The sequence below is a fragment of the Psychroflexus sp. MBR-150 genome (assembly GCF_053628795.1).
In genome coordinates, this window is the sequence record NZ_JBRJHB010000007.1 from 1 (window position 1) to 57671 (window position 57671).

Annotated in this window: 47 protein-coding genes and 5 tRNA genes (1 of these 52 running past the window's edge); 28 read left to right on the forward strand and 24 right to left on the reverse strand. The window is 33.9% G+C overall.

What is annotated here, in order from left to right:
* Positions 1-311 precede the first annotated feature (311 nt).
* The 19 genes from ACSSV5_RS05370 to galE all read right to left on the reverse strand — a co-directional run bounded on the left by ACSSV5_RS05370 (position 312) and on the right by galE (position 25272).
* Positions 312-1193 (reverse strand): patatin-like phospholipase family protein, encoded by an 882-nt coding sequence (locus tag ACSSV5_RS05370; RefSeq protein WP_454245067.1) that lies wholly within the window; start codon positions 1191-1193, stop codon positions 312-314.
* A gap of 22 nt (positions 1194-1215) precedes the next feature.
* Positions 1216-1905 carry a glycosyltransferase family 2 protein gene (locus ACSSV5_RS05375; protein WP_454245068.1) on the reverse strand — a complete coding sequence of 230 codons (690 nt, stop codon included), beginning with the start codon at positions 1903-1905 and terminating at the stop codon, positions 1216-1218.
* A 12-nt stretch (positions 1906-1917) separates the two neighbouring features.
* Positions 1918-2718 (reverse strand): 1-acyl-sn-glycerol-3-phosphate acyltransferase, encoded by an 801-nt coding sequence (locus ACSSV5_RS05380; RefSeq protein ID WP_454245069.1) that lies wholly within the window; start codon positions 2716-2718, stop codon positions 1918-1920.
* Positions 2719-2789: 71 nt separating this feature from the next.
* Positions 2790-3374 (reverse strand): TetR/AcrR family transcriptional regulator, encoded by a 585-nt coding sequence (locus ACSSV5_RS05385; RefSeq protein ID WP_454245070.1) that lies wholly within the window; start codon positions 3372-3374, stop codon positions 2790-2792.
* 450 nt (positions 3375-3824) lie between these two features.
* Complete coding sequence (locus tag ACSSV5_RS05390; RefSeq protein WP_454245071.1) at positions 3825-5165, reverse strand: TolC family protein; 1341 nt, start codon at positions 5163-5165, stop codon at positions 3825-3827.
* A 21-nt stretch (positions 5166-5186) separates the two neighbouring features.
* A complete protein-coding gene (locus ACSSV5_RS05395; RefSeq protein WP_454245072.1) occupies positions 5187-8285 on the reverse strand; it encodes an efflux RND transporter permease subunit in 3099 nt (1032 codons plus the stop codon).
* A 39-nt stretch (positions 8286-8324) separates the two neighbouring features.
* Positions 8325-9365: an efflux RND transporter periplasmic adaptor subunit gene (locus ACSSV5_RS05400; RefSeq protein ID WP_454245073.1), complete on the reverse strand. Its 1041-nt coding sequence runs from the start codon at positions 9363-9365 to the stop codon at positions 8325-8327.
* Positions 9366-9887: 522 nt separating this feature from the next.
* Positions 9888-10778: a helix-turn-helix domain-containing protein gene (locus ACSSV5_RS05405; protein WP_211065737.1), complete on the reverse strand. Its 891-nt coding sequence runs from the start codon at positions 10776-10778 to the stop codon at positions 9888-9890.
* Between the two features lie 255 nt (positions 10779-11033).
* Complete coding sequence (locus tag ACSSV5_RS05410; RefSeq protein WP_454245074.1) at positions 11034-11798, reverse strand: TIGR02757 family protein; 765 nt, start codon at positions 11796-11798, stop codon at positions 11034-11036.
* A complete protein-coding gene (locus ACSSV5_RS05415) occupies positions 11799-12461 on the reverse strand; it encodes an ABC transporter ATP-binding protein (protein ID WP_211065739.1) in 663 nt (220 codons plus the stop codon).
* A gap of 254 nt (positions 12462-12715) precedes the next feature.
* Positions 12716-14170: a glutamate synthase subunit beta gene (locus ACSSV5_RS05420; protein ID WP_454245075.1), complete on the reverse strand. Its 1455-nt coding sequence runs from the start codon at positions 14168-14170 to the stop codon at positions 12716-12718.
* Positions 14170-18684, reverse strand: coding sequence for a glutamate synthase large subunit (gene gltB, locus ACSSV5_RS05425; RefSeq protein WP_454245076.1), 4515 nt, complete (start codon positions 18682-18684; stop codon positions 14170-14172). Before gltB ends, ACSSV5_RS05420 begins: the two co-directional genes overlap by 1 nt.
* A 161-nt stretch (positions 18685-18845) precedes the next feature.
* Positions 18846-20936 carry a glycoside hydrolase family 97 protein gene (locus ACSSV5_RS05430; protein WP_454245077.1) on the reverse strand — a complete coding sequence of 697 codons (2091 nt, stop codon included), beginning with the start codon at positions 20934-20936 and terminating at the stop codon, positions 18846-18848.
* A gap of 237 nt (positions 20937-21173) precedes the next feature.
* Positions 21174-21893, reverse strand: coding sequence for a DUF2490 domain-containing protein (locus ACSSV5_RS05435; protein WP_454245078.1), 720 nt, complete (start codon positions 21891-21893; stop codon positions 21174-21176).
* A gap of 32 nt (positions 21894-21925) precedes the next feature.
* A complete protein-coding gene (locus ACSSV5_RS05440; protein ID WP_454245079.1) occupies positions 21926-22654 on the reverse strand; it encodes a M15 family metallopeptidase in 729 nt (242 codons plus the stop codon).
* Positions 22647-23096 carry a GNAT family N-acetyltransferase gene (locus tag ACSSV5_RS05445; protein ID WP_454245080.1) on the reverse strand — a complete coding sequence of 150 codons (450 nt, stop codon included), beginning with the start codon at positions 23094-23096 and terminating at the stop codon, positions 22647-22649. Before ACSSV5_RS05445 ends, ACSSV5_RS05440 begins: the two co-directional genes overlap by 8 nt.
* Positions 23097-23099: 3 nt before the next feature.
* Positions 23100-23648 carry a ClpP family protease gene (locus ACSSV5_RS05450; RefSeq protein WP_454245081.1) on the reverse strand — a complete coding sequence of 183 codons (549 nt, stop codon included), beginning with the start codon at positions 23646-23648 and terminating at the stop codon, positions 23100-23102.
* Between the two features lie 187 nt (positions 23649-23835).
* Positions 23836-24246 (reverse strand): RidA family protein, encoded by a 411-nt coding sequence (locus ACSSV5_RS05455; RefSeq protein WP_211065746.1) that lies wholly within the window; start codon positions 24244-24246, stop codon positions 23836-23838.
* Positions 24247-24258: 12 nt separating this feature from the next.
* A complete protein-coding gene (gene galE / locus ACSSV5_RS05460; protein ID WP_454245082.1) occupies positions 24259-25272 on the reverse strand; it encodes a UDP-glucose 4-epimerase GalE in 1014 nt (337 codons plus the stop codon).
* Positions 25273-25376: 104 nt separating this feature from the next.
* Between galE and ACSSV5_RS05465 the strand changes: the two genes are divergently transcribed.
* The 23 genes from ACSSV5_RS05465 (at position 25377) to ACSSV5_RS05575 (ending at position 47808) form a co-directional block, all read left to right on the forward strand.
* Entirely contained in the window at positions 25377-25949 is a 573-nt protein-coding gene (locus ACSSV5_RS05465) for a thioredoxin family protein (RefSeq protein ID WP_211065748.1), read from the forward strand.
* Positions 25950-26023: 74 nt separating this feature from the next.
* Positions 26024-27142: a DUF3810 domain-containing protein gene (locus ACSSV5_RS05470; protein ID WP_454245083.1), complete on the forward strand. Its 1119-nt coding sequence runs from the start codon at positions 26024-26026 to the stop codon at positions 27140-27142.
* Between the two features lie 188 nt (positions 27143-27330).
* On the forward strand, positions 27331-27567 hold the full coding sequence (locus tag ACSSV5_RS05475) for a PspC domain-containing protein (RefSeq protein WP_211065750.1): 237 nt from the start codon (positions 27331-27333) through the stop codon (positions 27565-27567).
* Between the two features lie 26 nt (positions 27568-27593).
* Positions 27594-28598 (forward strand): potassium channel family protein, encoded by a 1005-nt coding sequence (locus ACSSV5_RS05480; RefSeq protein WP_454245084.1) that lies wholly within the window; start codon positions 27594-27596, stop codon positions 28596-28598.
* A gap of 98 nt (positions 28599-28696) precedes the next feature.
* Entirely contained in the window at positions 28697-30760 is a 2064-nt protein-coding gene (locus ACSSV5_RS05485) for an amino acid carrier protein (RefSeq protein ID WP_454245085.1), read from the forward strand.
* Between the two features lie 37 nt (positions 30761-30797).
* Complete coding sequence (locus ACSSV5_RS05490; protein ID WP_454245086.1) at positions 30798-31655, forward strand: helix-hairpin-helix domain-containing protein; 858 nt, start codon at positions 30798-30800, stop codon at positions 31653-31655.
* 39 nt (positions 31656-31694) lie between these two features.
* On the forward strand, positions 31695-32864 hold the full coding sequence (locus tag ACSSV5_RS05495) for an acyl-CoA dehydrogenase family protein (RefSeq protein WP_454245087.1): 1170 nt from the start codon (positions 31695-31697) through the stop codon (positions 32862-32864).
* A 67-nt stretch (positions 32865-32931) separates the two neighbouring features.
* Entirely contained in the window at positions 32932-33816 is an 885-nt protein-coding gene (locus tag ACSSV5_RS05500) for a tyrosine-type recombinase/integrase (protein WP_454245088.1), read from the forward strand.
* Positions 33817-33923: 107 nt separating this feature from the next.
* A tRNA-Thr gene (locus ACSSV5_RS05505) sits at positions 33924-33997 on the forward strand.
* 267 nt (positions 33998-34264) lie between these two features.
* A tRNA-Tyr gene (locus ACSSV5_RS05510) sits at positions 34265-34346 on the forward strand.
* A 62-nt stretch (positions 34347-34408) separates the two neighbouring features.
* Positions 34409-34481 (forward strand) — tRNA-Gly (locus ACSSV5_RS05515).
* 194 nt (positions 34482-34675) lie between these two features.
* Positions 34676-34747: transfer RNA gene (locus ACSSV5_RS05520), tRNA-Thr, on the forward strand.
* A 77-nt stretch (positions 34748-34824) separates the two neighbouring features.
* The gene (gene tuf / locus ACSSV5_RS05525; RefSeq protein ID WP_454245089.1) at positions 34825-36012 is read left to right on the forward strand and encodes an elongation factor Tu; all 1188 of its coding nucleotides are present in this window, start codon (positions 34825-34827) and stop codon (positions 36010-36012) included.
* A gap of 63 nt (positions 36013-36075) precedes the next feature.
* A tRNA-Trp gene (locus tag ACSSV5_RS05530) sits at positions 36076-36148 on the forward strand.
* Between the two features lie 59 nt (positions 36149-36207).
* The gene (secE, locus tag ACSSV5_RS05535) at positions 36208-36405 is read left to right on the forward strand and encodes a preprotein translocase subunit SecE (RefSeq protein WP_211065757.1); all 198 of its coding nucleotides are present in this window, start codon (positions 36208-36210) and stop codon (positions 36403-36405) included.
* A gap of 2 nt (positions 36406-36407) precedes the next feature.
* The gene (nusG, locus tag ACSSV5_RS05540) at positions 36408-36959 is read left to right on the forward strand and encodes a transcription termination/antitermination protein NusG (RefSeq protein WP_454245090.1); all 552 of its coding nucleotides are present in this window, start codon (positions 36408-36410) and stop codon (positions 36957-36959) included.
* 67 nt (positions 36960-37026) lie between these two features.
* On the forward strand, positions 37027-37464 hold the full coding sequence (gene rplK / locus ACSSV5_RS05545) for a 50S ribosomal protein L11 (protein WP_454245091.1): 438 nt from the start codon (positions 37027-37029) through the stop codon (positions 37462-37464).
* 18 nt (positions 37465-37482) lie between these two features.
* Positions 37483-38181, forward strand: coding sequence for a 50S ribosomal protein L1 (rplA, locus tag ACSSV5_RS05550; RefSeq protein WP_454245092.1), 699 nt, complete (start codon positions 37483-37485; stop codon positions 38179-38181).
* Positions 38182-38189: 8 nt separating this feature from the next.
* Positions 38190-38711 (forward strand): 50S ribosomal protein L10, encoded by a 522-nt coding sequence (gene rplJ, locus ACSSV5_RS05555; protein WP_211065759.1) that lies wholly within the window; start codon positions 38190-38192, stop codon positions 38709-38711.
* A 48-nt stretch (positions 38712-38759) separates the two neighbouring features.
* Entirely contained in the window at positions 38760-39137 is a 378-nt protein-coding gene (gene rplL / locus ACSSV5_RS05560; protein WP_454245093.1) for a 50S ribosomal protein L7/L12, read from the forward strand.
* A gap of 146 nt (positions 39138-39283) precedes the next feature.
* On the forward strand, positions 39284-43096 hold the full coding sequence (gene rpoB, locus ACSSV5_RS05565) for a DNA-directed RNA polymerase subunit beta (RefSeq protein WP_454245094.1): 3813 nt from the start codon (positions 39284-39286) through the stop codon (positions 43094-43096).
* 58 nt (positions 43097-43154) lie between these two features.
* Entirely contained in the window at positions 43155-47471 is a 4317-nt protein-coding gene (gene rpoC, locus ACSSV5_RS05570) for a DNA-directed RNA polymerase subunit beta' (protein ID WP_454245095.1), read from the forward strand.
* Positions 47472-47478: 7 nt separating this feature from the next.
* Positions 47479-47808 carry a DUF3467 domain-containing protein gene (locus ACSSV5_RS05575; RefSeq protein WP_454245096.1) on the forward strand — a complete coding sequence of 110 codons (330 nt, stop codon included), beginning with the start codon at positions 47479-47481 and terminating at the stop codon, positions 47806-47808.
* Between the two features lie 99 nt (positions 47809-47907).
* Here ACSSV5_RS05575 and ACSSV5_RS05580 read toward each other — a convergent pair whose 3' ends face one another.
* The gene (locus tag ACSSV5_RS05580) at positions 47908-48582 is read right to left on the reverse strand and encodes a YceI family protein (protein ID WP_454245097.1); all 675 of its coding nucleotides are present in this window, start codon (positions 48580-48582) and stop codon (positions 47908-47910) included.
* 130 nt (positions 48583-48712) lie between these two features.
* Between ACSSV5_RS05580 and ACSSV5_RS05585 the strand changes: the two genes are divergently transcribed.
* The 4 genes from ACSSV5_RS05585 to ACSSV5_RS05600 all read left to right on the forward strand — a co-directional run bounded on the left by ACSSV5_RS05585 (position 48713) and on the right by ACSSV5_RS05600 (position 52746).
* On the forward strand, positions 48713-49348 hold the full coding sequence (locus ACSSV5_RS05585) for a nucleotide exchange factor GrpE (RefSeq protein ID WP_211065764.1): 636 nt from the start codon (positions 48713-48715) through the stop codon (positions 49346-49348).
* A 37-nt stretch (positions 49349-49385) separates the two neighbouring features.
* Positions 49386-50510: a molecular chaperone DnaJ gene (dnaJ, locus tag ACSSV5_RS05590; protein WP_454245098.1), complete on the forward strand. Its 1125-nt coding sequence runs from the start codon at positions 49386-49388 to the stop codon at positions 50508-50510.
* 184 nt (positions 50511-50694) lie between these two features.
* Positions 50695-51579, forward strand: coding sequence for a DUF6268 family outer membrane beta-barrel protein (locus ACSSV5_RS05595; RefSeq protein WP_211065766.1), 885 nt, complete (start codon positions 50695-50697; stop codon positions 51577-51579).
* Positions 51580-52746 (forward strand): sigma-54-dependent transcriptional regulator, encoded by a 1167-nt coding sequence (locus tag ACSSV5_RS05600; protein ID WP_454245099.1) that lies wholly within the window; start codon positions 51580-51582, stop codon positions 52744-52746.
* Here ACSSV5_RS05600 and ACSSV5_RS05605 read toward each other — a convergent pair.
* The gene (locus ACSSV5_RS05605; protein ID WP_454245100.1) at positions 52741-53337 is read right to left on the reverse strand and encodes a hypothetical protein; all 597 of its coding nucleotides are present in this window, start codon (positions 53335-53337) and stop codon (positions 52741-52743) included. The two genes, ACSSV5_RS05600 and ACSSV5_RS05605, sit on opposite strands and share 6 nt — an antisense overlap.
* 220 nt (positions 53338-53557) lie before the next feature.
* On the opposite strand from ACSSV5_RS05605, the gene ACSSV5_RS05610 reads away from it, so the two are divergent.
* Positions 53558-54193 carry a DUF3179 domain-containing (seleno)protein gene (locus tag ACSSV5_RS05610; RefSeq protein WP_454245101.1) on the forward strand — a complete coding sequence of 212 codons (636 nt, stop codon included), beginning with the start codon at positions 53558-53560 and terminating at the stop codon, positions 54191-54193.
* Here ACSSV5_RS05610 and ACSSV5_RS05615 read toward each other — a convergent pair.
* The 3 genes in view from ACSSV5_RS05615 to ACSSV5_RS05625 are tightly spaced (at most 3 nt apart) and all read right to left on the reverse strand, a layout consistent with a single transcriptional unit that may run on beyond the window.
* Positions 54188-55579 carry a TolC family protein gene (locus ACSSV5_RS05615; protein WP_454245102.1) on the reverse strand — a complete coding sequence of 464 codons (1392 nt, stop codon included), beginning with the start codon at positions 55577-55579 and terminating at the stop codon, positions 54188-54190. The two genes, ACSSV5_RS05610 and ACSSV5_RS05615, sit on opposite strands and share 6 nt — an antisense overlap.
* A complete protein-coding gene (locus ACSSV5_RS05620; RefSeq protein WP_454245103.1) occupies positions 55579-56949 on the reverse strand; it encodes an HlyD family secretion protein in 1371 nt (456 codons plus the stop codon). Before ACSSV5_RS05620 ends, ACSSV5_RS05615 begins: the two co-directional genes overlap by 1 nt.
* Positions 56950-56952: 3 nt before the next feature.
* Positions 56953-57671, reverse strand: partial view of a peptidase domain-containing ABC transporter gene (locus ACSSV5_RS05625; protein WP_454245104.1) — the 3' end only. It continues 934 nt past the right edge of the window; only the last 719 of its 1653 coding nucleotides appear in the window; its start codon lies off the right edge, out of view; the stop codon is at positions 56953-56955.

Here is a 57671-nt window from a genome sequence, read left to right on the forward strand (position 1 = left end):
ACGTCATAAACTCCACCAAAAACAGAAGTGTCAAAATATAGTCTTAATTTTCTCATTTTCTAAAGATAAAAAATCTTTTAGAAATCGAAGTATTTTATGTAGCAGAATTTTTTTTATGCTGCCGCACAACGTTTGGTATAAGGGTAGTAGCGGACTTTAAAGGATTTAACTTTCAGTCTATCACTAAACTTTGTTCAAAGGTACAAACTTTGAGTTTATCACAAAACCCGCTATTACGTTTATACATTGTTCTCTGCTGGCTTTTAATATTTCAACCCTATTTACATTCTATTTCGTGTATATTTATTTCATCAACTATTATTTCCTAAAAACAAATCTATTTCTACTTTTGCTGCATTTTCACCTAATTTGATTAGTTCAGTTGCTTTATGAAAATCAAAAGTATTAGCTGAATTTGTTGGGATATTTATTACAATATCTGGTTTATGTTTATCAATAGTTAATTTAGATAACTTGTGAACCATTGCGAAAGTTGTTGCATTTAATAATGAAAAATAGCTTAAACTATTTTTATCTCCCGAAGTAATTAGTTTACTTATGCTATTTAAATAATCATTGTATTTTTTGTAAAAATAATTTTGAGACTTAGTATTCAATTCTTTTATTACGGTTTTCTCTTTTTTTGTTCCATACAAATTAACTACTACTAAAATATCATCTTTATTTCGTTTTACATATTCAATTGGAATAGGACATAAAACACCGCCATCTACTAAAAAAGTGTCTTTATATTTTACAGGTTTAATTGCTGTTGGTATTGCAATTGATGCCCGAATAGCTTCATAAAAACTCCCTGAACTAAAAACAACTTCTTTTTCATTAATAATGTCAGTAGCAACTGCTGAAAAAGGTATTTGCATATTTTCAATGGGTTCATCAGGGATAAAGGATTGCATTGTACTAAAAACTCGTTCTCCTTTTAGTAATCCATTTTTGGAAAATGTAAAATCCATTAAACCCCATATTTTCTTTTTATCTAATGTTTTTACCCAATCAATGTATTCAGGTAATTTTCCCATTGCATATAAACCGCCAATTACAGAGCCTATTGATGACCCTGTAACTGATGTTATTGTAAATCCTTGTCTCTCCAATTCATTTATTACACCAATATGAGCAAGACCCTTTGAACCACCACTTGATAACACTAAGGCTACGTTTTTATTTGACATATTTATTAAGTTTATATTTTTTCTACTTACTTATTTTAATTTGCTTTTGTATAGATTTCAAAACTAAATCATAATTTTTTATTGCAGTACTAAGAATTTCCCAACCTTCACCAATATAATTGGTTGTTGCTTCCTTAAACGATGCTTTTTTGAATTTATCTCTATGTTTTAATTCTGGTAATACAATAAATTTAATTGATTTTCCAATCGAAATATAGTAGAAATATAATAAAGTTTCTACACCAAATCTTGATTCTTTAATTTTGTCAATAATTGGTAAAATATCCTTTTTAAATAAAGCTCGTTCACCTGTTAGTATTTTCAATGGATTTATATCTTTTGTCAAAATATTGACTATTGAATACCCTAAAATCATTCCACATTCATCATTTACTAATGGTAGTATTAATCCGGATGTGTAATTTGGTTTAATACTTGTTTGATCGGCATCTATGAATATCACAATATCGTGTTTAGCATTTTCAACACCAACTGCCATTGCATAACCTTTTCCTTTGTTTTTGTCAAAATGAATAACATTTAGATTATATTCATTTTTTAGTTTATCAATAATACTTTTTGAGTTGTCCGTAGAACCATCATTTACCACGACAATTTCATTGATAAATTGCTCTTTTGAAGTTGAAATAATTACATTTCCTACTGTGTCTTGTTCGTTATAAACACAAATTATTGCTGTTGTTTTTTTCATAATATTGAATTATTAATTATTATATACTTGATTTTTTATTTTTTTCGCCCATTCTAAATGACTTTTTGATTTATCAAAAGACATATAAGAAATAGGTTTCATTATTTTTACTTTAATTGTTTTATTTTGTTTTCTGAACAGTTCTCTCGGCAAAAGAATAAGTTCAATATTTGTTTTAATATGTAGTATTTTCCGCAATAAAAATATAGTGTAAAACAGATTTGAATTTTTGCCGTAAAATCGCATTGGAACAACATTTCTTTGATTGGAAACAGCTTTTTTTATAAAACTCTTTTCCCATTGTTTATCACGAATTTCCCCTTTACTAATTCTCGATACAAAACCTGCTGGAAAATGAGTTATTGGAACATTTGAAGCGTATATCTTATTTAGTTCAATATAGTATTCTCTTGGGCTTTTGTCAAAAACACTAACATTAACAATAAGAGGTTTTAATTGTGGAATATGCATAAAAGCATCATTTCCGATTGCTTTTAAAGCTCCGTATTTTTTCCCTACAATACTTGTAATTATTAGACCATCTAATATTCCAAATGGGTGATTTGCAACAAAAAATGCTCTTTGGTTATCTGATAGATTTTCAATCCCTTCAATTTCAACATTTATATTCAATTTTTCAATTATTTTTTCTAAAAATGGGATACCTTCATATTCTTTAAATTCTGATAGTATTTCATTAATTTCATCTTGTTTTATTATTTTACCAATTATTTTGACACCAAAATTTGGAATACTTTTTAACAGTTTTGAGTTGTTTTTTTTAACAATATTTTCGATGTTAATATATTTCATTAGATATTTGATGTTTACATAATACTTATGGACTAAAAACGTTTTATGGTCTATTTTTTTATTAAAAATTTTTAGCTAAGTCCTTTTATTAAAATATTCGCTAAGAAATCTGCTTGACTGAATAGTTTGTTAATTTTGTTCTTTGTTAAAATATCAAATTCAATACCCCTAATGCAAGAAACTATTAGTTCTGATAATGGCTCAATGCGCTCATTGTCAATTGCTAATATATTGTTATCAACTCCTTGAACTAATATATTATTTAAAATTTCTTTTTCTTTTTTATCGTATCTGTTTTTTAATAATGTGATATATTTATTTATTGAATTGGTATCTGTTTCGATTGCGAAACGATATAAGTTTCTTTTTTCTTTTAAAGTTTTAATTTTGATTAAAATGTATTCTTTTAATTTATCATTACAATTATTTTTACTTTCAATAGCTTTCTTGACCTTTTGAAAAAGGGTGTCCATCTCCATTTGAATTACTTGATTAAAAATTTCATCTTTGCTCTTAAAATAATGATATAAAGTGCTTTTGCCTTTTCCAGCATTTTTTGCAATATCTGCCATTGTTGTTTTTTCAATACCAAACTTTACAAGAAGTTGTTGAGCTGAAAATAATATCTCCTGAATAATGATTTTATCTTTTTTCATATTTAGACTATTCGACCAATTAAGTATTTCATTCTGCAAATATATAAATTATAATTTGTAGTTTTTTTTAATATTATTTTGTGGGTGATTTTCGTCAGTCTTGCTTGCAGAGAACTAGTATATATCCACAAAAATACACCACTTTTTTAATTTTTAGACTTGTTTTTATACTTTTTTGCCATTTTATCTAATGGACTTTCTATCTTTTTAGTGCTTTTTTGACTAATATGAGTATAAACTGTAGTCGTTTTGATACTGCTATGGCCCAAAAACTTTTGTATATATCTTATGTCTGTCCCGCCTTATAACAAATTCTGGCTAACGTAAAATTATATTACTGTAAATCAGTTATTTATATTTTATTCATCATTTTAATTTTCAATCCTAAATCTACTCAATTTTAAGTTAGCCGAGGGACTGAAGTTTCTATGAGTCTATGAGGGATTGCTATCAACGTTTTTCCCCTATGGACTTTAAGTAATTGGCTATATTGATTTTGTACTTTGCCTTAGCATCTATTAAGGCATCTTTTGCTTCTTGGGCTATAGCTCTGGCTTCTAATAAATCTGATAAACTGGTTAAGCCTGCATCATAATTGTTTTCCATTTCTTTTTGGTGTTCTACAGCTTGACTCACGGATGTTTGGGCAATATCAATTTGTTTATAGCTTTCTGTTAAATCTCTATAAGCTTTTGACATTTGCAGTTGCAATAGTTCAGAATTTTGCTTTAAGCTATTTTTTGCAATCTCCATCTTAATTTCATGCTCTTGCTTCTTGTAGGTTCCTCCCCACCAATCTGAAATGGGAATAGATAAGGTTGCAAATACCAATCCGTATGTGTTATCCTGATCAATCATATCTAAGTACATGCCTCCAACTCCAACAGCTAACTGAGGTAACAATTCCCCATTGGTCATTTTCTTTTGCAATTCTTCAGCTTCAACAGCTTTGTTAAGCATTTTATATTCTTCTCTGTTTTTTAATGCTAAATCTGTTTCTGTATAATAATTTTGAGGAGGTAATATAGTTGTTATAGAATCTATAACATTAAAATTTTCGGTGTATGGTATGCCAAGGTGTTGAGAAAATGTCATTTTTAAAATATCGATTCCATTGTTGAGTTTTAACTTATTTCCTTCAACTTTATTGAGCTCTAATTGTACTTTTAACAGGTCGCTTTTTTTGACCAAACCAGCATCATAAAAATCACCCACTTCTTTAAGCAGTTCTTTTAAGAGTTTTTCATAGTTCCTAAGCGTTATTGTTTTTTCATTTAAGGCCACCAAATTCCAATAATAGTCTTCAGTGGTCACTAGTATTTCAGATTTGGTTAAGTTATATTGGTATTGGGTAACATCTTCATTCACTTCTGCCAATTTATTTCCAGTTCTGATACGTCCACCTGCATATAAAGGTTGTACAGCTGTTACCATAGCTGTATTTGCATAATCTAAGGTTTGTATGTTAATGGGTGGCACATACGCAAATTGTGTGGCTGTTTCTAAATGGGCGGGATTACCATCATAAACAGGTAAATCCATAGCATCGGTTTTTATGTCCAAAAAATTCTTGGACGATTTAAATGCAAAGGCAGAAGCACTTACCGTTGGAAAATATTTGGTAAAAGCATTTTTTCTAACCTTTCCAGAAGCTTCCAATTTTAATTGTGACTCTTTTAAACGCTTATTGTTTTCTAGAGCCAATTCTTTACAAGCATTTAATGTAAGTGTTTGAGCAATTGAAGTCGCACCAAAAAACAATAATATCGCTACAATACTTAATTTTTTCATTTTGTTCTTTTTTTTAAAATATTAATCATTTTTTAATGCTTTTGCTGATTTTCTTTCTTCTGAACGACCTATGGATTTCCAATACAGTACTGGTAAAACCAATAGGGTAAGTGCCATACCTGTAAGTAAGCCAAAACAAATGACAGTACCCAATGGTCCCCACAAGGACGAGCCGCTTAGAATCATTGGTATTACACCAACTGCTGCTGCTGAAGAGGTTAGAAAAATAGGACGCATTCTACGCTTGCCTGCTGCCAGACCAGCTTCTTCGTAAGACATCCCATGCTTATGTACTAACTGACTTGCGTAGTCTATAAGTATAATGCCGTTTCTTACCACTATACCCACAAGGCCCATTATACCTACAAAAGCAGTAAAGCTAAATGGATAGTTCATTACCAACAAGCCTAAGCCTGCTCCAAAAATACTGAGCAGCATAGTTGACATAATAAGCAATGCTTTTCTAATTGTTTTAAACTGAAACATCAAAATAAAAAATATGACAATGATACTTACTCCTAAAGAAATAGTCATGGGAATAAAGTTTTCAATAGTTGCCTCATGATCTCCACCATAGGTAATTACAGTTCCTTCAGGAAGTTCTAAAGCATCTATTAAAGGTCGCACTTCTCTAAAAACATTATCGGCTATACTTCCTCTTACAACATCTCCCATTATGGTGTTGGTGCGTACGCCATTTCTTCGTGAGATAGTGCCTTCTGTCCATTCTGGTTTTAAAGTACTTAGAGAGCGTAAGGGTAATGTTTCAAGTGTTAATAAAGATGTTATGTATTGGTTGCCTAAATCATCAATACTGTTTTTTTGATAGTCTTCCTTAGAAAGAATCACACTAATAGGATAATCGTCTTCCCAAACGGTTGTTAAAGGCATACCATCCAATGAAATTAGCAGTGAAGAAGCCACTAACGATTTTGCGTATCCTAACTGGTTTGCTTTATTCCTGTTCAGTTCCACAGAAATTCCCTGTCTCTTTTCGTCCCAGTCACTTCTTACCCATTCTAAACCTTCGTTAGCTTTTAATATTGAGGTTACTTTGTTTCCAACCGTCTTCAAATCTTTTATATTATTGGAGGCAATCCTGACTTCAATAGGAGCCTTAAAATCCTCCATTGCCAGTTGTTTCCATTTAATATGTGCTTTTGGAAAGGTACCTTTATATTTTACGCTATATTCATCTAGAATTTCTATTGTGGCTTCATTGGATATAGTATTTAGTAAGAGTTGCCCATAGTTTTTTGCTGGTAAATGCGGTGCGTACAAAGCGTTAAACCTTGGAGAACCGTTACCTATAAAACTGGCAATGTTAGTAATGCGTTTGTCTTTGCTTAATATGGTTTCTAAACTGTCTATAACGCTTTCTGTTTTGGAAATAGAGGAGCCTTCTGGCAAATAAACCTCTATGGCAAATTGTTTTCTGTCCATTTCAGGAAACAATTTTTGATCAACATTCATAAAAAACAGGATTCCTACAATTATAGACAACACTCCTGCAAGTATGGTTAATTTTGGATTTTTAAAACAATATGAAAGTGTTTTATCAAACTGATTTTGCAATAGATCCAACAAACTTTTCCTTTGCTTTTCATCAGGGTTTTTATCCTCTTGATGAAGCCCTTTTTTTATAAACACATAACCCATAAAGGGGATTAATAATACAGCGACAAGCATTGATATACTTAATGCAATGCCAATAGTAATAGGTAAACTTCCTGCAAAATCCTTGGCAATGCCTGTTAAGAAAAATAATAGTGGGAAAAATGCGGTACAAATTGCGGCAGAAGCTGTTAACACAGGTATAAACAACTCTGTAGCGGCTTTCCAAGCGGCATCCCAAGGTTTTTCACCATGATCCAACTTTTCTACATGGCTGTCTATTACCACAATAGCATTATCTACTACCATGCCCAACACGACAATTAAAGCTGCCAATGATACAATATGCAATTGAAGCCCTACCATTTGCATAATTCCAATAGTAATTAAAATGGAAATTGGTATTGATACGGCTGCTACAGCTGCCACTCTAAAGGGCAAGAGCAACATGGTAACAATAATGACTGCAATGATTGCTATCATAAATTCCACTAAAAAATGGGATATGGAATCATCTACCACTTCTGGTAAATTTGATATGGTATTTAGTTGGACGTCACTCCCTAATTTTTCTGAAAATTTAGTTAGCACTTCTTGAACGTCTTCTCCAAAATACACGATGTTGTTCCCTTTTTGCATTTCTAACGAAAGCAATAATGCGTTTGTACCGTTATTTTTTATAAAGTTCTCTGGCTTTTCATAACGTCTTTCTATGTAGGCAACATCTTTTAAACGTATAATATTACCCTGAGGATCTGAATATACTATTTGTTCTTCTAAATCTTCTTCTGATTCAAATCTAGGCGGTAAGTGGATTGGTAAATCTAAATCACCATTATCTAAGGTGCCAGAATAATTGATGGATTCTTGTAGTTGGAATGAAGCCAAAACCATTGTTGGCTTTAGGTTAAACTCTTTTAGCTTTTCGGGCTTTATATATACGTAAATTTCTTCTTTTTGTTCGCCGAATGTCTTTATTTTTGAAACAGCAGGTATTTTTCTGATTTCAGCTTCCAAATTATCCATGATCTCACCAAGTTCTCGATAGCTTTTATGATTGGATGACATGGTAATCAACAGTGCAGAGGTGTCTCCAAAATCATTTGTTCCAATAAGTGCCAGAACACCCGTGGGGACTTGTAACTCGTTAAGGCCGTGTCTTAATTTTGACCAAAACTTATCCGCATTTTTAACATTGGGGTTCAATTCAACATAAATGATCATTTGCCCTTCTTTGGATTGTGAATAGGTTTTTGACTTGTTCACTTCTTCATAACCAAATATATAATCTTCAACAACTTTAGTGAGTCGTTCTTCAACTTCTAATGAGGTAAACCCGGGATAAACACCAATAACCAAACCTTGGCGTACAGTAAACTCGGGATATTCTCGTCTTGGCATATTTTTTAAACCTATAGCACCCAAGATCATAAATACAACCACTATGGAAACCACAATTTGGTAATGCTTCATAGCAGCTTCAATAATATTCATTCCTTTTTTCATAAAAATGTACTTATACAATTAAAACACAGTGTGGAAAATTTAGTAACTAACTTTATCATTGTCAGTCAATTTGTGCTGCCCTTCAGTAACTATAATATCTCCCTTTAAAAGTCCTGATACTACTTCAATTTGGTTGTTTTCAAAAGAACCAAGCTCAACCAATTGTTTTGAGACATTTTTAGATTCTGGGTTGACCTTAAACACATAATTTTTACCATTTTCATCTTTAATTACCGCTCTATATGGGATTGTCAATTTTCCTTCAGACGGCATTAAATTGATATTAACGTCACAAGCCATTCCTGATTTTATTAAAAGATCCTTGTTTGAAATAAGAATTTTCACCTCGTAGGTTTTGGACAATCTGTTAGCTATTACACTTACTTTTTCTATATTTCCCATAAATACTTTGCTTCCTAAAGCAGGAATGATAACGGAAGCTTTTTGGTTTTTTTTTATAGAATTGATCTCATTTTCTGGTACAGATATCCTTACATAGACCTCGTTTAGCGACACTAGATTAAAAATGGGGGTTCCAGGAATAGAAGCTGAACCCACTTCAACATTTCTAGTGCCAATGAATCCTGATGATGGTGCTCGTAAGGTGCAGTTTTCCAGATTTCGCAGAGCCACAAGATTAGCCGATTTTGCCTGATCTAATTTTGATATGGCATCCTGCATTTGAATTTCAGGAAGACTGCCCTTGTCGTAAACCGATTTTAGCCTTGCATAGGCATCTTTGGCTTGATTTAAGGCTGCCAAGGTGCCGTTATAGGTGTTCAGTGGAGAACTGTTGTCTATTTGAGCCAATATTTGTCCTTTTTTTACCCAATCTCCTTCTTCCACCATAATGGAAGTTACTTCACCTGGAAGCAAAAAACTCAATGGAGTGGACACCTTAGGTTCTACAGTACCATTATAACTAAGCTGATTACCTATAGTATCTCCCTTTACTTGAAAAATATTTACTTTATAGCTCGCTTTTGTTGCATTGGTATTGGTTGTTTCTTTTTTTTCTGAACAACCTAACATAAGTATTAGGACAACTGCAGGTAAAACTCGGTTTAAAATAATATTCATAATTAAATTCTGTTTAGCGTTTTACTATTAATATTTTCGGTATATAATAATGGAGACAAAGGTGATGTACTTATTTTGTTTAGAAAAGGTCTTAAGTATGCTTAAATTGGTTTAAATAAGGGATTTTTTGATATTTATGAATTTTTCTATTATATTATATCGTATCAAAAAAAATATTAAAACACTGTATAACAATGCATTGATGTGTTATATAAGAATAAATAGTATTGGTCTAAAAAAGGTTTTATCTTCTTGGTTAGTATGTTTTATGGGCTAAAAAACCACACTGGAATTGAAAACAAAGCAAAATCCATACCTGAAGCCATCACTCGGGTTCTGCTTTTGTGAATAATAGATTTCTAACAAAACCGTCCTTTTTTGGAATCGTGAATAACTCTGCTTTAAATATTTCAACTTCATATTTTAACAGGTGCATTCTCCATAATATCACAAACGATTAAAATCCTTTTTGATTTATGTTAGGATGGTATAAGCCAGAAAAGAACATCAATCTCACTTGAACTAAGTTAAATTTTTTCTGTATGCCGAGGGAGAAATGCCTGTGTTTTTTTTGAAATATTTACCAAAAGACGATTGATCACTAAACTGAAGCTCATCTGCTATTTGAGCTATGGTGAGAGATGAGTTGGCCAATAGGTTTCGAGCTTCTATAGTTACTACTTCATCAATTAATTGCGAGGCTGTTTTGCCTGAAACCTTTTTTAATACTTTTGATAAGTGTCCTGAGGTTACGCATAAAATATCGGCATAAAATTGTACTGTTCTCTCACTTTTAAAATTCTCTTCAAGTATTCTAAAAAATCGAAGGGTCAACTCTTCTTGTCTTGATAATGATGTTTTGTAAGTGGTAATTTGTTTTTTATAAATTGTTGCCAATTCATACATTAAAAGATTAAAAGTGTGCAGGATGATTTCATCTTTATAATAAAAAGCATCATCCATTTTTCCTTGGAGAAATTTTGTGATGGTTTTGAAAATGCTCAATTCTTTTTTGTTAAGAACAAGCTTGAATATATTTTTAGCTATTAAAAAATTAAAAACCTCTATTTCGGTTTTATTAAAGACATTTTTTAATAAAAAATCTAGCGTAAAGCTAATCTCAATAACTTCAAGTTCTTGGCTTATTTCTAAAATATGAGTAACTGTATTGGGAACGATAACAATGATTTCGTTTTTTTGTACTTCATACTTTAGAATGTTGAGTTGTAATTTTATCTTTCCAGAAACAACCAACAAAACAGCGTAATTATCAAACCTAAATGGATATGATAAAGGAACTTCTTTAAATTTATTTTTTGAAGTATGGATATGTAAACCTTCATGCTGTGGTTTTTCTCCAAGAATTTCAATGATGTCGTATATTGTATGTTTTTTAATTTGTTTATTTTCCAACATTAACAGAAATAATCATCTCTCCAAATATAGTATATTTTCAAACCAATTAATGCATAGGTCTAAAAATCTTATACATGCTAACTGGTGTATGATTGGTTGCAACTTTTTTATTTAATTTAATGTGAGTTCGATTTAAGCTGACAATTTATTTTCAATAATTTCAAGGTTTAGCCGGTAGGATATCATTATTTTACTATTGATTTGCATTAGAGAGTTTTTCCTAATATCTATATCAAACTCGTGTCATTTACTTTAAAAATGCTCATACACTCCAAGCCCAAATAAAGCAAAATCGTATTTAACTGGATCTTTGATATCGAGTTTTCTTAAGTTTTTGTCTAATTCTTTTACAGCTTTAGCATCGTTTTGTTTCCGTTTTAATAATCCTAACTTTCGAGCGACTCTCGCCGTATGCACATCTAAAGGACAAGACAATAGAGCAGGAGAGAGGTTTTGCCAAATCCCAAAGTCAACTCCATTTTTATCTTGTCTTACAAACCAACGCAACATCATGTTGAGGCGTTTGGCTGCTGAATTTTTTAAAGGATCACTGATGTGTTTTTTGGTGCGTTCTAAGCAACCAAAAGCCATAAATTCTCTTTTGAAATGATGAATGGCAGTTTGCAAATCATCATCGACTTGATGCTTGACAAAGATGTCTTCTAAACTATTATATTTTTGATACAAGGCTTTTAATGCGGTAAAAAAATACTGTAAATCTTCAGCATTAAAGGTTCTGTGCACAAATCCGTTACAAGCTTTTAAATCAGATTTACTGTGATTTTTGATAAAGTCATAAGGCGAATTCCCCATAATTTTTAGTAGTCTTTCTCCGCTGTTCAAAATACTTTTTCGATTGCCCCAAGCTATGGTTGCAATTAAAAATCCACTGATTTCAATATCCTGTTTTTGAGAAAATCGGTGTGGAATTTGAATCGGATCGTCTTTAATAAAATCAACCGTATTATATGTTTCAACTTTATGGTCGAGAAAAGCTTTAAGTTCAGAATGGTTCATCTATCTAATGATTTGCCCATCTTTCATTTCTAATTTTCTATCAGCCATATCCGCTAGTCCTTTGTTATGAGTGACAATCACAAAGGTTTGGTTAAATTCCTCACGCAAATCAAAAAAGAGGTTGTGTAATTGCTCTGCAGTAACAGAATCGAGGTTACCAGAAGGTTCATCGGCTAAAATCACCGACGGATTATTAATGAGTGCTCTCGCTACGGCAACGCGTTGTTGCTCGCCACCACTGAGTTCGCTAGGTTTGTGATGAATACGGTTTTTAAGATTTAAAAACTCTAAAAGTTCTGTGGCTTTGTGTTCGGCTTCTTTTTTGGATATTTTATTGATAAACGCTGGGATACAAACATTTTCAAGTGCAGTAAATTCGGGTAACAATTGATGGAACTGAAAAATAAATCCAATATTTTGATTTCTAAATTTAGCCAAAGCTTTGTTTTTAAGTTTAGCCACATCTACATCGTTAATTTTAATGATTGTATTTGCATTTTTATCAGCTTTCTCAAGGGTTCCAACAATTTGCAAGAGCGTAGTTTTACCAGCTCCTGAAGAACCTACAATAGAAACTATTTCACCTTTTTTGATATCAATTGACACATCATCAAGGACTTTTAAGTCACCGTAATGTTTATTAATATGTTTTGCTTGAATCATATTTTGACTAATGAACGACGAAAATACAATTTTTGAAAGTAAAATTTTAGATGTATTAATAAAATAAACTGTGGAATAATTAAGTTCAATTAGGTTAATAATTCTATTAAAGATTTTCAATGATAATTCTCTTGAGCCACGAATGCACGAATAATTTTGAACTCATCCTTGTATAAGTGGTTTTTAAAATACAAATACTTATAATGATTTGTAAAATCTAAATCACCAATTTGGTCAACTTCAAACAAACAATTTTATACTTCTAAACTCACGTAAGAATCATTTTTAGAGGGTAGTTCGGTTTCTCCCATCAAATATTGATCCACTTCTCTGGCGGCTTCTCGACCTTCTGAAATGGCCCAAACCACAAGAGATTGCCCGCGGCGTGCGTCACCAGCAGCAAATATTGATGGATTTGAGGTTTGATAAGACTTAGCTTTAACCGTTCCAGCTTGAGTTTGCTCAACATCTAAACTTTTTAAAAGTTGATTTTCTGGCTGAGTAAAACCAATAGCTAATAATGCAAGTTCACAGGGAATAAGGCGTTCTGTGCCTTCAATTTCTTGCATTTGTTGGCGACCAGCTTGATTCACCCATTCAATATCCACAAGTTTGATATGTGTTAGCTTGCCTTTTTCGCCTATAAATTCCTTAGTCAACACACTCCACTGGCGCTCGCCACCTTCTTCGTGAGAGGATGAAGTTCTGAGTGTCATTGGCCAATTTGGCCAAGGATCTTGTTCTGTTCGGCTATTAGGTGGTTTAGGCATAAGTTCTAATTGCAATACCGTAGCTGCAGATTGTCGATGCGATGTACCAATACAATCTGAACCTGTATCACCACCTCCAATAACTACTACATTTTTACCTTTTGCTGAGATTTGGTCTTCAATATCTTGTCCTGAGACTTTTTTATTTTGCTGAGTTAAAAAATCCATAGCAAAATGAATCCCTTCTAAATCTCTACCAGGAATGGGCAAATCTCTTGGCACTGTTGATCCTGTGCAAATGACAATGGCATCAAAATCTTCTTTAAGCTCGTCAGGGTTGATGTTTTTACCTACTTCAGCATTTACTTTAAAACGAACACCTTCATCGTCCATAATTTTTATGCGACGCTCGACCACCCATTTTTCGAGTTTAAAATCGGGAATACCGTAGCGCAAAAGTCCACCTATATTAGATTCTCGTTCAAAAACCGTTACCCAATGTCCAGCTTTGTTGAGTTGGTCAGCGACAGCTAAACCTGCAGGACCTGAACCGATAATTGCTATTTTTTTATCCGTGCGTTGCTCAGGCGGATCGACTTTGATGAAACCTAATTCATGTGCTTTTTCAGCTATGGTTTTCTCAATATGTTCTATCGCCACGGGTGGTTTGTTAATCCCTAAAACACAGCTGGTTTCACATGGTGCTGGGCAAATTCTGCCTGTAAATTCAGGGAAATTATTAGTTGAATATAAAATTGAAGTGGCTTCTTCCCAATTTTCTTCGTGCACTGCTTCATTAAACTCGGGTATGATGTTGCCAAGAGGACAACCCGAATGGCAAAACGGCACACCACAATCCATACATCTTGCCGCTTGGGTTTTGGTTTTTTCTACAGGGAATTCTTTATAAATTTCTTTAAAATCACCAACCCGTACTTCTGGCGGTCTTGTTTCTGGTAATTCTCTATCGTATTTTAAAAATCCGTCTTGTTCTTTCATTAGGCTACTATTTTTTCCTGTCTCTTTTCCTTTTTTGATTCTAAAATTCTTTTGAAGTCGTGTGGTATAACCTTAATAAATTTGAGTTTAAAGTTTTCAAAATGGTCTAAAATATATTTTGCTTTTTCACTCTTGGTAAATTGATAATGATTTTTAATCAATTCCTTAAGCTCTTCAAAATCTTTATCTTTTGGTTGTTCTAATCCAACCAATCCTTTATTACATTTATTTTCGAAACTGTCATCATCGTCTAAAACATAAGCGATTCCGCCACTCATTCCAGCGGCAAAGTTTTGTCCAGTTTGTCCTAAAACCACAATACGACCACCTGTCATATATTCGCATGCGTGGTCGCCAACACCTTCTACAACGGCTTTTACACCGGAGTTTCGAACGCCAAAACGCTCACCAGCCATGCCATTGATGTATGCTTCACCAGAAGTTGCACCATAAAATGCCACATTGCCGATTAAAATATTTTCATCAGCTTTAAAGGTGGAATTTTCAGGCGGATAAATAATGAGTTTGCCGCCAGATAAGCCTTTTCCGAAGTAGTCATTAGACTCACCCGAAACTTCAAAAGTGATACCTTTTGCCAAGAATGCGCCAAAACTTTGACCAGCAGATCCACTAAATTTATAATGTAAAGTATCGTCATCAAGTCCTTTGGCTTTAAATTTCTTACTAACTTCATGAGATAAAATAGCACCTACGGAACGATTGATATTGATGATATCAAATTCGGCTTTTAAAGGTTGAAGATTTTCAAAAACGGGCTTGGCTTTTTCTAAGAGTTTCCAGTCCAAAACCTCATCCATTTCATAATCTTGTTCAATTTGTTTGTAAACCCCGATTTGTTCTGGAATATGTTCCTGATATAAAATTGGACTTAAGTCTAAATCTTTGAGTTTCCAAAACGGTACATCTTTTCTCACTTTCATAACTTCAGAATGACCAACCATATCATTGATGGTCCTAAAGCCAAGTTGTGCCATGATTTCTCTTAAATCTTGAGCTAAAAATTTAAAATAATTTACTACATGGTCAGGATTACCTGTAAAGAGTTTACGCAGTTCTGGGTTTTGAGTAGCTACGCCTACCGGACAAGTATTGGTATGGCATTTACGCATCATAATACAACCTTCAACTACCAAAGTCGCTGTAGAAATTCCCCATTCTTCAGCGCCAAGTAAGGTTGCTATAGCGAGGTCTCTTCCTGTTCTAATTTGACCATCGGCTTGAACGGTAATTCGACTTCTCAGGTTATTTTTAACTAAGGTTTGATGTGCTTCAGATAAGCCTAATTCCCAAGGTAAACCCGCGTGTCTAATAGAAGTTAAAGGAGAAGCTCCTGTACCGCCATCGGCACCAGAAATCAAGACGACATCGGCGTTGGCTTTAGAAACGCCTGCGGCAACTGTGCCAACACCAGCTTGTGAAACCAATTTAACATTCACACGAGCATGTCGATTGGCATTTTTTAAATCAAAAATAAGTTGAGCTAAATCTTCAATAGAATAAATATCGTGATGCGGTGGTGGAGAAATCAAACCTACACCTGGTGTGGAATGTCTAACCCGACCAATCCATTCATCAACTTTGTGACCTGGCAGCTGTCCACCTTCGCCAGGTTTTGCGCCTTGTGCCATTTTAATTTGAAGTTCGTCAGCGTTGGCGAGATAATAACTGGTTACGCCAAATCGTCCTGAAGCGACTTGCTTAATGGCAGAACGCTCCCAATCGCCGTTGGGCTTGACTTCAAATCTGGCTTCATCTTCGCCACCTTCACCGCTGTTGCTTTTTGCTCCAATACGGTTCATAGCAATGGCCAGTGTAGAATGGGCTTCATGCGAAATAGAACCAAAAGACATGGCACCTGTGGCAAAGCGTTTCATAATGTTTTCGGCGGGTTCGACTTCAGCTATGGGAATAGGTGTTCTTTTTTTAAATTCAAACAAACCCCTTAAGGTCAAATTGTCCTTGAGTTGGTCATTGATTTTATGAGCAAATTTTTTGTAAAGTGAAAAATCATCTGTTCGTGTAGAGTGTTGAAGCAAATGAATGGTTTCTGGATTAAACAAATGTTTTTCTCCGCGTTGCTTCCATTGGTAAACACCACCAACTTCTAATTTTTGATTGGTTTGTTTATGAGTTGGGAAGGCGTGTCTGTGTCTAACTAAAACTTCCTTAGCTAAGCCGTCAAAATCAATACCGTCTATTCTTGAAATGGTGCCTGTAAAACACTTTTCAATAACAGTTGAATGTAATCCAAGTGCTTCAAAAATCTGTGCACTTTGATAAGATTGCAGGGTACTGATACCCATTTTAGATAAAATCTTAAGAAGTCCATAACCAATAGCCTTTTGATAATTCTCAATAGCTTTTTCTTTAGATAAACCAGATTTAAGTTTTCCTTTATCGTGTAAATTTTCAATTGAACGAATGGCTAAATAAGGATTAACGGCACTTGCTCCATATCCAATTAAGGTGGCAAAATGGTGAGTTTCTCGCGTATCACCAGATTCCACAACGAGTCCTGTTTGTGTTCTTAAGTTTTTTCGAACCAAATGTTGATGTATGGCACCAGTAGCCAGTAAAGACGGAATTGGTGCAGTGTTTTTGTCGATGCCTTTATCAGAAATGATCAAGACTTTTTTGCCATCGAGTGTAGCTTTTTCAGCTTCGAGGCAGATGGCATCTAAACCTTGTTTCAATCGACCAGGTTGGTTATCCGCTTGGAAAACAGCTTTGATAAATGCGTAATCAAAACCTTTAGATTTCAGATGTTTAAATTTTTCAATATCAGCGTCGGTTAAGACTGGTTGAGAAATATGGATTTGCTTGGTATGTAATTCGGTTTCATCTAAAATATTTAAACTTTCACCAACCCGAGTAAAAAGTGACATGACCATACGTTCTCTAATCGGGTCAATTGGCGGATTGCTCACTTGAGCAAAAAGCTGTTTAAAATAATTTGCTATGTGCTGACTTTGCTTACTTAAAATGGCTAAAGGCGTATCTGCACCCATTGAGCCAATTGGTTCAGTGGCACGTTCGGCCATATCTGATAAAATAACTTTGAGTTCTTCAGAAGTATAGCCATAAGCCCGTTGACGTTTTAAAAGCGATTTATCAGAAAGCCGTTTTCTGTCAAATTGTGGTTTGGGTTGTAGTCTGAGTTTTATTCTTTGGTTGATGATCCACTGATAATATGGTTTATCTTTTACAATATTATTTTTAATTTCATCATCATATAAAATCTTTTTTTGATTCAAATCTGCCAAAATCATACGACCAGGTTGAAGTCTCCCTTTTTTAATAATGTCTTTTGATTTTATAGGTAGAGCACCAGCTTCTGAGGATAAAATCAATCGATTGTCTGATGTCACGCAATAACGTGCAGGACGAAGCCCGTTTCTATCTAAAGTAGCACATAGACGTTTGCCATCTGTAAAAATTAAGGCTGCTGGACCATCCCAAGGTTCCATAAGCGAGGCGTGATATTTATAAAAGGCTTTTCGTTCTTTGTCAATTGACTTATTATCTTGCCAAGCTTCAGGAACAATCATCATCATGACATGTTCAAGAGGTCTGCCTTCAAGCACTAACATCTCTATAATGGCGTCAAGATTAGCTGAGTCTGAATGTTCTGGATTGGTTACGGGTAATAGTTTTTGAAGCTCGTCATCGCTAAAGACTTTAGATTTAAAGTTAGCTTCTTTAGATTTCATTTTAGTAACATTGCCACGGATGGTGTTGATTTCGCCATTATGGGCTATAAAATGAAAGGGTTGAGCCAATTTCCAGTTCGGAAAAGTATTAGTCGAAAATCTAGAATGCACAATAGCAAAAGCACTTTTAAATTTGGGATTTTGTAAGTCTTCATAATAATGTCTAAGCTGATTGGTTCTGAGTTGACCTTTATAAATAAGACTGCGACAAGACAAACTACAAACGTAAAAGGCTTTGTTGTTGGCTTTAATCTCATTACCTATATAATGAGATGTGTAGTTTCTTAAGACAAATAGTTTACGCTCTAACTCAATTTCAGTTAAATCACCTTTTGCTTGAATAAATACCTGTTTTATTAAAGGTTCAACAGGTTTAGCACCGACACCAGGGATTTTTGAATCAACGGGAACTTTTCTGTAGCCTAATATTTCAAGATTTAGATCTCGTGCATTTTTTTCTAAAAGATCTAAACACTTATCGGCTACTGATTTTATTTTAGGTAAAAATAACATTCCAATACCTAAAAATTTTTCAGGATTACCTTTTAAATTAGCATCTTCTAAAAGAAGTTTTTTAAGATTGTGGTTAATTTGAATTAAAATACCTGCACCATCACCTGTTTCTGGGTCAGCTCCAGTTCCGCCACGATGCTCCATATTTTCTAGCATTGTGAGTGCATCTGCTATGGTTTTGTGGTTTTGTTTGCCATCAACATTAACAATTGAGCCAATACCACAGGCATCATGTTCATATTCAGGTTTATATAAAGAATTATTTTTCATTTATAATGCTAACTTTAATGTTAAAAATTTAAGCAAAATTATGAAAAATAGTATTTAAATTAGATTATATATTGTTAAATCATTTTATATTTAATAAATAAATAAAATATAAGCAATTAAATTAAAATATATGAAAAAATAAAAGTTTAAATGAAATATTCTTAATCTGATATTCCTTTTTGTATTAAACTTATTGCAAATCCGCCACCTTCTTTGAGCTGTATGGTTTTTGTCATTCCTTTATTAATCTCAGCTGATTTTATTGAAATGGCAGTAGGGTTATTTTTATAATGTGCACTTTCAGCATCTTGATAAAATGTCGCTTTGTAAGTTTTCCCGTCTTCTAAAAAATCAAAATTAATAGTGATTTCTCTGGCATTTTCATCGGTAATTCCGCCAACAAACCAATTGCCTGTTTCACGTTCTTGACGTGCAATGGTGACATAATCACCGACTTCGCCATTTAGGGTTATGCTTTGTTCCCAATCAACGCCAACATCTCTTATGAATTGAAAAGCAGGTTGATTTTTATAATTTTCAGGCAGATCAGCAGCCATTTGAATCGGGCTGTAAATGACAACATATAGTGCCAATTGCTGAGCCAATGTAGTATTGATTTGATTGTCTGGTTTTGTAGGCAATTTGATATCAAAAATACCTGGTGTAAAATCAATAGGACCAGCCAACATTCTGGTAAAGGCTACAATAGGCAAATGTTCTGGTGGATTACCGCCATCTGAAGCCCAAGCGTTAAATTCTTGACCACGAAGTCCTTCCCGAGAAACTGCATTGGGGTAAGTTCTTCTGATGCCAGTAGCTTTGATAGGTTCGTGAGCATTGATAGCCACTTTGTATTTGGCTGCGGTTTCTACAACTTTTCGATAATGATTAACCATCCATTGACCGTGGTGATATTCGCCTTTGGGAATAATTTTTCCAACATAACCTGTTTTGACGGTATGCATTCCCATATCATTCATCAACTGAAATGCCTTGTCTAATTGTTTTTCATAAGTTCTTGGTGCTGCGGAAGTTTCGTGATGCATGATGAGTTCTACACCTTTACTTTTGGCATAATCTGAAAGCTCTTGGATGTCATAATCAGGATATGGAGTTACAAAATCAAAAACCCCTTCACGGTCTTGAAAGCCAATCCAGCGTTCCCAGCCAGTATTCCAACCTTCAATTAGAACGCCTTTGATGTTGTTTTTTGCAGCAAAATCGATATAGCGTTTGGTGTTTTCTGTGGTTGCACCGTGCTTGCCGTGAGCTTGTCCAGTATCAACCCATTGTCCGTTTTTGTTCATCGTCATTCCATAATCCCAAGTAGCTTTGCCAACGTGCATTTCCCACCAAATACCGACGTATTTTTGAGGTGTAAACCAGTTGACATCGCCAAGTTTGTTTGGTTCATTGAGATTGACAATCAAGTGTGAGTCTATTAAGTCTTTAGCTTCATCAGCAATTTGAATTGTTCGCCAAGGCGTTTGTATCGGTAAGTTTCTGTAAACTTTGTAGTTGGTTCGGTCTGAACCAACAAGTTCGCTTGTCAATTTATAAGTTGTAGTGTCAACTTTTAGGGTCATTCCTGCGTAATCAGTTAAATTAGCTTCGTGAAAACTCAGGTGAGTGCCATCTTCCATACGCATTGTTACAGGAGTATTGACCGCGTTTTCTGGAATATGAGTTTGAGCTAAATTGTCATCATTGGCATAAGATTTAGCGTTAATTTCAGATAGTTTTGATGTGCTGTAAAGATGTTCATAGATGTCCCAATCACCTGGAATCCACCAAGCAGTATGATTGCCTGTGAGTTGAAATTCTGTGTTTTCATCTTTTATGATAAGGCTTTTTAATCCGTCTTGTTGAGGAATTTCATAGCGAAAAGCAATACCATCATCATAGGCTCTAAAGTATAAGTTGAGTTTTTGTTTAGAAGAATTTTCTAATTCAACTTTGAGTTGGTTGTAATGATTTTTGACCAGTCGTTGTTCGCCCCAAGGCATTTCCCATTCTTCATCAACGGTATTTTCAACCGTATTTTTAATAGAAAAAGGCTCTGTAAACACGTTTTTATTTTTAAAATCAAAACCTAAATTAGATTTGTCAATAATAAGTTTGTCGTTGTGTTTTACCCAATATTGTGGAAGTCCATTTTCAGTTAAATCAAAAAAGATTGTATTAGTTTTAGCAGGTGATTTGAGGTTAATAATTTTTGGGTTGTTATTATTTTGACAAGATATCAAACTCATAACAAATAAGATACAAAAAAAACTTTTGACGGAATGCATAGAATAAATTTTAGTAGTGCAATATACTCAAAACAGTTCTGATTTAATTTTTTTTGAACAGTTTTTTTAGTCTTATTAGACAGTTTTTTTAGTCTTATTAGCCTTATTTATGCTGTCTAATTCCATTAAAACTGAGGATGAAAACCCCGACAAAAATATGTTTTCATTGGCTATTATCCTTTAATGCATAATTTGGGTTTAATAAAACTTCAAATTATGTCTCAGGGTAAAATACACAATATTTCTGCTATAGAAGTCATCGCCTGTTGACTTTTGTTGAAACCAATTCATATAGCCTGTTTCGATTTGAAATTTGTCATTTATTTTATAATTTAAACCAGCAGAAAGTCGGTTTTGATCAAATACATTACGCACGATCTTGTCTCCAATATTGATATGTATTTCTTCTAAAAGATTAGCGGTAAATTTTTCATTGATGTTGTAAGCCAAGCCTAAACGCATTCTAAGTCTGTAGTTCGTAAAGTTGTAAGAGCTATCATCGGGCGGTTTTTTGTATCGCCATTCCAACTTCAAACGACTTAGAAAGCTAAATTTACTGTCAAGTTTATGCCTGTAATTCACAGCGACTTGTGGTCTTAGTTCTTGTTGACTTTCTGTGAAATCGGCATTAGGATCTTGTGGTAAGGTCAATTCAAAATACATCATTGCAGCGGTAAATGAAACATTATCACTCAGCTTGTAATTAGCTCCAATACTCGGTAAAAAATGATGTTGCCTAAATGGAAACATATACATACGTTCTTCAACATCAAAAAAAGGCGTCCATTTTTCACTCACATGGAAATTCAATAAATACCGTGTCCACAATAAGTTTTGTGGTTCTACATTTTTTTGTTGTGCCGAAAGTTTAAAACTGAATAATACGAAAAATAAGCAAACTCCAATTGGTTTAAGCATAGCTTAAAATTTAGAACCACAAAATTAAGGTTTTATGGCAGAAGTAGTGGATTGATTCCTTGCAGATGTGTTTCAAAATATGACATTAGGCAGTTTTTATCTAAAAATGCTTTGCCTTGAATATCAATATCAACAAATAAATTATTAGGATTTAATTTTAAATAAGCCTTGAGATAATCTTTTGACAAAGGCTTATAAGAATAGTGCCAAGGTTCGTATTTAAAACCTGTGCGATGATAATTATTGGTGTAAACTAAATAAAACCCAAATTTGTGGGCATGAGTTTGCATCCATTCGTGAAGTTTACAATAAACGCCGTTGCCGTGATAATTTTGGTCTAAAAGTAAATCGCCATTTGGTTTTTCAACATTGGCATCAACAATATCTATATCGGTTCCCCAATGATGGCGAGACGTGCCTGGAATAGTGGAGTAGGTGATGATTTGTTTTATAATGTCTTTGTCAGATAAATTTTGCTTTTGATATTGTTTGTATTTTTTATTCCAGATTTGTAATTGCCGATTAAAACTTCTAAAACCAGAAGCAATTTGTATGTCAATACCTTCTTTTAATGCTGCTTCGCGCATTTCAACAAATGGCTGATATGCTGTTTTGTGCATAATTTTTGAGGTGTTGAGGTAAGGATTATGTTTTCCTGTTAAAAAAGCTTGACTTGGATTTTTAATTAAATCTTGAATAGGCAAAACACTCCACCCAAAACCTGCTAAAACATTGAGTTTTATAAAATCAATCCTACGCATCAACGAGTGCTTTATACATTAAAATATGTGGACCTACATCAGGAATTTCAAAGGTTTTGCCTATTGTTTTATAGCCGTTTTTGCTGTAAAAAGGTTTAGCTTTTATTCTAACGTTACACCAGATGGTTTTTATTCCTTTTGAACCTAAAAATTGTTCAGAATGTTTTAAAAGATGTTTACCAATCTCTTTGTTTTGATGATTTTCTAAAACGGCCATTCCGCGAAGTTGGTAGCTCTGATCATCTTCAATTTTAGTATTTGACTTTAACATCAAACTTACACAGCCTGCAATTTCATCATTGAAGTAAGCTGCAAAATGAAAAGTATCAGATAAATTATCACCTTGAAAATGACAAGTAGATAAGGGTTTGCCTTTTCTTAACACTTGATGTCTAATCGGTATAATAGATTGGACATCCACCTGATAAATTTCAGTATTCAAAACTTACTTCATCACTTGGTCAACAATACCGTAATCTAAAGATTCTTGTGCATCCATCCAATAATCTCTGCTGAAATCTTTCATCACTTTGTCAAAGGATTGACCGCAATTTTCAGCGAGAATTTTTGCACTGAGTTCTTTGGTTTTCAAAATTTCTTTGGCTTGAATCTCAATATTTGAAGCTTGACCTTGAGCACCGCCGAGCGGTTGGTGAATCATCACTTTGGCGTGAGGCTGAATGTAGCGATGTCCTTTTTCGCCAACAGACAATAAAATAGAACCCATAGAAGCTGCTAAGCCTGAACAAATGGTATGGACTGGGCTTTTTAAGCTTTTTATAGTATCGTAAATAGCAAACCCATCGGTTACGAAGCCACCTGGGCTATTGATGAAAAGTTGAATAGGGTCGTGACTTTCTAAGTCTAAATACATCAAACGATCAATGATGTATTTGGCACTTTTGCCATCAACTTGCCCGTTGAGAAACACTTTACGCGTTTCTAAAAATTTCATATCGATTAGGTCTTGAACCTTTGCCGTTTTCTTCGTCATATTTTCTTTTTTTAAAACCGCTAAATTAACATTTATCCCTAAAATAGAATAGCGTTTAAGGGAGTTTTAACCCAAATTATGCGTTGGTGCATAATCCTTAATATAACCCTGACAAAAATGCTATTGATTGAGCATTTTTCGTCATTATTTAATAGGAAATTTCCTATTAAATAATTCGGGTTTAATGTTATTTTTTGTAGGCAATAGCTTTTATTTCGATGAGCAAGTGCGGATGAGGTAATTGATGCACAGCAACTGTAGTTCTTGTTGGGCCATTTTCATAATCAAAGAATTGAGCATAAACTTCGTTGTAGCCTTTAAAGTCGTTCATATTAACTAAAAACGACGTGATATCAACCACATCTTTTAAGCTGGCACCTTCTTCTTGTAAAATGTCATCAATGTTTTGGAGCACGGCACGGGTTTGTTTTTTGATGTCTAAATTGGTGGTTCCCATCTCGTCAACTTCTACGCCTTCAAAGGTGTTATCTGGTCTTCTTGAGCTTGTGCCAGAGACGTAAATAAAATCACCAACCCGTTTGACGTGTGGGAATTTTCCTCGTGGTTTAGCCTTGCCTTTAATTACTTTACCAATCATAATTTTGATATTTTACTGTTGTTTCTTTTCCCATTGCCAAGCATCTTTGAGGGCGTCAGCCATACTGCGTTTGGCTTTCCAGCCTAATTCTTTTTCTACTTTATCGGTATCAGCATAAGCTGTGGTAACATCTCCAGGTCTTCGATTAGCTATTTTGTAGTTGAGTTTTAGGTTATTGACTTTTTCAAAGGTTTTGATAACATCTAAAACAGAATTTCCTTTACCTGTGCCAACGTTAAAGACATCATAACTTTTAGCATGATTTTGGTCTAACAGTTTTTCTAAAGCAATTACGTGAATTTCAGCTAAATCCATAACATGAATATAATCGCGGATACACGTGCCATCTTCAGTAGGATAATCATTGCCAAAGACCGATAAAACTTCTCTTTTTCCAGCTGCGGTTTGTGTGACGAAAGGTACTAAATTTTGTGGAACACCAATGGGTAATTCACCAATTAATGCAGTTGGATGTGCACCAATAGGATTAAAATACCGCAAAGAAATGGCTTGTAAATCAGCACCGCTGTTGATGTAATCTAGAATGATTTCTTCGCCGATTTGTTTGGTATTGCCGTAAGGCGAATTGGCTTTTTGAACTGGTGCATTTTCGGTAATAGGAAGTGTTTTGGCTTGGCCATAAACGGTACACGATGAGCTGAAAATGAATTTAGGTTGATTTATTTTACAGCTTTCTTTGAGTAAGTAAACTAAAGCCGCAACGTTATTTTCATAATAATCTAAAGGTTTTTCAACACTTTCACCTACTGCTTTGAATGCGGCAAAATGTATGATGCCTTTGATGTCAGGCTGCTCATTAAAAAACTGGCTTAAATCTGATTTGTTTCTGATGTCAATTTGATAAAAATCGGGGGTTTTTCCTGTAATTCTAGTAATGCCTTCTAAAACATCGAGGCTTGTGTTTGATAGATTATCAATGATAACAACTTCGTAGTTTTTTTCTAATAAGGCAACAACAGTATGTGAACCAATAAAACCTAATCCGCCAGTAACTAATATTTTCATGTTTTGAATTTTAAAAATACAAATTAAGAGTTTTTCTATGAAATTTAAGTGTCTTAAATGTAAAATATCAAATCAATTGATATCTTTGGCTATAAAACAAAGTTATGTCATTAACACCTTCAAATATAGTAGAATTAGGTACAAAAGCACCTGGCTTTAGTTTGCTGAATGTAAAAAATAATCAGATTGTAAGCTTGTCTGAAATTAGAGGGAAACACGGCACAGTTGTTATGTTTCTTTGTAATCATTGTCCGTATGTGAAACACGTTAATGAAGAGTTGGTGAGATTGGCTAACGATTATAAAGTTACAGGATTTGGTTTTGTAGCTATTTCAAGTAATGATGTTGAAAAATACCCTGAAGATCATCCTGATAAAATGGCAGAATTAGCCGAAACAGAAAAATATCCTTTTCCTTATTTATATGACGAAACTCAAGAAGTTGCCAAGGCTTATAATGCTGCTTGTACGCCAGATTTTTATGTGTTTGATGAAAATTTAGAGCTGTTCTACCATGGACAATTAGACGACTCTCGACCAAAAAATGGTTTCCCACTGACAGGAAGAAGTCTAAGAGAAGCTTTAGATGCATTGCTCAACAACAGAGAAGCTCCAAAAGTTCAAAAACCGAGTATGGGTTGTAATATTAAGTGGAAATTGGATAATTATGAAAATTAAGCTTCCAATTTTTTAAAATCAATCTATTTTAGTTGGATACCATATTTTTTTAAAGCCAATTCTAATAATCATTTATGGGTTTTAAACATCAACTTTTTAAACACATCAAAACCTTTTCAAAATTAACTATTTGGCAGAAATATAGATTAGTTTGGTCTATTTTTTTACCAGTTCAACTTTTTTTAATTTATAGTATTAAACCATATCCTGAAGCCATCGAAATGTATTATTCGAATGGAATTTATATTTCAATTTCTACTTTTTTTCAACATCTGTTTAGTCATCTTCCCTTTTCTTTTGGTGATATTTTTTATATTATCTTAATTGCTTTTATAATAAAATATCTTGTGGGCGTTTTTAAAAGAAAATTCAAGCTCAAAAAATCTGATTTTTATAAAATTGTCTCGTTTATTTCTATCATTTATTTTTGGTTTCATATCTCTTGGGGTTTAAATTATTACCGCTTGCCACTTCATAAACAGTTAGGGGTTAAAAGTGATTACAACACTGAAGAGCTTATTAGTTTTACTGAAAAATTGCTGGTAAAAGCTAACGCTATTCATCACAAACTCGTTGCAAATGATACTCTACCAGTGCATTTTGAACAATCAGAAAATGAATATGAGAAAATGGCGTTTGAAAATTTTAAACGAACACAATTTCAAGATCAATATGTGGAAGTCCGAAGCATAAAACCATCATTGCTCAGTTTGCCTTTAAGTTATATGGGTTTTGGCGGTTACCTCAATCCTTTTACGCACGAAGCACAATATAATGATAGAGTTCCGAAATATAAATTTCCTACTTTGATTGCTCACGAAATGGGACATCAATTGGGTTATGCCAAAGAAAACGAGGCCAATTTTGTGTCCTGTTATGTGAATATGCATAGCACAAATGAAAAAATTCGTTACGCTGGTTTTACTTATGCATTAAAGTTTTGCCTAAACGAAGTATATTGGCGTTCTCCCGAAGATTTTGAACGTTTGAAAGCCGAAGTTAATCCAGGTATTTTAAAAAATTATAAAGAGACTCAAATCTTTTGGGAAAGCTTTAAAAATCCTTTAGAGCCGGTTTTTAAAAATGTGTATGGTAATTTCTTAAAAGTTAATAACCAACCCCAAGGCATTCAAAGTTATAATTATGTTGTAGCTTTATTGGTCAACTATTTTTCAAAAAATTCTTTACCTTAGTCCATCAAAATGATGGTTTATTAGATATTTAAGCTATTTATCTGAAAACGAATTGATAGTGTAAGAAATAAAAAATTATAAAAGAAAGATGATTAAGAAAATTCATTTACTTAGATTATATCCTATAGTTTGATGCTAAAAATGTTTTAGATTTGTGATTTATATAATATAGATAGACATTATTTTTTATGAATAATCAACCATATATTCACCGTTTGCGATTTTTTTTAGAACGCCGAGGATTTTACGTCAGTTCTCGTTTAGCAGACCGTTTAGGGATGAAAGCTAAATCGGTAAGACTGTTTTTTATTTATGCTTCATTTGCCACCTTTGGTTTTGGATTTGTGCTATATTTGACCTTGGCTTTTTGGCTCAAACTAAAAGACTTGGTTTACACCAAACGCAGTTCAGTTTTTGATTTGTAATAAAAATATTTTAAGCTATCCGATTTATGAAATCATTGAGATTTAAAATCATACTGGCTATGGCATTGATGATCATCATCTTGCTTGCTGGAGTTATTGGTTTTAAGAATGTTATGGATTTGTCTTGGATAGATGCTTTCTATATGACAGCCATCACCATAACGACGGTTGGATATAGAGAAGTAGTTTTGCCAAACGATGATGCTAAGGTTTTTATTATCATTTTGATATTGTCAAGCGTTATCATTTTAGGTTTTGTCGTATCTGTAGCCACAGAGTATTTTATTTCTTTCAGCTCTTTGAGCGATTTGCAACTCAAAAGAAAACTCAAAAAAATTAAAAAAATGGAAAATCATACAATTGTTTGTGGTTTTGGGCGAAACGGTCAGCAAGCCGCTCAAAAACTTATGGAATACCAAGATGCATTTTTAGTTATTGATAAAAATTTAGACTTATTAGAGCAAAGTGGTTTAAAATCAGAGCAATTTTTGGTTGGTAATGCCAATGAAGATGAAGTTTTAATATCAGCTGGAATAGAAAAGGCAGCTAATCTTATTATCGCTCTGCCCAACGATGCTGAAAATCTTTTTATTGTTTTAAGTGCTCGACAGCTAAATAAAGATTTAAGAATTATTTCTAGAGCAAGTGAAGAAACCAGTTACAGAAAACTTAAACTCGCCGGTGCAGACAATGTTATATTGCCTGATAAAATCGGAGGGCAACATATGGCATCACTTATTGTTAGTCCAGATTTATTAGAATTTTGGGATAATTTAAGTTACGGCGATAGCAAAAGTGTAAACCTTGAGCAAGTATCATATGAACAATTGTTTAGCCATGGGAAAAGTTGCACAATTCTAGAATTAGACCTCAGACAACGCACAGGATGTACCATCATAGGTTTTAAATCTTCTGATGGCGAATATATTGTCAATCCAAATCCAAATATCAAACTTACACCAAATTCTAAAATCATAGTCATTGGCAATGCAAGCCAAATAAAAAGACTTCAAGAGATTTATTCTATTTAAGAAACGCAATAAATTAAAAATTTATTTTTTGTTAGATTTATTTTTTTAGATATTGCGAGAAGTTTAAATTAAAGTCAATAAATCATAAATTTTTAGATATGCTTAGAGTTTTATTATCAATGTTTGCGTTGGTTTTTTCTATGACAATTTTTAGTCAAAATATAGTTATCAAAGAAAAACTCATCAACCCATCTGACGAAATAAATGACGGTTCGATTCAGGTTGAAGTAGAAGGTGGCACACCACCTTATCAATACAAATGGTCTAACCAAAGCACACCTCTCTCATCTAACAAGGCTGTTGGATTAACCGAAGGAGTTTACTACAATATTAAAGTTACTGATGCCAACGGTCAGACCGCAGAAAAAGACTTAAAGATAAAATCAGTCTCTATTACAGAACATTTTAATGGTTTTTTTACACCAGTAGTTGGTGCTATGGGAAGTGTTCTGTTTTGGGATCCTTTTGCTGCTGTAGGAATTTACGACCCTGTAGTTTACACCAGTAAAGATTTAATATTTGCTCCTGAATGGAATGCTGATACACAAGAAGTTTATACATTAAAAGAATGGTTAGTTGATCCCAAAACTCATGTTAGAAAAGGAGATCCAATTGCAGTTGTAAATTTATCTAACACAGGCGATATAGAAGTTAAAGCTGGTGAAAATGGTAAAATTAATCATCTCGTCAAAGAAGGTGAAGTTATTTATAATCCCAATAATCCAGAAGACGTGATACAAAGCAATGCTCATGTTTTTGGAGAAATTAGATATGATAATCCCGTTGCTTTAACTTTGCCTAATGGTGATAAGCAAACCAAAGGCATACCATTTATTGTTGTTTGGTTGATTGCAGGTGCAGCATTTTTTACCTTTAAAATGGGCTTTATCAATATTAGAGGTTTTAAACATTCATTTCAACTGGCTAGAGGAAAATATGACGATCCTGATGCACCAGGTCGAATTACTCACTTCCAGGCTTTAACGACAGCAGTTTCAGCAACGGTTGGTCTCGGTAATATTGCGGGTGTAGCCATTGCCATTTCTCTTGGTGGTGCTGGAGCCACATTTTGGATGATTTTGGCAGGTTTACTCGGGATGTCATCAAAATTTGTAGAATGTACACTTGGTGTTAAATACAGATTTATCAATAAAGAAGGACGTATTTTTGGTGGTCCGATGAATTACCTGAGATATGGGCTTGAAAAAAGAAACCTAAAAGGTCTTGGTAAAACTTTAGCTTTGATCTTTGCGGTTCTGGCTATTGGAGCTTCTTTTGGTGGTGGAAATATGTTTCAAGCCAACCAATCTTTTAAAGTATTAGCTGGTCAAATTCCAATGCTTGAAGGCAATGGATTTTATTTTGGACTTATTTTAGCTATTTTAGTTGGTATTGTTATTATTGGTGGAATCACCAGTATAGCAAGAGTAACTGACAAAGTTGTACCGTTTATGGCAGCCATTTATGTGATAGGTGCTTTTATTGTAATTGGCGTAAATATTGATAATCTTGGTGCAGCTTTTTCAGCAATTATTAATGGTGCTTTTTCGCCAAGTGCACTTAAAGGTGGTTTTATAGGCGTGTTAATTGTTGGTTTTCAACGTGCCGCATTTTCAAATGAAGCAGGTGTTGGTTCAGCAGCAATTGCTCACTCAGCTGCTAAAACCAATCATCCGCCGTCTGAAGGTTTTGTGGCTTTACTTGAACCATTTATTGACACCGTTGTGGTTTGTACGCTTACGGCTTTGGTTTTAATTTTTACAGGTATGCACGAAGTTAATGGTCTTTCAGGCGTTCAATTGACTACTGATGCGTTTGGTAGCGTTGTCTCTTGGTTTCCTTATGTCTTAGCTTTAGCCGTTTTCTTATTTGCCTTTTCTACTATGATTTCTTGGTCATACTACGGTATGAGAGCTTGGTCTTATATATTTGGACGCAGCAGAAGAAATGAATTAGTATATAAAGTTTTCTTTTTAGTGTTTGTCGTTGTTGGTGCTTCTATAAGTTTAGGTGCAGTTTTAGATTTCTCTGACATGATGATTTTGGCAATGTCATTTCCTAATATTATTGGTTTATTGATCATGTCAGGTGAAGTCAGAAAAGATTTAAAAGATTATTTAGATAAATTGAAAAAAGGCGAACTCTTTGTTCGTCAGAAATAAGTGATTTAAAGTGAAGGCAAAAAAATCCCGTTCGGTTTTGACAATATCGCAACAGAATGGGGTTTTTTTGTTAGTAGGTTTGATTATTGTGTGCCTTATAGGCGTTTTATATTACAATTACAATTATTATAAATTAAGCCCATATCAAAGTTTGATAGATACAATTGCACAACAAAAAATTGATTCTTTAAAAATTATAAAAGCCGAGCAAAAGCCGTCTTATCAATACAAAATCTATCCTTTTAATCCTAATTTTTTAAAAGAAGGAAAAGCCTATCGCTTGGGTTTGTCTGCTGAAGAACACAACAGATTAATTGCTTTTAGAGATAAGGGAAAATGGATAAATTCAGTTGAAGATTTTCAAAATGTTACTCAAGTTTCTGATGAGATTTTAAAAAAAATTTCACCATATTTTAAATTTCCAGATTGGGTTGTTGAACAGCAGAAAGCAAAAAGACAATCAGAGCCAATAATCATTTTAAGTTATAAGCAAAAGCAAGATTTAAATATAGCAACAGCTGAAGACCTGCAGAAAATCAGCGGTGTAGGCGAAGTGCTATCTAAACGTATCATTGCATACAGAGATAAAATCGGTAAGTTCAGATCCGATATTCAACTCAAGGATGTTTGGGGTCTCAAATACGATGTCATTGATAAAATCACTGCAAAAATGACAGTAAAATCAAATAATGAACAGCCAAAAATTGATATCAACCAAGCGTCTTTAATAGAGTTGACTGAAGTGCCATATTTTGATTACGAATTGGCAAGAGAAATATTTCAGTTTATAAAAGTTAATCAAGGTATAAATTCGTTTGAAGAATTGTCAAAATTACAACAATTTCCTACTTCCAAAATTGATAGAATTAAATTATATTTGGCGATAAATAAGTAATTCTTATTTTTTATTAAAATTACTAAGAAAATATCAACTATGAATACAAACTATTTTTCAGAAGACCACGAATTGTTCAGATCAACACTACGAGATTTTCTCCAAAAAGAAGTCGTTCCACACGTTGATAAATGGGAAAAGGATGGAAAAATTGATCCAGCCATTTGGACAAAAATGGGCGAAATGGGTTATTTTGGTTTGGCATATCCTGAACAATATGGCGGAATGGATTTAGATTTTTTCTACACGACTATTTTACTTGAAGAGATGCAACGTGTCAACTCTGGTGGATTTGCAGCAGCAATCTGGGCTCACGCATATTTAGCGATGACACATCTCAATGCTGAAGGTTCAGATGAATTAAAAAAGAAATATTTAACGGCTAGTATCTCTGGTGAAAAAGTAGGTTGCCTATGTATCACTGAACCTTTCGGAGGCTCAGATGTTGCTGGTATGAAAACCACAGCAGTCAAAGTAGGCGATGAATATGTTATCAATGGTTCAAAAACTTTTATTACCAACGGCGTATATTCAGATTATTTGATTGTCGCGGCAAAAACTAGTCCCGAACAGAAATCAAAGGGAATGAGTATCTTTCTTATAGATAGAGAAACCAAAGGAATTTCAGCGACAAAATTAAATAAACTTGGTTGGAGAGCTTCAGATACAGCAGAATTAGCTTTTGATAATGTAAGGATTCCCGCTACTAATCTTATGGGAAAAGAAGACAAAGGCTTCAGTTATATTATGCAACATTTTGCAACTGAGCGATTAATTATGGGTATTAATGCCCATGCAAGAGCAGAATATGCTATTGAATATGCATTAGGATATATGAAAGAGCGCGAAGCTTTTGGCAAAAAATTGACTGAATTTCAAGCACTTCGTCATAAAATCGCAGAAATGTCAACACGTGTAGAAATCTGTAAACACTTCAATTATGCGGTTGCGTCTCGATTAGATAAAGGCGAATATGTAGTCAAAGAAGCCAGTATGTCTAAACTTGAATCTACAAAAGTCGCAGACGAAGTCATTTATGATTGTTTGCAACTTCTCGGCGGATATGGATATGTTGAAGACTATCCATTAGCAAGAATGCTTAGAGATTCTAGACTTGGTCCAATTGGTGGTGGTACCTCTGAAATCTTAAAAGAAGTCTTAGCTAAAATGATTGTGGACGAAAAGGAGTATAAGCCAGCAACACAATAAATTTTTATGCACTTATGATCAAATGAGATATCAATCATAGTCGAGTCTATTTTTTTACATTTGTAATATGTCTCAAATAACGACATTTCTATCATATCTCGAAAACGAAAAACAGTATTCTAAACATACTATTATCGCTTATCAAAATGATTTAAAGGGTTTTAGTCAATTTTTAAAAGATAATTTTGATGATTTGTCCGTAATTGATGTAGATTATTTTCAAGTCAGATCTTGGATAGCTGAGTTGTCTCAACATAATTTGAAGCATAAAAGTATCAACAGAAAACTTAGTTCGCTCAAAACTTTTTATATGTTTTTACTTAAAACGGATCAGATAAAGACTTCACCCATGCAAAAACTTAAAAGTCTGAAAACACCAAAACCTTTAAGCACACCTTTTTCTATTCAAGAAGTTGAAAATGTAATCAATAGTTTTGAGCCAGTAGATTTTAAATCTTCAAGGCAAGCATTGATTATTGAGTTGCTTTATGCAACAGGAATGCGACGTGCAGAATTAATTTCATTGCAAACCAAGGATGTAGATTTAGCTAAACAGCAATTAAAAATTACAGGAAAAAGAAACAAACAACGTATTATTCCTTTATACAATAAAATATGTGAGAGTATTAAAAATTATTTACAATTTAAAAAGCACAATGGTCTATCGCATCCAAATTTATTGGTTACTGATCAAGATGAACCACTATATCCAAGCTTAGTTTATCACGTAGTAAATAATGCTTTTAGTGAATTTTCAAGCAAATCAAAAACCAGTCCACATATTTTACGTCACACATTTGCAACACATTTATTGAATCAAGGCTCTGATTTGAATGCCATAAAAGAACTGCTTGGACACGAAAGTCTTTCATCTACAGAGATTTACACTCACAATAGTATTGAGCAACTCAAGCAATCTTACTTTAATAATCATCCAAGAGAATCAAAATAATTCATACTTCAAAAAATATACAAAAAAAAGCAAAATTATTTTTTGTATGAAAATTAAACTCTATATATTTGCATTCCGCAAAAAATGCGGTAATAAGTTCTTAAAAAGCCGATGTAGCTCAGCTGGCTAGAGCAGCTGATTTGTAATCAGCAGGTCGTGGGTTCGAGTCCCTCTATCGGCTCGTATTGAAATGTTGAAAATATTCTATCGTTGAATAGTTTTATTTTGCAAACAAAAAACAGGACGAGAAGCCTGTCCTGAGCGAAGTCGAAGGGAGTCCCTCTATCGGCTCGTATTGAAATGTTGAAAATATTCTATCGTTGAATAGTTTTATTTTGCAAACAAAAAACAGGACGAGAAGCCTATCCTGAGCGAAGTCGAAGGGAGTTTATCCATCGGCTCGTGCTGAAATGTTGAAATGCTAAAATGTAAATTTTAGTATGGTTTTGGGGAGATACTCAAGCGGCCAACGAGGGCAGACTGTAAATCTGCTGACCTAGTCTTCGCAGGTTCGAATCCTGCTCTCCCCACAAGTGCAGAAAAACTGCAAAGTTCTTTGTATTTTGGAATACGTCATTAAATTAAGATAAAAGCGGAAGTAGCTCAGTTGGTAGAGCGTCAGCCTTCCAAGCTGAATGTCGCCGGTTCGAACCCGGTCTTCCGCTCTAATTTTTTTTGACTTGAAGAAGGATGAAGATTGAAGATTAATTTATATTAAGATCTTTGATTTAGGGTGAGAAGCTTGTGCTGAGCATGTCGAAGTAAACCCGGTCTAATTTTGAGAGTGTTGAAATCTGATAAGCAATGGAATCATTTATAAGTTGTTTATGTATAGTCAATAATGAGATAACCACTTTACGCCGACGTAGCTCAGGGGTAGAGCGTTTCCTTGGTAAGGAAAAGGTCACGAGTTCAATTCTCGTCGTTGGCTCTAAAATATAAAAGAATAAAAAAAATAAAAATAAAAACGTTAACACTAATATATAACTAAGATTAAATAATTTACTTATGGCAAAGGAAAATTTTGATCGCTCCAAACCACACCTTAACATAGGTACGCTTGGACATGTCGATCACGGTAAAACTACTTTAACTGCTGCAATCACAAAAGTGATGGCTGATAAAGGCTATTCAGAAGCTTCTGCTTTTGATCAAATTGATAATGCACCTGAAGAAAAAGAGCGTGGTATCACAATCAACTCTTCGCATGTTGAATATCAAACAGAAAAAAGACACTATGCACACGTTGATTGTCCAGGTCACGCCGACTATGTAAAAAACATGGTAACTGGTGCTGCACAAATGGACGGTGCAATTTTAGTTGTTGCGGCTACTGATGGTCCTATGCCACAAACACGTGAGCATATTTTGCTTGGTCGCCAAGTTGGTGTGCCTCGTATCGTTGCTTTCCTTAATAAAGTTGACTTAGTTGACGATGAGGAGTTGCTTGAGTTGGTTGAAATGGAAGTTAGAGACTTGTTAAGTTTCTACGATTATGATGGTGACAATGCTCCCGTTATTGCTGGTTCTGCTTTAGGAGCTCTTGAAGGCGATGAAAAATGGGCTGAAAAAATTGTTGAATTAATGGATGCTGTAGATGAATATATTGAGTTACCAAAAAGAGAAGTTGATAAAGACTTTTTAATGCCAGTTGAAGATGTTTTCTCTATCACTGGTCGTGGTACTGTTGCTACAGGTAGAATTGAAACGGGTGTTGCTAATACTGGTGATCCTGTAGAATTAATTGGTATGGGAGCTGAAAAATTAAAATCAACAATTACTGGTGTTGAGATGTTCCGTAAAATATTAGATAGAGGTGAAGCTGGGGACAATGTCGGTATCTTGTTAAGAGGTATTGAAAAAGACCAAATCACAAGAGGTATGGTTATTACTAAACCTGGTACAGTAACACCTCATGCCAAGTTTAAGGCTGAAGTTTATGTCTTGAAAAAAGAAGAAGGAGGTCGTCATACACCATTCCATAACAACTATAGACCTCAGTTTTATGTAAGAACTACTGATGTTACAGGAACAATTACCTTGCCAGATGGTGTAGAAATGGTAATGCCTGGAGATAACTTAACTATCACAGTTGAATTGTTACAACCTATCGCTTTAAATGTGGGATTACAATTTGCAATTAGAGAAGGTGGTCGTACAGTTGGAGCTGGACAAGTAACTGAAATTTTAGACTAATTTCTTTTAATATATAAGTTGAGGTAATACGATAAAATCGTTATTACCTCGACTTTTTAATAAACGGGTTTAGCTCAGTTGGTAGAGCACTGGTCTCCAAAACCAGGTGTCGGGAGTTCGAGCCTCTCAACCCGTGCAAACAATGTTTTAGATTTTAGTTAAAACTAATTTTAAAATAACTAATTAAGCTACAAAATGTCAGGTATAATTAAATATATAAACGAATCCTACTATGAATTAATAAATCATGTAACTTGGCCGTCTTATGCAGATGCTCAAAGACTTATGGTTATTGTGGCTGTTTTTTCAGTATTATTAGCACTTGCTGTTTTTGGTATCGATCAATTATTTAGCGGTATTATTGAACAATATTTTAATTGGGTAAAATCTTAATTATGTCTGAAACATCACTAAAAAAATGGTATGTTGTAAGGTCTATAAGTGGATCTGAGAACAAAGTTAAAGATTATATAAAAAAAGAAATCGCTCATGAAGGGCTTGAGGATTACGTTGACGAAATATTAGTGCCTACAGAAAAAGTTGTTCAAATAAGAAATGGTAAAAAAATACAGAAGGATAAAGTTTATCTTCCTGGATATATTGTAATTAACGCTAATTTAGAAGGCGAATTGCCACACATTATTAAAAATGTTAATGGTGTTATCGGGTTTTTAGGAGAAACCAAAGGTGGTGATCCTGTACCTTTAAGAAAATCTGAAGTCAATAGATTATTAGGAAAAGTTGATGAGTTAAGTACAAGCAAAGAACAAGTTAACATTCCATTTACTATTGGTGAAAATGTGAAAGTAATTGACGGACCATTTAATAGCTTTAATGGAACAATTGAAAAGGTTAATGAAGAAAAACGCAAGCTTCAAGTTATGGTGAAAATATTTGGACGTAAAACACCAGTTGAATTAAGCTTTATGCAAGTTGAAAAAATATAAATGTTACAAGATATAGATTGTTTTATTGCTTCCCACTGAAACAATCCCATCAAAAACAAAAACAAAAATGGCAAAAGAAGTAAGTAAAATTGTGAAACTACAAGTTAGAGGTGGTGCTGCAAACCCATCTCCGCCAGTAGGTCCAGCTCTTGGTGCTGCAGGTGTTAACATTATGGAGTTTTGTAAGCAATTTAATGGTAGAACTCAAGATAAGGCTGGAAAAGTATTACCTGTAGAAATTACTGTGTATGCTGATAAATCTTTTGATTTTATTATCAAAACCCCACCAGCAGCAGTACAAATATTAGAAGCTACCAAATCAAAAAAAGGTTCAGGTGAACCTAATAGAAAGAAGGTAGCAACTATAACCTGGGATCAAATTAAAGCAATTGCTGAAGATAAAATGCAAGATCTCAATGCTTTTACTGTTGAGTCTGCTATGAAAATGGTTGCTGGAACTGCACGTTCTATGGGTGTTAATGTAAAAGGTGATGCACCTTTTTAAATTTCTAAATTAATTTCAATGGGACAAATTACAAAAAAACAAAAAGAAGCTAAAGCTAAAATCGATAGAGATAATCTCTATACCGTAGCTGAAGCTTCAAAACTTGTAAAAGATATATCTAATGCTAACTTTGATGAATCAGTAGATTTAGCTATTAGACTCAATGTAGATCCACGTAAAGCTAATCAAATGGTAAGAGGTGTTGTAACCCTTCCTAACGGAACAGGTAAACAAACTACTGTTTTAGCTTTAGTAACTCCAGATAAAGCTGATGAAGCTAAAGAAGCTGGTGCTGACTATGTTGGTCTAGATGAGTATATTGAAAAAATCAAAGGCGGCTGGACAGATGTTGACGTTATTGTTACTATGCCAAGCGTTATGGGTAAACTTGGACCCTTAGGTAGAATTTTAGGACCAAGAGGTTTAATGCCTAACCCAAAAACAGGTACAGTAACCATGGATGTTGCTAAAGCAGTATCTGATGTCAAAGGTGGTAAAATCGATTTCAAAGTTGACAAAACTGGAATTGTTCACGCTTTAATAGGTAAAACATCATTTGAAGCTGATAAAATTGCGGGTAATGCTCGCGAACTCTTAGGAACTATTGTTAAGTTAAAACCTACTACTGTAAAAGGTATTTACATAAAAAGTATCCACATGTCTTCAACGATGTCACCTAGCATAGCTATTGACACCAAACGTTTCACCGATCAATAACTTTAATTATGACTAGAGAAGAAAAATCAAATATAATTAAAGAGTTAACCGATAAGTTAGCTGAAACTTCAAGCATTTATTTTACTGATATTTCTGGCTTAGATGCTCAAAATACCAATAAACTAAGACGAGCTTGTTTCAAAGCTAATATCAAATTACTCGTCGTAAAAAATACTTTAATGGCTAAAGCCATGAGCAGTACCGATAAAGATTTTGGTGATTTAGACCAAACCCTTAAAGGAAACACATCTATTATGTTTTCTGACACTGGTAATGCTCCAGCCAAAGTTATTAAAGATTTTAGAAAAAAGAACGAAAAGCCCCTATTAAAAGGTGCTTTTGTAGATGAAGCTATCTATCTTGGTGATGACTACCTTGAAACACTTGTAAACATCAAGTCTAAAGAAGAAGTCATTGGCGATATAGTATCATTGCTTCAATCACCTGCTAAAAACGTTATTTCAGCACTTCAATCTGGTGGTGGAAAACTTGCAGGAATATTAAAAACGCTTTCTGAAAAAGAAAGCTAAATTTAAGCACTAATAAATCAATATAAATACAATTAAAAACGATAGAAAATGGCAGAATTAAAAGATTTCGCAGAACAATTAGTTAACCTAACTGTAAAAGAAGTTAACGAATTAGCTGATATTCTTAAAGAAGAATACGGCATTGAACCTGCTGCTGCAGCTGTAGCTGTTGCAGGTGGAGGCGCCACTGGTGGTGGTGAAGAAGCAGAGGAGCAAACAGAATTTGATGTTATCCTTACTGCACCAGGTGGATCTAAATTGGCAGTTGTTAAACTTGTAAAAGAATTAACAGGTCAAGGTCTTAAAGATGCAAAAGCTCTTGTTGATAACGCACCATCACCAATTAAAGAAGGTGTCACTAAAGACGAAGCTGAATCTCTAAAATCTCAATTAGAAGAAGCAGGCGCTGAGGTTGAACTTAAATAATTTCAACTATTTGATATTTAAAGGTTTAGACCTCAGAATTTAACTTTCTGAAGGTCTAAACCATTTTGCATTTAATAATGCAAGTGTAGTTTACACAAAATTTTTATTATTTCAATTTTGCTAATAAGCATTAAATTCTTTCGTAGATGTCAGTAAATCAAAATGAACGTATCAGTTTTTCTTCTGTAACCAATAAACCTGATTATCCAGATTTTTTAGATATACAGGTTAAATCTTTCAAAGACTTTTTTCAATTAGAAACTAAACCAGAAGAACGCTCTGATGAAGGTCTTTTCAACACGTTTATGGAAAATTTTCCCATAACCGATACCAGAAATCAGTTTGTTCTTGAATTTCTAGATTACTTTATAGACCCGCCAAGATATTCAATCCAAGAATGTATTGAACGCGGTCTTACATACTGTGTTCCGCTTAAAGCGAGACTAAAACTTTATTGTACAGATCCTGAACACGAAGATTTTGAAACCATTGTTCAAGATGTATATTTAGGAACAATACCTTATATGACACCGAGTGGAACCTTCATCATAAATGGTGCTGAACGTGTTGTGGTTTCTCAACTTCACAGATCACCAGGTGTGTTCTTTGGGCAGTCTTTTCACGCTAACGGAACTAAATTATACTCAGCTCGAGTTATCCCATTTAAAGGCTCTTGGATAGAATTTGCTACCGATATCAATTCAGTGATGTACGCTTACATCGATAGAAAGAAAAAATTACCAGTAACCACGCTTTTCAGAGCTATTGGTTTTGAACGCGATAAAGATATCTTAGAAATATTTGACCTTGCTGAAGAAATTAAGGTTTCTAAAACTGGACTTAAAAAAGTATTAGGTCGTAAACTCGCTGCCCGTGTTCTCAATACTTGGTATGAAGACTTTGTGGATGAAGATACTGGCGAAGTTGTTTCTATCGAAAGAAATGAAATTGTATTAGATCGTGATACAGAACTTGAAAAAGATCATATCGAAGAAATTTTAGAAACAGGTTCAAAAACAATTTTGCTTCACAAAGAAGATAGTAGTAATAGTGATTACGCCATTATTTACAACACTTTACAAAAAGATCCTACCAACTCTGAAAAAGAAGCGGTTGAACATATCTATAGACAATTACGTAATGCCGAACCGCCTGATGAAGAAACAGCTCGTGGTATTATTGATAAGCTCTTTTTTAGTGATCAGCGTTACAATCTCGGTGAAGTTGGTCGTTACAGAATGAATAAAAAACTTGGTCTTGATATTTCTGAAGACAAAAAAGTTTTAACCAAAGATGATATCATAACCATCATCAAATATCTTATTGAACTTGTTAATTCTAAAGCCGAAGTTGATGATATTGATCACCTTTCTAACAGACGTGTAAGAACAGTTGGAGAGCAATTGTCTCAACAATTTGGAATTGGGTTGGCAAGAATGGCTAGAACCATTAGAGAACGAATGAATGTTAGAGATAATGAAGTCTTTACACCAATCGATTTAATTAATGCTAAGACTTTATCATCGGTAATTAATTCATTTTTTGGAACAAATCAATTGTCTCAGTTTATGGATCAAACCAATCCTATTGCAGAATTGACCAATAAGCGTCGTATGTCTGCTTTAGGACCAGGTGGTTTATCCAGAGAACGTGCTGGCTTTGAGGTTCGTGATGTTCACTTTACACACTACGGCAGATTATGTCCAATAGAAACTCCTGAAGGACCAAACATTGGTTTGATTTCTTCAATGTCTGTTTTTGGAAAAATTAATAATCTGGGCTTTATTGAAACTCCATATAGAAAAGTTGAAAATGGTGTTATAGATTTTGATAGTGAACCACTTTATTTGTCTGCTGAAGAAGAAGAAGAAAAATTAATCGCTCAAGCCAATATTCCTATTGATGAAAATGGAAAAATACTTGCTGAAAAGGTTATTGCTAGAAAAGAAGGCGATTTTCCTGTAGTTGACCCAAAAGAAGTTGACTATATTGATGTGGCACCAAACCAAATTTCTTCAATCTCTGCATCGTTAATTCCATTCTTAGAACACGACGATGCCAACCGTGCATTGATGGGATCAAATATGATGCGTCAAGCTGTTCCTTTATTGAGAGTCGATTCTCCTATCGTTGGTACTGGTCTTGAAAGACAAGTCGCTAAAGACTCTAGAGTATTGATCAATGCTGAAGGAGAAGGCGTTGTAGAATACGTTGATGCTCAAAAAATCACAATCAAATACGATCGCACAGAAGAAGAAAGACAAGTAAGTTTTGACTCCGATTCTAAAACATATAAACTTATCAAGTTTAGAAAAACTAACCAAGGCACATCAATCAACTTAAAACCTATTGTTAAAGTTGGAGATCGTGTTACTGAAGGTCAAGTTTTATGTCAAGGCTATGCAACTGAAGCTGGTGAATTAGCTCTTGGTAGAAACATGAAAGTGGCGTTTATGCCTTGGAAAGGTTATAATTTTGAGGATGCAATTGTGATTTCAGAAAAAGTTGTCCGTGAAGATATTTTAACTTCGATTCACGTTGATGAATATTCTCTTGAAGTGAGAGATACTAAACTTGGTAATGAAGAACTCACACCCGATATACCAAACGTTTCTGAAGATGCTACAAAAGACCTTGACGAAAATGGTATGATCAGAGTAGGTGCTGAAATCAAACCTGGTGATATCCTTATTGGAAAAATTACACCAAAAGGCGAAAGCGACCCTACACCTGAAGAAAAACTTCTTCGTGCTATTTTTGGAGACAAAGCAGGTGATGTTAAAGATGCATCTTTAAAGGCTTCTCCATCACTTAGAGGTGTTGTTATTGATAAAAAACTCTTTGCACGTGCTGTAAAAGACAAAAGAAAACGTGCAAAAGATAAAGAAGAAATCAACAAACTTGAAGCTAAATATCACGTTAAATTTGAAGAGTTAAGAAACATCTTAATTGAAAAACTCTTTGCACTCGTTAATGGTAAAACCGCTCAAGGGGTTCAAAATGATTTAGGTGAAGATGTTTTGCCTAAAGGTAAAAAATTCACTTTAAAAATGTTGAATTCTGTTGAAGACTTTACACATTTAACCAAAGGAACCTGGACAACTGATAAACACTTAAATAGCTTATTAGCTGACCTTCTTCACAATTATAAAATTAAGAAGAACGATTTACAAGGTAACTTAAGACGTGAGAAGTTTACTATTTCTGTTGGTGATGAATTGCCATCAGGTATTTTAAAACTGGCTAAAATTTATGTTGCTAAAAAACGTAAATTGAAAGTTGGAGATAAGATGGCTGGACGACATGGCAACAAAGGTATTGTGGCCAAAATTGTTAGAGAAGAAGATATGCCTTTCCTTGAAGACGGCACACCTGTTGATATTGTGCTCAATCCACTTGGGGTTCCTTCTCGTATGAATATCGGTCAGATTTATGAAACCGTTTTAGGTTGGGCTGGACAAAAATTAGGTCAAAAATACGCGACCCCAATTTTTGATGGAGCTACCTTAGATCAGATTAATGAATTAACCGACAAAGCTGGTATCCCAAGATTTGGACATACTTATCTTTATGATGGTGGAACTGGTGAAAGATTTGATCAACCCGCAACTGTAGGTGTCATCTATATGCTAAAACTCGGTCATATGATTGAGGACAAAATGCACTCTCGTTCTATTGGACCTTACTCGCTAATCACTCAACAACCCCTTGGTGGTAAAGCCCAATTTGGTGGTCAGCGTTTTGGCGAAATGGAAGTTTGGGCTCTCGAAGCATATGGTGCATCGAGCACTTTACGTGAAATCTTAACCGTGAAATCTGATGATGTTATCGGTAGAGCCAAAACTTATGAAGCTATTGTAAAAGGCGAAACTATGCCAGAACCTGGTTTGCCTGAATCATTTAATGTTTTAATGCACGAGCTGAAAGGCCTTGGATTAGATATTAAATTGGAAGAATAAATGTTTAGTTGTTTAAACATATCAATATTTTTTAAATTAATTCTTTTAAACTTGTACAATGACAAGACAAAACGATAAGAATACTCAAGTAAAATTTAATCAAATTTCAATAGGTTTAGCTTCACCTGAAAAAATTCTTGGCGAATCAAGAGGCGAAGTTTTAAAACCTGAAACTATAAATTATAGAACCCACAAGCCAGAAAGAGATGGTTTGTTTTGTGAGCGCATCTTTGGTCCAGTCAAAGATTATGAATGTGCCTGTGGTAAATATAAAAGAATTCGCTACAAAGGCATTGTTTGTGATAGATGTGGCGTTGAAGTGACTGAAAAGAAAGTTCGTAGAGATAGAGTAGGGCACATCAATCTTGTTGTTCCTGTAGCTCACATTTGGTACTTTAGATCTTTACCAAACAAATTAGGCTATCTTCTCGGTATTCCTTCTAAAAAGCTCGACATGATTATCTATTACGAAAGATATGTCGTGATTCAACCTGGTAATGCCAAAAATGAAGACGGTGAACCTTTACAAAAAATGGACTTCCTAACCGAAGAAGAATATCTCAATATTTTAGATAGCTTACCTCAAGAAAATCAATACCTTGAAGACGATGACCCGAATAAGTTTATCGCTAAAATGGGTGCTGAATGTTTGATTGATATTTTAAAGCGTATTAATTTAGACGAACTATCTTACGATTTAAGACACAAAGCTAATCACGAAACATCAAAACAAAGAAAAACAGAAGCCTTAAAAAGACTTCAAGTGGTTGAAGCACTGAGAGATTCTAAAAATAACCGTAATAACAATCCTGAATGGATGATTATGAAAGTTATTCCAGTTATTCCACCAGAGTTAAGACCTTTAGTACCTCTTGATGGCGGTCGTTTTGCAACATCAGACCTCAATGATTTGTACAGACGTGTCATTATTAGAAACAACCGTCTAAAAAGATTGATGGAAATCAAAGCACCTGAAGTGATTTTGCGTAATGAAAAACGTATGCTTCAGGAATCTGTCGATTCATTATTTGATAATACCAGAAAATCTTCAGCGGTAAAAACTGACTCTAACAGACCATTAAAGTCACTTTCAGATTCATTAAAAGGTAAACAAGGTCGTTTTAGACAAAACTTACTGGGTAAACGTGTCGATTATTCTGCACGTTCGGTAATTGTTGTTGGTCCTGAACTTAAAATGTATGAGTGTGGTTTACCTAAAGATATGGCAGCAGAACTCTACAAGCCTTTTATTATCAGAAAATTGATAGAAAGAGGTGTTGTTAAAACAGTAAAATCTGCTAAAAAGATTATTGACAAAAAAGAACCTATAGTTTGGGATATTTTAGAAAATGTACTCAAAGGACATCCTGTTTTACTTAACCGGGCACCAACTCTTCACAGACTTGGTATTCAGGCGTTTCAACCTAAGTTGATTGAAGGTAAAGCCATTCAGCTTCACCCTTTAGCTTGTACGGCATTTAATGCAGACTTTGATGGTGACCAAATGGCAGTTCACTTACCTTTAGGTCCTGAAGCAATTTTAGAAGCTCAACTTTTAATGTTAGCTTCTCATAATATTCTCAACCCTGCTAACGGTTCACCAATCACTGTGCCTTCTCAAGATATGGTACTTGGTTTATACTATATGACCAAAGAACGTAAGTCAGATAAAGACTACAAAGTCAAAGGTGAAGGTTTAACTTTCTATTCTTTTGAAGAAGTTAATATCGCTTTAAACGAAGGAAAGGTTGAACTCAATTCTTCTATAAAAGTAAGAATTAGAGATGATGATCCAAAAGCTAAAAAACCTTATAAAATTATTGAATCTACTGTAGGTAGAGTCATCTTTAATGAACACTTGCCAAAACAGTTCGGTTATGTCAATGATGTTCTTACCAAAAAAACTTTAAGAAATGTTATTGGTGATGTGATTAAGAAAACTAGCATTCCTGAAACTGTCGAATTTTTAGATAAAATTAAAAGTTTAGGATACAACTACGCATTCAAAGGCGGATTATCTTTTTCACTCGGTGATATTATCATTCCTGAAGAAAAACAACAATTGATTGATGAAGCCAATGCTCAAGTTGAAACTATTGTAGGTAACTATAATATGGGTCTTATCACTAATAATGAAAGATATAATCAAGTTATTGATATTTGGACAGCCACAAACGCTAACCTTACTGAGTTGGCAATGAAACGTATATCCGAAGACAAGCAAGGCTTTAACTCAGTTTATATGATGCTTGATTCTGGTGCACGTGGTTCTAAAGAACAAATTAGACAACTTACAGGAATGCGTGGACTTATGGCTAAACCAAAAAAATCTACTTCTGGTGGTGGTGAAATTATTGAAAACCCAATTCTTTCTAACTTTAAAGAAGGTTTATCTATTTTAGAATACTTCATCTCTACTCACGGTGCTCGTAAAGGTCTTGCCGATACCGCACTTAAAACAGCAGATGCTGGCTATCTTACCAGACGACTTGTTGACGTTTCTCAAGATGTTATTGTTAGAGAAGAAGATTGTGGTACTTTAAGAGGTATTGAAGTTTCTGCCTTAAAGAAAAACGACGAAGTTGTAGAAACTCTCGGTGAACGAATTGAAGGTCGAACTGCTCTCAATGATGTAATTGATCCAATCAGTGGTGAACAGATTTTATCTGCCGGAGAAGAAATTACTCAAGAGAAAGCAGAAATGGTTGAAAATTCTGCACTCAATAGTATAGACGTAAGATCACCGCTTTCTTGTGAGTCTAAAAAAGGAATTTGTGTGAAATGTTATGGTAGAAATCTATCTACAGGCAAAACCGTTCAAAAAGGCGAAGCCGTTGGCGTTATCGCAGCTCAGTCTATTGGTGAGCCAGGTACACAGTTGACATTAAGAACCTTCCATGTTGGTGGTATTGCAGGTAACATTTCTGAAGACAACAAACTTGAAGCTAACTTTGATGGTAAAGCTGAAATTGAAGATCTTAAAACCGTAAACGGTAAAGACAATGAAGGCAATGACACCAAAATTGTTATTTCAAGAACTTCTGAACTCAAAATAGTTGACAAAAAAGCTGGAGTTGTTCTATCTACAAACGTTATTCCTTATGGGTCTCAACTATTTATTAAGCCTGGTGATATCGTTAAAAAAGGTGACGTTATCTGTAAATGGGATCCATACAATGGTGTAATTATCTCTGAATTTGCGGGTAAAGTGAAATTTGAAAATATCGAACAAGGCTTGACTTATCAAATTGAAACTGATGAACAAACAGGTTTTCAAGAAAAAGTGATAACAGAATCTAAAAATAAACGTAAGATACCAACACTTCACATTTTAAATACTAAAGGTGAAAACATACGATCTTACAATTTACCTGTTGGTGCACACTTGATTGTTGATAATGAAGAAAAAATTGATGAAGGTAAAATCTTAGTCAAAATACCAAGAAGTTCGTCTAAAGCAGGTGATATTACAGGTGGTTTACCAAGATTGACAGAGTTGTTTGAAGCTCGTAATCCATCAAATCCAGCCGTTGTTAGCGAAATTGACGGTGTGGTTTCTTTTGGAAAAATCAAAAGAGGTAATCGTGAAATTATCATAGAGTCAAAACTTGGAGAAACTAAAAAATATCTGGTCAAACTTTCTAATCAAGTCTTAGTTCAAGAAAACGACTATGTAAGAGCTGGTATGCCTTTATCAGATGGTTCTGTGACACCAAACGATATCCTTAACATCAAAGGACCTAGTGCGGTTCAACAGTATTTAGTTAATGAAGTTCAAGAAGTTTATAGACTTCAGGGCGTTCAAATTAATGATAAACACTTTGAAGTTGTTGTTAGACAAATGATGCAAAAAGTGAAAATCAAAGATTCTGGCGACACCACTTTCTTAGAAAACCAACTGGTACACAAACAAGATTTTATTGAAGAAAACGATAATATCTTTGGTAAAAAAGTAGTTGAAGATCCAGGTGATAGCCAAAACCTTAAAGCTGGTCAAATTGTGACTCTTCGCGAATTGAGAGACGAAAATTCTATATTAAAACGCGAAGATAAAAAAGTGGTAGAAGCAAGAGACGCAGAGTCTGCAACTGCAATGCCAGTTCTTCAAGGTATCACAAGAGCATCGCTTCAAACCAAGTCGTTTATCTCTGCAGCTTCTTTCCAAGAAACAACCAAAGTCCTTAATGAAGCAGCTGTTAGTGGTAAAATTGATAAACTTGAAGGTTTAAAAGAAAATGTTATTGTGGGTCATAAAATACCAGCTGGAACTGGATTAAGAGAGTTTGATGATATTATTGTGGGTTCTGAAGAAGAACTTGATAATATGCTAAAACCCGAAGATATGCAACCAAACGTCAGTGTAAACTTAAATTAATAATGTTATGAGTAAAGACAGTAAAGACGATAAAGCCAAAAAAAATCAGCTCAATATTCAGTTAGATGAAAATATAGCTAATGGCACCTATAGCAATTTAGTTATCATAAATCATTCTTCTACAGAATTTGTACTTGATTTTGTTAGCGTTATGCCTGGTGTGCCAAAATCTAAAGTAAAATCAAGAATGATCTTAGCACCACAACATGCTAAACGTTTGCTTAGTGCTTTATCTGAAAATATCAGGCGTTATGAAAGTGCAAATGGTGAAATTAAAGACGACCAAAAACAACATCAAAATATCCCGATGAATTTTGGACCGACTGGAGAAGCTTAAATCAAAAAACTGCCTCAAAATACTTGCTTTGTCAATCTGAACTCGTTTCAGATTCTACAAGGTTTTGAGGCAGTTTTTTTTTTTTTTTTAAATCAATGCTTAAGATTGAATTGCTTTTATGTTGACCTGAATTTGAATGTTATCGTTGATAAAATTGTCCTTTAAATCATCAAATACTGATTTTGACATAAACTCAATGTCCCATTCAGTTCTATCTATACTGAATTCTTCACTAATAAGTTTAACAGCTTGGTTATCATTACCAAAATTGATTTCAGAAACAAATTCAACTGAATTAGTTATGCCTTTAATTTCCAAATCACCTTTAATTTTGTGTTTACCTTCAAAAGGTTCAACAGAAGTTATTTTAAAAAAAGCATAAGGATATTTTTCAACATTAAAGAAATGATCTTGTTTACCTTCTATGCTTCCTTTTAGATGATTTTCTAAATCTATTTTATCTTGACCTTCTAAGTCTCGAACATTAATACTATTCATATCAATAGTAAATTTTCCAGAGACTAATTTGCCGTTTTCAAAACTCATTTCACCAGACTTTACCTTGATAATTCCAGTGTGCTTTCTAGCAGGTTTTGAGCCTATCCAATTAATTATTGATGAATTTTCATCAACTATGTATTGTCCAGAAATATCATTTTCTGTTTTTGGCGTTACTTCTGTTTCTTTTGTTTTCTTTTGTTTTTGGTCAGACTTACAACCAAATGTTAAGTTGATTAAAACTATCGCACAAATGATCTTTAGTTTGTTGCTCATAATATTTAGGTTTTAATTTTGGTAAAAATACTTAATTTTGCGAAACTTTAAAATAATGACAATTTGACATAAAGTAAGTCTTGGCAACTGATTTGACAACTTAAATTAAACAATAATTATATACTGACAGATGAAAAAGGAAGAAACAACTATACAAAAAGACGAAAACATAGAGCAAGAGCAAGATAATGCTAAGAAGAAAGCAGATTCGTCCAAAAAAGAAGATGATAAAAAAAGTAATTCTAAGTCAAAGAGCGACACAAAAAAAGATAATGAAAAAGAAAATTCTGAGCAAAAGCAGGAAGAAAAATCTTTGACTAAAGAGGAACAACTTCAACAAGAATTGGATCAACAAAAAGACAAATACTTGCGTCTGTTTGCTGAGTTTGAAAACTATAAAAGACGTACAAGTAAAGAACGTTTAGAACTTTTTAAAACAGCTTCTCAAGAGTTGATGCAAGCTATGTTGCCTGTCTTAGACGATTTTGATAGAGCTTTAAAAGAAATCAATAAGTCCAAAGATAAAAACCTTATAGAAGGCGTTGAGCTTATTAATAGCAAACTAAGAGAAACATTAAAGTCAAAAGGTTTAGAACCATTGTCAGTTAATGAAGGTGACAAATTTGATGGCGATATTCATGAAGCTGTAACTCAAATTCCCGCACCAGACAAATCGATGAAAGGCAAAATTGTTGATGTGGTTGAAAGAGGTTATACTTTAGGCGATAAAATTATAAGATTTCCTAAAGTTATAACAGGTAAATAAAAGTTGCCATTGTGGATTTAATGAAAAAATAGTATTGATGAAAGAAGATTATTATGACATATTAGGTGTAGATAAAAATGCATCTGCAGCAGAAATTAAAAAAGCATACCGAAAGTTGGCTATAAAGTATCATCCTGATAAAAATCCTGGTGATGCAGAAGCCGAAGCGATGTTCAAAAAAGCAGCAGAAGCTTATGAAGTTTTGAGCAATCCAGAAAAGAAAGCCAAATACGATCAGTTTGGCCATTCAGCCTTTGATGGCAGTGGTGGTTTTGGCAGTAGTGGCGGTATGGATATGGACGACATTTTCAGTCAGTTTGGTGATATTTTTGGCTCTGCTTTTGGTGGCTCAAGCGGTGGATTTTCTGGTTTTGGAGGCTTTGGTCGCCAAGGTCGCTCAAAGGGAAGCAACCTTAGGATTCGAGTGAAACTTTCACTTCAAGATGTTGCCAATGGCGTTGAGAAAAAAATAAAAGTCAAAAGAAAGAAAAAATCTGCAGATACAACTTATAGGACTTGTCCTACTTGCGGTGGCTCTGGTCAAGTTACACGTGTTACTAGCACAATTTTGGGAAGAATGCAAACAGCTTCACCGTGTAGTACCTGTCAAGGTAGTGGTCAAATTATTGAAAACAAAGGAGTTGGAACTGATGCTCACGGATTAAAAGTTGAAGACGAGTTAGTGTCTATCAAAATTCCAGCTGGTGTTGAAGATGGTATGCAACTCAAAGTTTCGGGCAAAGGTAATGAAGCACCTGGAAATGGTGTTGCTGGTGATTTAATTGTTTTAATTGAAGTTGAAGAACACGATTTATTAAAAAGAGATGGTGAAAACCTGCATTACGATTTATATATTAGTTTTTCTGAAGCTGCACTTGGCGTTTCAAAAGAAATTCAAACTGTTTCTGGTAAAGTGCGTATAAAAATTGAACCTGGTGTTCAAAGCGGAAAGATATTAAGACTAAAATCTAAAGGACTGCCAAATCTTAATAGATACAGAACAGGCGATTTGTTGGTTCACGTCAACGTGTGGACACCTCAAAATTTAAATCGTGAACAACAACAATTTTTTCAAAATCAATTAGAAGCAGAAAATTTCCAGCCTAAACCCGATAAATCTGATAAATCTTTCTTTGAAAAAGTTAAGGATATGTTTTCATAAACCTTAATTTAAACGCTTTTTTATTTATATTTGAACATCACTAAACCAATTAGTGATGTTTTTCATTTTCATAGCAATTTTTTCCCATCCTTAAACGTTTGTTTTCGGGTGGGTTTTATTATCTAAAACAAATTTGTCCTTATTATTTAAAAACACACCGACTTAATACAAAGTAATTTTATTTATGAAACATTACCTAAGCCTGATTGGTTTACTGTTTTTTATACCTCCCATATTCGCTCAGTCTCCAGATATTGCAAGAGTTGAATACACTTGGTTTCCACAAGAAGATTCTGATAATTCTTTTAGACGCTTCAAAACGTTTTTTAATTTTCCTATTAAACTTAGAAATAAAGACATTCTAATTCCTAGATTTGAATATCAAAATGTCGAATTTCAATTTAATGATATTGCACCTTTTGATAGAAAAAAACTTGACCGCTTTCAATACTATAAAGCAAGTTTGGCATACCTCAGAAATTTTAAAGAAAATTGGCGATATGCGGCAGAAGCAGGAGTGGTTGCAACATCAAACTTTCAAAATAGTTTGATGTCAGATGATATCATTTTTAATGGTTCCGTTTATGTTTTAAAATCTCAACCTAAAACCGAAAATCAAAAGAAATCAAGATTGATTTTTGGTTTGACTTTCAATACCAATGCTGGCAGACCTTTTCCTTTGCCTTTTGTTAATTATTTCAAAGAAGTTAGTCCAAAAGTTAATTATACTTTAGGTATTCCAAGAACCAATATAAAATATTTATTTTCGCCTAAACATATTGTTCAAGCTTTTGCTACCTTAGATGGATTTTACGCTAACGTTCAAAAAGATATTGCAATTACACAAAATAATGTTACAGAGCAAGCCTCAGAACTTTCGATGTTAGTTGTGCTTTCTGGCTTAGGTTATGAATTTAAATTTATGAAATACTTTAGTTTTTACAGTTTTGTAGGTTATACCATTTTGAATGATATTAGACTAAGAGACAACGATGCAAATGACATCTATACAATTAATGATAAAAATAGTACTTACTTTAGATTTGGACTTAAAATAAAAATGAATTAAATGTCAAAATTACTTATTGTAGAAGACGAAGAAGCCATTAGACGTGTGCTAGTTAAAATACTTAAAGAAAACGATTCAAACTACCAAATTGAAGTCGCTTCTAATGGGGTTGAAGCGATAGAACTCATAAAAAATAATGATTTTGATTTGGTGTTATGTGATATCAAGATGCCTAAAATGGATGGTATTGAAGTTTTAGAAAAAACTAAAGCCGAAAAACCTGAACTGCCTATTGTGATGATTTCGGGTCACGGCGATTTAGAAACCGCGGTTGAAACCATGCGAAAAGGAGCTTTTGATTATATCTCTAAACCACCAGATTTAAACCGACTTTTGCAAACCGTAAAAATTGCCTTAGACCACAATAAATTGGCTGTCGAAAATAAAACACTTAAAAAGAAAGTCAGTAAAAAGTATGAAATGATAGGTCAGTCAGAAGCCATGAACCATATAAAGTCTATGATTGACAAAATTGCACCAACTGATGCAAGAGTTTTGATCACTGGTGATAATGGCACAGGCAAAGAATTAGTAGCCCATTGGATACACCAAAAAAGTGAACGCTCAAAATCACCAATGGTAGAAGTAAATTGTGCAGCTATACCTTCAGAATTGATTGAAAGTGAACTGTTTGGTCATGTCAAAGGTGCATTTACTTCAGCAAACAAAAGCCGTGCAGGTAAATTTGAAGTAGCCAACGGAGGAACACTTTTTTTAGACGAAGTAGGCGATATGAGCTTGTCTGCTCAGGCTAAAGTTTTAAGAGCACTTCAAGAAAATAAAATTCAACGTGTTGGGAGTGATAAGGACATAAAAGTTGATGTACGCGTTATTGCTGCAACCAATAAAGATTTGAAGCAAGAAATTGAAAACAAAAAATTTAGAGAAGATTTGTATCATAGATTGGCGGTAATTATGATACATGTTCCTTCTTTAGATGAACGCCCAGAAGATATCCCTTTGTTGGTCAATCATTTTTTAAAAACAATTGCAAAAGAACAAGGCGTTACTCCAAAAGATATTGATGAAGAAGCATTAGAAATTTTAAAACAATATCAGTGGACTGGAAACATAAGAGAACTGAGAAATGTTGTAGAACGCCTAATCATTTTAGGTGGCGATAAAATTACCGCAAAAGATGTTGAACTATTTAGTCAAAAACTATGACTCAGGCGGCTCACATTTCATAAAATACATGGTATCACCACTCGGGTGTTGCCATTTGTAAAAACAGTCAAACTTATAGCGTCTATAAGCTATATAAACTCTTTTAATTCGTGTTTCAGCGTAAATAGGTAGTTTCTTTTGTTTTGAAAGCTCCATAAACTGATTTTTCATATTATAGGCAGTCTTTGTTTTGTCAACATCTCTGGCTTCTGGCATAATACCCCAAAACCAACAATATAAATGATTTTTGTCCTTAGGCCTTTGTTTTTTGACATAACCCTGAATTTTTAGAGCTTTCAAGCCTTTTTTAATTCCTGTTACTTTTAAAGCCAATTTTATATCTGTCATCAATTCTTTCCAAAAACTCACTTTACGGTTGGGGTCTTCTTCAAACAATATGGCTATTCCATTATAGTCTTCACTCACAATCAGAGCATCACGTTCAATGGCTTTGTCAACCATATGTTTAGCTAAGTATCTAAACCGTTTTTCTTTATGCTTATCATCTTTTATGATTTCCATAGAAGACGGCACTTCTTGAAGTAAAGCCGCCACATTTGAAATCACCTTTTCTTTATCGAGATTGTCCAACTTATTTTTTTTCAAAAGTAATTATAATCGCTTAAATTTCAGAATTATTAACGATAAAGTAATTTAAATTCAATATTTTCGACTATAGATAAAATTTTTAAATATAAAAGTTACTAGTTTTATTTTAATAATCCTATTTGGTACATTATTAAACGCACAAAACCGACAACGACCTGTTTCAGTTGAATTAGGTAAGTTTTTTAACGAAGATGGTAAACGCATGCTTTATGGTGGAAAAAAAGACTATCAGCATTTTGATGTTTCTAATCTATCACTAGAAGAAGACCAGTTCCATTACGGATTAGGTCGTGAAGCTTTTCCTGCTTTATTAGAACCTGAATTTACAAGTATTCAAAAAGCAGATAAGCAGTGGGATGACGATGATCGTTTTTTAGTAGCCAAATCAGGAAACGATGTCAAAGCTTACAGCATAAAAGATTTAACACGTCACGAAATTGTAAACGATGAACTGAATGGTAAACCCATTATGGCAGCTTATTGTATTCTGGCTGATCTCGGCGCAATTTACACACGAACTTATGGCGATAAAGTATTTACTTTTGCCCTAAGTGGATATACTTACTACGACCCAGAAGTTTGGGATGGTCTAGATGGCTTTGTTTTTTGGGACAGAGAAACTGAAAGCCTATGGTGGCCTTTAATTGGTAAAGCCGTATCTGGAAAAATGAAAGGAGCAAAACTACATATCTATGATGAGACCAAATGGGAAGATACGACTTGGAGTACTGTAAAATCAAAGTACCCAAATGCTAAAGTTTTAATTTCAGGACAGGATTTTGAAAGACCGACTTCGTGGAGAAAATATGAAGATGTATCTGATGTAAAAGGTTTATAGTTCAATAGCTAAAACATTAAAAAGTTTGGCTCTTGAATTTAGTAATTTATTTAAGGCCTCAATATATTTAAGCTGAGCTTCTATATATTTGACTTCTCTTTGGTTGAGCAAAAATACAGAACTTTCACCAAAGCTAAATTTACGCTCTTCACCTTCAAGTAAAGCTTGATTGTCATTGGCAATATCTTGACTTGCCAAAGCTTGTCTTTGATAAGATAAAATTTGATTTTCTATCTGACTAATTTTATTTGTAAGCTGGGTGTTTACCAATTCTATCTCAAATTCTGTTTGTTGAATTTTAGCTTTTGCGAGGTTTAAATCTCCCCTTTCTTTCCTTAAAAATATAGGCAGTTTAAAATAGACTCCAAAAGTATATTCGCCAATATTGTAATTGTCAATATTGCTGATGTTCTCATTAATAAAATTGTATTCTAAATCAAGTTGAGGTTTCAGCATTTCGGCCTTCAGTCGGCGTTCTATATTGAGCTGGTCCAACTTGTAGTTTAATGCTCTAAGTTTGGGATGCGAATTAATATCATAGCTATCTAAAACCATAAGATTGGTTTGCAATATATCATCGACATTAACCGTGTTGAGGTCCTGAGGTGAAATATCAGAACTGAGCTCAACAGGCACGTTGTTGTCTATCCATAAAAAATTGGAAAGTTCTAATCGTTTTTCAATGAGTTTGAGCTTGGCTTTTTCTAAACTTAAAGCTCTGTTTTTACGAATTATTCCAGCTTCTAAAGTATCTATTGCTGGTAAATCTCCAGAAATGGCACTCTGTTTTATACCGTTAAACCTAATTTGGGCTTGCTCAAGTGTGTTTTCAAAAAGTTCAACTTCTTTGTTTGCTACATACCAATCAAAATAAGCTAAGCTGGCTTCGTATAAAACATTGTTGACTTCCATTTGCCTTTCGGCTTCGTTGAGATTTTGAAGTATTTTAGCTTGTTTTAAGCCAGCCATTCTTTTATTAATAAATAGACCCTGACCTATGGGGACTGATATACCTGCTTTATATAAACCGTTCTCGGGAACATTGTTTTCTGGATTTAGAAAAACACCTGAATTTCTTTCAAAACCTGCCTTTAACTCAATGCCGTACCAGGTTGGTATTTTAAAACTCGAGTTCAGGATATTGTAGTATTCTTTCTCATCAAAATCTTTATTGTTCCAATCAATTTCAATCTTTGGATCAAAAGCACCTCTGGCTTTTAAAAGTTCAGCTTGGGCTTCAGTAATTCTTAACTCAGCTTGTTTAGCTACAGGATGATATTGTTTTACCCAGCCTAAGTATTCCTCAAGACCAAGAATGCCTAAGTCGCTTTGGGTTTGTCCGTAAGTGCTTACAGTCAGTAATATACAAAGCAATATGATTCGCATTACTTTTTGGTGTTTTGGTTTTTGTTGGTATTCGTGTTATTGTCTGTTGGCAAATAATAATCAGGAGGGAAACCATTAATTTGTCTCCATATTTCGTACCAAATTGGAACATCTTTTAATAATGCTAAAGTCTTTGCCCCTGAACCGGCTCTGATCACATCTGGCCAACCAGTTTCATTTTCGTTGGGTTTTATTAAAACTCTATATTTACCTTTAGAAGGGTCAATACTTCTTTCTACGGCAACTATTTTTCCGCCATAAGTTCCGTAGGACAGATTTGGCCATCCTGAGAAAAATATAGCTGGCCATCCGTCAAAAATTATTCTGACTTCTTCACCAGGATGCATAAGTGGTAAATCTATTGGTCTTACATAAGTTTCGACGGCTAACTCTACTTCAGTTGGCATAATACTGACAATTTCTGCGCCTTCTTTAAAAGTTTCTCCAATACCTTTTTGTATAGCCCTATTGATAAAGCCATCTTGCGGAGCTTTTATATATTTTAAATCCGATCGCATTGAATAATTAGAAAGTTCATTTTCTAATTTGCTGACTTGTGCCTCGGTATCGTATTGAGCAGATAACGCAGAAAGTCTATCACTTTCAGCTTTAGAAATTTTGTTATCATAACTCGTCCTTATCGTTGATATTTCAATTTGAGCATTTAATACTTTATTTCGACTCGATAAAAGCTTGTTTTGTTGAGACACCAACTTAGCTTCACTTTCTTGGAGTTTTAATTTTTTGTTTTCTAAATCTGTTCGAGATTTTAAACCTTCTGTTTCTAACTGCTCTATTCGTTCAAATTGACGTTGAGCAATACTGATTTGAGTTTTGGCAGCTTCTAAATCTATACTATCACTTTTTACTTGGAGTTTAGCTTGTATTAGCTTATTTCTTGTTTCTTCAAGTTTTAATTCACGCTCTTGCCGCAAAGCAACAATTTGCCTGCTAAGTTGCTCCGCTTTTTTAGTATATGAACTTTGGGAAAAACTCTTTGACGTTATTTGGGCTTGAGTTCTGTCTAAAAGTTTTGGGTCAAAATATTCACTTTTTATTTCTGATATAAAAACTATAGTATCGCCCTTTTTAACTTCGTCGCCTTCACCTACGTACCATTTTTCAATTCGACCTGGTATGGCAGATTGTATAGCCTGTGGTCTTTGACTTGGATTAAGTGTAGTGACGTAACCTGAGCCTCTGACGTTTTGTGTCCAGGGTAAAAACATAAAAACGAGAAACACTATGCCCAATGCTGTCATAATTTTATTAAAGGTAATGTACCTGTTTTTAAAATTGACAAATTTCATTGACTCAAACTGGCTAAGTTCTTCTTCTTTATTGAGCTTATATTTTGATATGTTGAGCATCTTCTATTTTATTTTACCGTTTTCTAAATAAATAATATTTTCACAATACTCTTTCCAAATTGGATTTCTACTTGCAACCAATATGGTCCACGGTTGTTTAGGGTCAAATAAATAATCTACAATATGTTTAATTTCTTTAACATCAAATTCGTCTAATGGGTCTTTTAGGATAAGCAACTTTGGCTCTGATACTAAGGCTCTTGCCAAAACTATTTTTTTACTCATAGTGTAAGACAATTGCTTTCCATCAGTTGATATATTACTTTGTAGGCCTTTAGGTTGAGATTTAATGAAACTGTCTAAGCCTAAAACTTGACAAACCTCTCTTACTTTATTGTCGTTAATTTTAGGGTTGTTAAATGTTATGTTTTCTATAATACTGCCATCAAACGGAAGATTATTTGGAAAAACGTGTCCTATAAAAGATCGGTAATGGTCATTGTTGATGTTTTTAATATTAATATCATTGACGAATAATTGCCCATTACTTTGAGGTACAAGTCCAGCAATAACTTTTAGCAACGTAGTTTTACCAGAGCCACTTTCTCCAGTGATAAGAATATGCTTTTTGGGTTGAATGTTTAAATTGATATCCGTTAATACTTTTCTGTTTGATTTTAAATATTCTAAATTAAGATTAACGAGCTCTACTTTAAAATCTTCAGATTTATCAATAGGTTCATTATCAACATTTTTTTCAAGAGGCATATCTGTAATTTCGC

Coding starts and splice junctions, on each gene's coding strand:
- ACSSV5_RS05440 (WP_454245079.1), bottom strand. CDS start 22,654: ATGCGTAGGATTGATTTTATAAAACTCAATGTTTTAGCAGGTTTTGGG.
- ACSSV5_RS05610 (WP_454245101.1), top strand. CDS start 53,558: ATGCTTTATGGTGGAAAAAAAGACTATCAGCATTTTGATGTTTCTAAT.
- ACSSV5_RS05385 (WP_454245070.1), bottom strand. CDS start 3,374: ATGAAAAAAGATAAAATCATTATTCAGGAGATATTATTTTCAGCTCAA.
- ACSSV5_RS05465 (WP_211065748.1), top strand. CDS start 25,377: ATGTCATTAACACCTTCAAATATAGTAGAATTAGGTACAAAAGCACCT.
- ACSSV5_RS05370 (WP_454245067.1), bottom strand. CDS start 1,193: ATGTCAAATAAAAACGTAGCCTTAGTGTTATCAAGTGGTGGTTCAAAG.
- rplK (WP_454245091.1), top strand. CDS start 37,027: ATGGCAAAAGAAGTAAGTAAAATTGTGAAACTACAAGTTAGAGGTGGT.
- ACSSV5_RS05600 (WP_454245099.1), top strand. CDS start 51,580: ATGTCAAAATTACTTATTGTAGAAGACGAAGAAGCCATTAGACGTGTG.
- ACSSV5_RS05575 (WP_454245096.1), top strand. CDS start 47,479: ATGAGTAAAGACAGTAAAGACGATAAAGCCAAAAAAAATCAGCTCAAT.
- ACSSV5_RS05495 (WP_454245087.1), top strand. CDS start 31,695: ATGAATACAAACTATTTTTCAGAAGACCACGAATTGTTCAGATCAACA.
- ACSSV5_RS05475 (WP_211065750.1), top strand. CDS start 27,331: ATGAATAATCAACCATATATTCACCGTTTGCGATTTTTTTTAGAACGC.
- tuf (WP_454245089.1), top strand. CDS start 34,825: ATGGCAAAGGAAAATTTTGATCGCTCCAAACCACACCTTAACATAGGT.
- ACSSV5_RS05580 (WP_454245097.1), bottom strand. CDS start 48,582: ATGAGCAACAAACTAAAGATCATTTGTGCGATAGTTTTAATCAACTTA.
- ACSSV5_RS05500 (WP_454245088.1), top strand. CDS start 32,932: ATGTCTCAAATAACGACATTTCTATCATATCTCGAAAACGAAAAACAG.
- dnaJ (WP_454245098.1), top strand. CDS start 49,386: ATGAAAGAAGATTATTATGACATATTAGGTGTAGATAAAAATGCATCT.
- ACSSV5_RS05380 (WP_454245069.1), bottom strand. CDS start 2,718: ATGAAATATATTAACATCGAAAATATTGTTAAAAAAAACAACTCAAAA.
- ACSSV5_RS05415 (WP_211065739.1), bottom strand. CDS start 12,461: ATGATTCAAGCAAAACATATTAATAAACATTACGGTGACTTAAAAGTC.
- ACSSV5_RS05420 (WP_454245075.1), bottom strand. CDS start 14,170: ATGAAAGAACAAGACGGATTTTTAAAATACGATAGAGAATTACCAGAA.
- ACSSV5_RS05400 (WP_454245073.1), bottom strand. CDS start 9,365: ATGAATATTATTTTAAACCGAGTTTTACCTGCAGTTGTCCTAATACTT.
- secE (WP_211065757.1), top strand. CDS start 36,208: ATGTCAGGTATAATTAAATATATAAACGAATCCTACTATGAATTAATA.
- galE (WP_454245082.1), bottom strand. CDS start 25,272: ATGAAAATATTAGTTACTGGCGGATTAGGTTTTATTGGTTCACATACT.
- ACSSV5_RS05410 (WP_454245074.1), bottom strand. CDS start 11,798: ATGAACCATTCTGAACTTAAAGCTTTTCTCGACCATAAAGTTGAAACA.
- ACSSV5_RS05395 (WP_454245072.1), bottom strand. CDS start 8,285: ATGAAAAAAGGAATGAATATTATTGAAGCTGCTATGAAGCATTACCAA.
- ACSSV5_RS05585 (WP_211065764.1), top strand. CDS start 48,713: ATGAAAAAGGAAGAAACAACTATACAAAAAGACGAAAACATAGAGCAA.
- ACSSV5_RS05390 (WP_454245071.1), bottom strand. CDS start 5,165: ATGAAAAAATTAAGTATTGTAGCGATATTATTGTTTTTTGGTGCGACT.
- ACSSV5_RS05435 (WP_454245078.1), bottom strand. CDS start 21,893: ATGCTTAAACCAATTGGAGTTTGCTTATTTTTCGTATTATTCAGTTTT.
- rplL (WP_454245093.1), top strand. CDS start 38,760: ATGGCAGAATTAAAAGATTTCGCAGAACAATTAGTTAACCTAACTGTA.
- gltB (WP_454245076.1), bottom strand. CDS start 18,684: ATGAAAAATAATTCTTTATATAAACCTGAATATGAACATGATGCCTGT.
- ACSSV5_RS05485 (WP_454245085.1), top strand. CDS start 28,697: ATGCTTAGAGTTTTATTATCAATGTTTGCGTTGGTTTTTTCTATGACA.
- rpoB (WP_454245094.1), top strand. CDS start 39,284: ATGTCAGTAAATCAAAATGAACGTATCAGTTTTTCTTCTGTAACCAAT.
- ACSSV5_RS05455 (WP_211065746.1), bottom strand. CDS start 24,246: ATGATTGGTAAAGTAATTAAAGGCAAGGCTAAACCACGAGGAAAATTC.
- ACSSV5_RS05430 (WP_454245077.1), bottom strand. CDS start 20,936: ATGAGTTTGATATCTTGTCAAAATAATAACAACCCAAAAATTATTAAC.
- rpoC (WP_454245095.1), top strand. CDS start 43,155: ATGACAAGACAAAACGATAAGAATACTCAAGTAAAATTTAATCAAATT.
- ACSSV5_RS05450 (WP_454245081.1), bottom strand. CDS start 23,648: ATGACGAAGAAAACGGCAAAGGTTCAAGACCTAATCGATATGAAATTT.
- ACSSV5_RS05620 (WP_454245103.1), bottom strand. CDS start 56,949: ATGCTCAACATATCAAAATATAAGCTCAATAAAGAAGAAGAACTTAGC.
- ACSSV5_RS05375 (WP_454245068.1), bottom strand. CDS start 1,905: ATGAAAAAAACAACAGCAATAATTTGTGTTTATAACGAACAAGACACA.
- nusG (WP_454245090.1), top strand. CDS start 36,408: ATGTCTGAAACATCACTAAAAAAATGGTATGTTGTAAGGTCTATAAGT.
- rplJ (WP_211065759.1), top strand. CDS start 38,190: ATGACTAGAGAAGAAAAATCAAATATAATTAAAGAGTTAACCGATAAG.
- ACSSV5_RS05480 (WP_454245084.1), top strand. CDS start 27,594: ATGAAATCATTGAGATTTAAAATCATACTGGCTATGGCATTGATGATC.
- rplA (WP_454245092.1), top strand. CDS start 37,483: ATGGGACAAATTACAAAAAAACAAAAAGAAGCTAAAGCTAAAATCGAT.
- ACSSV5_RS05595 (WP_211065766.1), top strand. CDS start 50,695: ATGAAACATTACCTAAGCCTGATTGGTTTACTGTTTTTTATACCTCCC.
- ACSSV5_RS05470 (WP_454245083.1), top strand. CDS start 26,024: ATGGGTTTTAAACATCAACTTTTTAAACACATCAAAACCTTTTCAAAA.
- ACSSV5_RS05615 (WP_454245102.1), bottom strand. CDS start 55,579: ATGCGAATCATATTGCTTTGTATATTACTGACTGTAAGCACTTACGGA.